Origin of the sequence: Prochlorococcus sp. ALOHA_ZT_50, assembly GCF_022447305.1 — a bacterium.
Taxonomy (GTDB): Bacteria; Cyanobacteriota; Cyanobacteriia; order PCC-6307; family Cyanobiaceae; genus Prochlorococcus_A.
On sequence record NZ_JAKVCI010000014.1, the window covers coordinates 1 to 55,677 of the forward strand.

Genomic DNA, 55,677 nt, shown 5'->3' on the forward strand with positions numbered 1-55,677 from the left:
TTCAATACAGAATAAAGATATTTTTTCAAATTCTCTATTGATAAGTTTTTTGGGATTATTAATTATATTTTTTTTGTTGATTTTTGGGAGAAAATTTAAACTAGCTGTTCAACTCGAGAGATTTGGATTGCCGATAGCAGTTATATCAGGAATTTTAGGTATATCTATAGGCCCATTTGGTGCGATACACTTTTTACCAAAAGAAACAATCAATGTTTGGAGTAATTTTCCTACTCCTCTTTTATCATTAGTCTTCGCAACTTTAATGATGGGAAGACCTATCCCGAATATAAATGGTTTAGTTAAACCAATTTTTAATCAATTTCTATTAGCTCTTTCACTAGGTTTCGGACAATTTTTTGTCGGTGGTCTTGTTGTTAAATATTTTCTGCCTCCATCTATGGATGCAAATCCTCTAATGGGTTGTTTAATAGAGGTAGGTTTTGAGGGTGGTCATGGAGCTGCATCAATAATCGGTGAAAGTTTTAATAAACTAGGTTTCCCAAATGGTTTAGATCTTGGTTTGGCTATGGCAACAATGGGTCTTTTATCCTCTTCAATATTGGGTAGCATATTTATCTTTCTTGGTAGAACTTTAGGTCTTTCAGATACTGAGGAAATTCTTGAACAAAAAGATACTCTAAAGGGAAAAAATAAGACAGGAATTTTTGCAGATTTAAGAATTTTTATAATAAATCTTGGATTCTCTGGTTTGGCAATTTCTTTTGGTGTTTTGCTACTTAAATTTTTAAGGTATATTTCAAGTTCTTTTGGTGATTTTTCGAAGGAAATTATTTTTTCACTACCAGTATTCCCTTTTATCCTTATAGGTTCGCTCCTTATTAGATATATTTTAGAGAAAACCAAAAATACAGAATTTATTTCAAATATTCTGCAAAGGGAGATTGGTATTTTATCCACAGACTTATTGATTTTTACAGCTATGGCGAGTTTAGATATTGCAGTTGTTTTTGATAATTGGATACTTATTTTAGTGTTTACTATTTTCGGTTTATTTTGGAATTTAATCTGCATTGCTTATTTCGCATACTTTATTTTTGATGATTATTGGTTTGAAAAAAGTTTGATAGAGTTTGGGAATTCTACAGGTGTAGTAGCTTCTGGGTTACTTCTTTTAAGGCTTGCAGATCCTAAAAATATTTCTAAGACTTTACCAATTTTTACGTCAAAACAGCTATTCGCTCAGTTAATTCTTTCTGGGGGACTATTCACAGTTCTTGCACCATTAATGATTTCTAAAATTGGGTTAGATTATTGGACAGAAATTTGTGCCCTAATTACATTCGCAATTCTTTTTATTGCATTGATTTTTAATAAAGTAGAGATGAAAAAGTTTCAATAAGAACCCTAGAATGGTAAAAGCCTAAATTTTATTTTAATGTCATTTACTCCCTACGATATTCCACCTCAAGAAAATAAAGGGAAGTGGTTTAGGAGTCATTTACTCGGAAGGGAAATCGAACTTGGTGAATTGTATAGTCTTGGATCAAATGATTTAGATTTGCTTATGGCGGAGACTGCAGAAATTAGAAGCGATCTTGATTTTAAGGAAAAAAATATAGGAAAATTTAGGACTGCAGGATATTTTTTGGAGTTAGCAAGAATAATTGAGAAAAGGAAGTTGTTGGAAAGTTAATTAGATGGGAAATAATTCTTTCTAGAATATGGTTCCCATAATTCGTATTTATACATTAAGGATTTAAATTCTCTATTTTTCTCAAATGAATCTAACCAGTTTTTTATTGAGGATTCAAAATAATTTGTTCTTTTTTGACTTTCACAAGCGATTCTAAATTGTCTTACAAAAGGCCAAATAGACCAATCAGCGATTGTGGGGCTATCTCCAAAAAAGTATTTGTTTTCTGCAAGAAGTTCGTTCCATCTCTTTATAAATTTAATCGCATTTGTGAAATGAAATTCTTCATCACTATCTTTATATCTTGTGGCATATTTAAATCGATCTAAATGATATTTGAATTCGTTATCGTTTTCATTAATTATTTCAAAAATATCTTCCTTTTTGTTCTCAGGAAAATAAATTAATTTGATGTTTTCCTTTTTCGACTCTGAGAGAGCCCACAGGATGATTTCAAGACTTTCTTCAATAACTTCACTATTTTTTTTTATAAGTATTGGAACCGTTTTCGTCTTTGAATTATTTAAAAAATCTAGAGGTTTATTTTTTAAATCAATTTCTCTTATCTCTACTTTTATTTCGCAAATTAACAGGGCCCATCTTGCACGAATTGCATATGGACATCTTCGAAATGAATATAAAATATCGTTTTTCATATTGTAAAAACTTTTAATTTCCCTAATTCTTTTAGTATTATCTAAGTAGGAACAGTATTAATTTTACAACGCAAATGTCGGGATATGTTTACCTTATTAGAGTAGGAGACCTTTATAGGATTGGGAAAACGGATAATCTTGAAAAGAAAATTAAAAAATTAAAGCCAGATGAATTATTAACATCAATTATGACTAAGGAGCCAGAAACTCTTGAAGCAAGATTACTAAGAAAATATAAGTCGCAAAGAATTCCTGAAACTGGTTATTTAAAGCTTTCTAAAAGACAAATTAGAGAATGTAAAAAGCAATTTGAATTAAAGGGTAGCTTACCTCACACTTTAGATGCTGAAGTTTCCATAACTCTATTTGCATCTTTTTTATTGTTTTCATTAAGTTCCTTTATTTTTAATTATTTAAATTTTGGATTTGTAAAATCTATATCTTATTCTTTCGGAATGGCATCTCTACCAATGGTTATATTATTTATTACAGGTAGTTTTGGCGGATACTTTTCTGAAGATTTATCTCTTTTTTCATTGTTAACTAATCGAATAAAAGGTTTATTTATTGCAATTGCAATGCTTTCAATGGCTTACTTAATTTTTAATTTAGGTTAAATTTCATAGTTACAATTTAAGGCGATTTCAAATGGAACTGATTGGGTAGGTAACTTAAGAATAGTTGAGCATATTTCAGCAATATCTTCAGGTTGTGTCATGCTTGATTTGTCTAAAGAAGAGATATTTTGGGCCATTTTTGTATTAACCCAGCTTGGGCAAATTGCAGAAATCCTTATATTTTTATCCCAACCTTTATTTTTCATAGTTTGGCATAATCCCATCAAAGCAAACTTTGAAGAAGAATAAGCGGCTAAATCACCTTTGGATCTTTTCCCACTCATTGAAACTAAAACAATAATTCTTCCTCTTCCAGAGGTACATAAATGATCCCAAGAAAGCCTACATAAATGCCAAATTGCCAAAAAATTGATATTTAATGTATTTAAAATATCTTCTTCATCACCATCTTTGTATAAGAAAGGAACTTTCGATAATACTCCAGAACAATTTATTACTGAATCAAATCCTCCAAATTCATCTACGGTATTCTTTATCCAATTTTCGGCTGTAATTTTTTTTAAAGCATCATAGTGGTTGATTATAATTTTCCCTTCTGGCCATTTTTTTGGATCAATAGCGCTTCCTTTTAATGATTCTAAATCTCTTATGCCAACACTAATTCTATTGCCTTCTTTTAATTCTTTATGTGCAATATTTAGTCCAATACCTCTACTGGCTCCACTTATTAATATGGTTCTCATTTTTTAACTATATGTTTGGAAATATTATCCTAAGTAACATTTTAAATTCTCTTCCATGCATAATCATAAGACCTTTCTTTACACTCCATGGAGCCTTTATAAACATTACGCACATAGCATATACAATCTCTTTTAAAGAAAGAGTATCAGTTAGAAACCCATACCATTGATTTTTAGGTAGTTGGAAAAAACTGCCAAAAAATTCTCTCAATAGTTTCTCATCAAACCTCATGAGTTTTTCTAATCCAAATTGGTAAAGTGATTTCTTCCTAATTAATTCTTTTGACCATAAAGTTTCCCAACCTTTTCTAGCAATATGATAGGTACTTAGATTTTTGTTTTTAATTGCTTCTGAGACTGCCTTCGCGACAAGTGGAGCTCTTCTTAAAACATTACCAATTAAATATCCAGATGCAGGATGTACCATTGAAGCAGCACCACCATATCCAAGTATTTGTTGTTTGAAATCTGGGATTGGCATATTCATAGGAAGAAATAAGCCAAGCTCTTCGTGCTGCATGCTTGTGATTGATATATTTCGATAAGAAAGCCTCTTCTCTAGTCTCTCTTTTAAATTTTCCATTGTTAGAGGATTTACTAAACCAAGAGATGTCTCTTCAAGAAAATATTTCCCATCCCCCATATCCATGGCATAAAGAAAAGTTGGCGGTTCTTTTTTTTGCTCATCGTTAAGATGGTCATTTCTATAGTCCATTAATACAAACTGCCCTTTCTTAAGTGGAGGTTTACTAAAATTACCTACTATCCCATAACAAGTTTGGACTGCTAAGGGACCACACGATTTTAATTTAAGAAAAACAGGATCATATCCTGTTGCATCTACTACTAATCTTGCAGAGTAAGTCTTGCCATCTTTTGTAGTTACTGTACTTTTGTATTTTTCAAAATGTATTTTGTTTGCAAAGCCTTGATGCCATTTAATAAAAGACTTATTGCATTCATTAAACCAATAATTGTGGAGTTTCTTCTTATCAAATAGTCCATAATCTAGTGAATGTTCCGTGGCTTTATTCTCGTCGTCCTGCTCTTCTAAAGCGCCATGCCCAAAAAAACTTACAGTATTCTTCCATCTATATTCAAGTAAATCCTGAAGCCCGAGTTGATCAACTTCTTTCCCCCAAATGCCATATGTGTTTGGCCAAGGTTCATCTGGTCCATTTGGAGAAAGCACTTCAACATCTAATTTTTCCTTCCCTAAAGCTGAGGCAATTGCCATACCTGCAGGCCCTGCACCCAAAACAAGAACATCTGGCATATTTTCTTTTGACATTAAATATAAATCTTATGATTAAAGAAATTTATGGAACAAATTATTACTTCTGAGCCTAGAATTATATTTTTCATCCAATACTTATAATGAGAGTAGATTAATAATAATCAAATTACTCAAATACTAGTGACTAAGTTTTCAGTGTTTTAACAATAATTTATAAGATTACAAAATAAAAAAAACTTTATTTATTTTTTTATCATAAAAAAAATATAGGAATTTAAATGATTAAAAATAAAAATATTTTAATTACTGGAGGTAATTCAGGAATAGGGTTTTTTGCCATTATTAATTTACTGAAGACGAAAAATATTTTATATGTTGTAATAAAAAACGAATTTAGAAAGAATGAATTTCTCAGAAAAATCGAGAAACATTTTGATAAAAATTACCTTAGTAAATTTTTAAATATTATTGAAAATTGTGATCTTTCAGATCTAGAGAATATTAAAAAAATTAAAGATTACTTTATTAGTAAAAAGATTTTTTTAGATGTTCTTGTTTTAAATGCAGGATTGCAATATACAGGCTCTTTTTACCCTAAAGTATCAAAACAAGGCATAGAACTAACTTTTGCAGTAAATCATCTTGCACATTTTTACTTGGTAAATGTCCTAAAAGATTTTATTAGAGATAAAGAAGAATCTAGAATCATTATTACATCATCAGATGTACACGACCCCAAAAGTTCAGGTGGCAATATAGGAAAGAAAGCGGGACTTAATAACCTAGTTAATTTAAGAAAAAAAGTAACTGGGCAATTTTTAAATTTTAATGCTGATGAAGCTTATAAAAATAGTAAGTTATGTAATATTTTGTTTGCTAAAGAACTTGAAAAAAAATTAAAAATTTCCTCTAGTAAAATTTCTGTAATTACTTGGGCTCCTGGTCTAGTAATACCAAATGATGATCTTGGTTTTTTTAGATACAGTAAGCGTTTTAATCTCTTTGGATATTTAATTTTTTCTAAAGCTGCAAAAAATATTTTAGGAATTTCTGAAAGTATAGAAAATGCTGGTAGGATACTTTCTGAAATTGTTTTTGATTCAAATTTAAATAATATTGGTTACGTTCATTTAAGTAATAAACTTATATCTTTTAAAAAACATAAATTAGTTGAAAGTAAGGTTAGTGATGAGGCAAATAATTCTGAGTTGGCTTCAAAACTCTGGATTTTAAGTGAAGAGATTTGTAGATCATTTGGCTTTGTTACTTTCAATATTTAAGGTTTGTGTTGGGAATGCAAACTCTATATTATTAACCGCAAATTCCTCAATAATTCTTAAATTTATAGATTGTTGAGCTTCCATTGCAGCGAGATAATTATTTGTTGGGATGTAATAAACAAGTTCGAAATTAAGACTGAAGTCGCCGAAATCTGTGAAATGACATCTATCAAAAGACGCATCTTTTGTCTCTTCAACTATTTTTTTAATTATTATTGGAATCAATTTCATAAGTTTTGGAGAGGTTTCATAAACAACTCCCAATTTATGCACTAACCTTCTTTTTTCCATTTGTGCGTAATTTGAAATTATTCCATTTGTTAGGGCGCTATTGCTCATTACTATTACTTCTCCATTAATACTTCTTATCCTTGATGATCGTACTCCCACTCTCTCAACCATTCCGAGGACTCCATCAGATTTTATAAACTCACCTTTTTGAAAAGGTTTATCAAGCAAAATTGTTATATATTCAAAAAACTCCTGAACTGGATCTTTCAAAGCTAATCCTGCTCCAATACCTCCTGCACTTAGTAAAGCCCAAATAGCAGTCATTTGAACACCTATATTTTGTAAGAAAAAAATTGAGCCAATAGTCCATGTTAATGCTTTTATCAATGGAGTTAGTGAAGATACCATTGAACTAATTGAGGAATCATTAATTTTCGAGGTCGATTCTGTTAAAGATCTTATTAAAACTTTGTTGAGAGCTTTTATGATGATTATTAATATAAATAATTTCAAAATATTCAATAAGACAGAGATGAAAGTTATTTCATCAGCAAAAAAATAGTCAATTGAAAAATAAAATGAGAGGAGGAAACCTATAGGTTTTATAATTCCAGAGATCACCTCAAAAATAAAATCATCGAAATTTGTTTTTGTTCTTTTGGAAATCTTTTTAAAAAATATTTTTGAAACTTTTGAAATTATTATCGACAATAAAGTTCCAATAAAAAAAATAGATATTGCCAGAAGGAAGTTTTCAGTAACTAATTTCATATTCAAATAAACCCTAAAAATTTATCTCTAATAAAATTTTAAATTATCTCTAAACAACAAACCAGTCTTTATTTTTCTTTAACTCATTATTATATTTCTAATTTCTTTAAATTCTTTTCTATCCGCAGTTTTGCATAATTCAAAAATTATTGATTCAGTTGTTGTTAAGATCGCCCCACTCTGAGTCATTCTTTGTAATGCTATTTCATGATCTACCCTATTTCGACTTCCCATGGAATCTGATATGAGAATAACTTCAAATCCTTTTTGTAAACAATCTAAGACTGTTTGTTGAATACAAATATGCGTTTCGATCCCACAAACTATCAAATTAGTAATTTTCTTATCTTTAAGTTCTTTCAAAAAATCTTCTAATTTAGCTAGGCTGAATTCCATTTTTTCAAATTTTCTAAATTCTGCTATGGGTGATAATTCAGGTATCGTTACTCCCAATTTGAGTGGGTTCTGTTCAGATATAAATATGTTTTCTTCTAAAATTTGGTAAGCATTTATTAGCTTTTTAATGTTTTTGATTATTGAATCCTTATTAAAAATTGGTCTTATTATTTTTTCCTGAATATCAATAATTATCAAGGCGTTTACTTTCGATGATAATTTATCAGAAGAGATTTCTTGATCATTCATCATTTATATATAAAGATACATTTAACATAATATTTTGAAGAACTTTAGTAAACATTTTAAATCAATAAGTTGTTTTACTCTCATCTAGAGTTATTATTGAGAATAGCCATGGGTTAATTTTGTCATTATCCTCTCAATACAAAGTCATCACATCTCCTCTTGGTGATGGATTACATAAAGATGGGAAGAGATTAACTCCTCAGAGGCTAAAGGTTCTTAATTTATTTGAAAATATTGGCTCTGGAAAGCATCTTAGTGCTGAAGAGGTTCATGAAAAGTTAGTTAAAACAAGCTCCAAAGTTTCACTAGCAACAATTTATAGAACTTTAAGACTTTTAGTACAAATGGGTTTGCTTCATGAATTAGAACTCAGTGAGGGTGGACACAGATATGAATTGCTTAGTAACGACACACCGGACCATCATCATTTGATTTGTATTAGGTGTGGAAGAACAGAAGAATTCGAAAATGAAGAAGTTTTAGAAGCAGGCAAAGTTGCAGCAAAAGTTAATGGTTTTAAACTAATTGAATCCTCTTTAAATGTAAGAGCTATTTGTCCTAATTGCATTTAGCAGGTTTTAACTTAAAGTCCCTCCACAACTTGACCCTGCACCTGCAGTGCAAGCAAAACAATGTTCTTTTACAGCTACCCCGTAGTCAAAAGTAAATGATTCATCCAATAGATCAAAAAGTGTCTTTGGTCCTTTATTCTCTCGGAAATTTATCTGTTGGTTAAAGTCACAATCATAAATTTCTCCTAGCCAATTTACGCTAATTGTCTTTTTACACATAAGATTTTCTAAATTTTTTTCATTAAAATTTTCTTTTAGTAATTTGTAATAAGTATTTAGTTTCCCTTCTCTTCTAAGAGATTCTTCATATCTATTTATTGGCATATTAGTTATTGTGTATAAATTATTAAAAACGATATTGTATTTTTCGAATAGTATTTTTTTATAATCCTTCTCCAATATTTCCTGAGAAGGAGGAAGAATTGGGCTTACAGGATTGTAAACAAGGTTTAATTGTAATCCATTTTCTTTCTTTCCATAGCCTAAATCATTAAGAATTTTTATGGCATTAATACTTTTTTCAAAAACGCCAAAACCCCTTTGAAAATCAACATTATTTTTTTCATAACACGGTAGCGAAGCAGTAACTATCACTTTATTTTTTGCAAGAAATTGAGGAAGATCTTCATAACCTTCTTCAAAAAAAATTGTCAAATTGCACCTATCAATAATATCAACTTGTTTTGTGCTCAAACTGGTTATTAGGTTTTTAAATTCTGGGTGAAGTTCTGGCGCACCACCTGTAATATCTAAAGTCTTGATTTTGTATTTTTCAATTATCTTTGGAATAAGAGATATCATTTCATTGGACATCTTTTCAGTCCTTAGGGGACTCGAATTGACATGACAATGCTTACAAGCCTGATTGCATTTATAACCTATGTTAATTTGCAATGTTTCTATAGGTTCTTTATATATTGAGGGGAATTTTTCTTTCATGAATCTATTATTTATAAATTGTCATTCGAAAATAAAAAAGTCAACTATTTTTTTTAAAGTTTGATCTCTTATTAGCAAGTTCAATAAACCAACTTATGTATTCTTTGGGACCATTTTTAAAAACTATGTCAAATTTTAAATTGTCATGAACATCACTGATCCCTATTAAACCAGTTTTTTTTGTAGAGGGTCTTTCAACTTCACCAGAACTACTATCTACAAAAATTATTTTATTCTTAATCCCAAATTCATTACCTAATATTTGTATTAATTCTAGAAAAGACCTGTCACTTCCTCCTCTTGAATAACTTTTTTCATCATTATTTTTTTTTGATGTGACTGTGTCACCAACTCCTACAATCAAAGGCATATCTTCTTTTTGAATAGTTCTTTTGCATAAATCAATTTTTTCCGTAACAGAATTTGGAGAGTTTCTAAAATTAAAATTTCTTCCAAAAGGAGCTTTACCAGTTTTATCCGCAATAAATTTATTTAAAAGAAATAAAACTCCAGAATCTTTAACTGCTCCTTTAATAAGTAATTGTATGTCTGTTGATCCGATATCATCTTGAGAAGAAAGTTTAATTGTTTCTCTACCATTTTTATTACCTAAATTTGGTGAAATATGAAGGAAAAATGAGTTTTTGAGGCCTTCGGATTCAGCTTTTAAAATGATTTCATTCATCATTTTTTCAAAACTAATTTGAATAAGCTTTCTTTTATCAGAATCTTCATGAACTAAATCAAATAGACTATTGAAATTAATCGTTGGCGAGAAGCGTGTTTCACATATTGATTTTACTGCGTGAAAATTGATATCTTCTTGGCTAAGTTCAGGAAAAATATTCTTAACTATAAAATTAAATTTTGGTCTTATTAAACTAGGTACTTTAGATAAAAAATTTAGTTCTTTTTCTGAGACTCCTTCAAAACTTATTTCACCATTACTGTCTTGATACTCTACTCCACAGGCAGCTAAACCTCTTAAATATAGTTCTTTGTTTTTAGGCTCAGTAGTGCTCCTTAAACTCCTCTCTATTATTCTGTTAACTCCTCTTGGACCTTCATGTTCCCCGCAAGTTAATACAAAGAATTCCTCGGCAAATTCTTTTACTGCATAGATATATTTTGATTCTAATTCTCTAGTCATTGGATCTTTAACTAAAGGGATACAAACTCCGTCAATGTCTTGAATAAATAAGATATTTTTAGAAGAAATTAATTGTTTTTGTTCATTTAAATTACTTGCCATATATTCCATATTTATAATTATTTTTCTTTTAATTTCCACTTTCTCAGAAATTATAAATTAAAAAACTCAATATTTTCAATAAATAATTTGCTATGGTCAAAAATTGCTTTAATGTAGAAAAATGTTGGTATGGGTAAGAAATTAAAAAAATTATCAAGAGTTTCCAAAAATGAAGAATAATTTCGTAGAAAACATCAAAGATGAAAAATATTTTTATTCATTGATTGAAGATATAGAGAATAGCAAAGTTGGATTTTACAGTGTTGGTTTATATCCTGCATCACTAGCATACAACTGTGCTATGCATGGAAAATCAAATAATATTCTCTTGGCTCCTAGGGAAGATAGAGATTTGTTAGGTGCTTTCTCAAATGATGTTATTTCTGATATGGATAATGAGATTATTGAAAAGATTAAGAGAATGGGAAATTATTCTTCAGAGGGAAAAATAAAGTCTTTTGATCTAAAAGATCTTCTCTTGAAATGTGAGATAGTTATTCTTGCTTCAAATAGTAATCACATACAAGATGATGTTAAAAATGCTTTAGAACTCAGAAAAAATTTAAAAAGAGAAAATGTGGTTCTTGGCTGTCTAGTCGGTTCTTTTTGTATTGATAATAAAAATAAAAACCCTTTTATTCTTTGTAATAAATATCCAAATTTAGCTTTTTTTACAGGATTTCATCGTCACGGAGCTTTACGAAATCCTAATGATAGTTTTACTGCAAATTTCTGCCATCCTGATGCGCTAACAGCATTAATAGGAGCACGCATTTTGAATCAATTATCACCGAAAATTCAAGTTTCTCCTGGAGTTCACAATATTGAATGTCAATATATAAAATCAATAAAAAATATCTCATCAATATTTGCAGGTTTTGTAAATAACTTTCATTCCGATAAGCCAGGAATGCTGCCTACCATTAATACGATTTTGTTAACTCAATGTTTAGATCAGGCCGCATCAGTATCAATAAAAGTTAGAAAAGAAAATAAATTAGAGAATAAATATCTTTCATTAAAAGAACTTGGTTATGGTGAAGAAATAATTAGTGCAAAGGAAATAATTAATGATAAATTTTGTGAAAAAGGAGATTATACTTTTTCTCAATTAAATGCTGTTAAGGCTGATGTCTTAGGGAGTATGACTCTACCAACTGAAGGAAAACCAACACGGAATTTTCAAGCAGGACAAGTTTTATCAGATATGCTTTTGCAACTCAACAGATGTCCAAAAGATGTCTCAGAATTTGTAAATTGGTGTAATAAATACTCTCTCAGTCAAGGAGGTTTAGAAGGTCTAAAATCTTTAAAATTTTGGCCAGACATTTATAAAGAATTCAAAATCAAAAATAATAATTGTTCAATGATTAATCTGATTTATTTATGCTTTAATGCTAATTCAGAAGAAAAAAAAGAAATTTATAAGGTTTTAATTAGTTCAGAAGAAATCACTAATTTTTGCCAAGAATCTGTGAAATCTGAATTATCTTTCGAACTAAATGAAAAATTAAAAGGAGATTATCTTTTTGATGATATTGAAAACTTTTATAAGAAATTATTTATTGACAAAGAGCAAAACGCCCTTAAAACAAATAAATATAGTAATCAAATTTCTAAAAAAAATCCTAGTTATATCAATGTATTGAAAATTATTAATAAATATTTTAATAATTGATTATTTTTCTAATTTGCTAGAAAGCAAAGTTCTTAATTTATTTACTAATCTTGATTGCAGGGTTAGAATTATTATGGTTTAAAAGGTTTTTTTTGAAAAAGGAATTAACTCATCGTTCTCATGAACTTAAAGCTCTTGGTTGGAATCAAGAAGACTTAACAAGATACGAAGATTTATGGGACTACAGTCAAAGATGGGGATTAATAAATTTAGAAAGAGAAGACAGACAGTTTTTAAAGAAGGCAGAAAAGTTACTCCCAAAGATCCAAAATAAAAAGATATCCGTTAAAAAAACTATTGAAGAAAAATCTTATTATCTATGGTTAAATTTTTACCTCGATGAAATTAATATTTTTAGTAATTCTAATCTTCCAAAAAATAAATATGGTGTTTGGACACTCTTAATTGAAGAGGAAATAAAACTTCTTAAGGAATTACAACCAGTTATGGGTCTTCCAGATACTTTAAAAGCTAAGAATCTATTCGAAAATAGAAAAGAGCTTATAAATAAAGCTTTTAGCGAATTTGATGCTAAGAACAATGATAAGTGTTTCAATTTTGATGAGGTTCTTAACAACTCTGAAAAAGATGTAGGTAAGAATTGGAAATCAATTACTGAAAAAGATCCTGAGGCTAATAAAACTTTTCCAATAATTGATTCTGCAAATATTGAGAAACTCAGATCTGCGATAAAAGAGGATTTGAGTTCATATATGAAAGATAATTACCCCTCATTAAAAAAGGATTTATAAATATTTATCTTTTTTTTGTTTTTTTTTGGGACTTTTTTAAGTTAAATAGATAATAGGATTATTTAAAAAATTTTGAGCAACCAAAAGTTCGAGACGCTTCAGTTACATGCAGGCCAAGTGCCTGATCCAACTACAAATTCTAGAGCAGTACCCATTTATCAAACTAGTTCCTATGTCTTTGATAATGCCGAGCATGGAGCGAATCTTTTTGGATTAAAAGAATTTGGAAATATTTATACTCGACTTATGAACCCCACCACAGATGTCTTCGAAAAAAGGATGGCAGCTTTGGAGGGAGGTATGGCAGCACTTGCAACATCCTCAGGTCAAGCTGCTCAATTCTTGGCAATCGTGAACTGCATGACAGCAGGGGATAATTTTGTCTCTACATCTTTTCTATATGGTGGGACCTACAATCAATTTAAAGTACAATTTCCAAGATTAGGAATAGAAGTTAAATTTGCAGATGGCGATAGTATCGATAGTTTTAGAAATAAAATTGATGATAAAACCAAAGCAATATATGTCGAATCAATGGGAAATCCTCGATTCAACATCCCAGATTTTGAGGGACTCTCTGCTTTGGCGAAGGAAAATGGAATTCCTTTAATAGTGGATAATACCCTTGGTGCTGGTGGTGCTTTAATAAGACCAATTGATTTTGGAGCCGATGTTGTTGTGGAAAGTGCAACAAAATGGATCGGTGGACATGGAACAAGTATCGGAGGGGTTATTGTTGATGCCGGAACCTTTGATTGGGGAAATGGTAAATTCCCACTAATGAGTGAGCCAAGCGCTGCTTATCATGGGCTCGTTCATTGGGACGCTTTTGGTTTCGGTAGTGATATCTGCAAATCTTTGGGAGTACCTGATAATAGAAATATAGCTTTTGCGTTAAGAGCAAGACTTGAATGCCTCAGAGACTGGGGATCAGCTCAAAGTCCTTTTAATTCTTTCTTGCTATTGCAGGGTTTGGAAACTCTAAGTTTAAGAATAGAAAGACAAACTTCTAATGCTCTTGAATTAGCAAAATGGTTAGATTCTAATTCTAATGTAAGTAGTGTTAATTATCCTGGCCTAGAATCTGATCCATATTACTCAAGTGCCAAAAAATATACTACTGGAAGGGGAATGGGTTGCATGCTTATGTTCTCTCTTAATGGGGGTTATGAAAATGCAGTAAAATTTATTGATTCCTTAAAATTAGCGAGCCACCTTGCTAACGTGGGGGATTCAAAAACATTAGTAATTCATCCGGCTTCAACAACTCATCAGCAATTATCTGAAGAAGAACAATTATCTGCAGGTGTTACTCCCACGATGGTAAGAGTTTCTGTAGGAATTGAGCATATTGATGATATAAAAGCAGATTTCGAACAAGCACTTTCACAAATCACATAGGAAAGGAGATTTATTGGCTTTAATAATTCCTAGTAACTATCACAAGATTAGTGATGTTGAGAAAAATCATATATCTTGGATCGAACCAGAATTGGCAAAAAGACAGGATATACGTCCTCTTAGGATTGGTATTTTAAATATCATGCCTCTTGGCAAGCAGTATGAATTTAACTTACTACATCCACTTGGTTTATCTCCTCTTCAAATTGAGCCAGTTTGGATAAAGCTTAAAACTCACTCTTATAAAACATGGGATCTTAATCATCTAAATAATCTATACATAACTTGGGAAGAAGCAAATAATCCAGAACCGTTAGATGGAATCATTATTACTGGAGCACCTATTGAGCACCTAGCCTTTGAGGAGGTTAAGTATTGGGATGAATTTGTGAAAATTGTAAATGAAGCCAGAAATTCTTGTGCGAGTACTCTTGGATTATGTTGGGCTGGCTTTGCGCTGGCTTATTTGGCAGGGGTCGATAAGAAAGTTTTTGATAGGAAATTATTTGGGGTATTCCCTTTAAAAAGTCTTGTTCCTGGACACCCTTTGATGGGTACACAAGATGATGAATTTATTTGTCCTCAAAGTAGATTTGCTGGATTACCAGATTTGGAAATGGAGAAGGCCCAAAAAGAAGGGAAATTGAATTTGTTGGCTTATGGAGAAAACGTTGGATATACAATATTTGAATCTAATGATCAAAAACAACTTATGCATTTAGGTCATCCTGAATATACGGTGCATAGAATTATTAGTGAAATTGAAAGAGACAAAGAAAAGGGAGATGTTCCTCCTCCTGAAAATTTTGATCTAAATAGTTCAAAAACCGCTTGGAGATCTCATAGGAATTTGCTTTTTCAGCAATGGCTTTGGTTTTGTTATCAACAAGTTAGTCTTAATTAACTTTTTTAATGAGCGCTTTCCATACCACCTAGTCTTTCAAATAAGTTAAGACTTTCTTTATTTAATCCTACAATTTCAACTTTAGAACCACCATTCTGGAATTTTCTAATAATTTGCTCAAGAGCAACAACGCCACTTTGATCCCAAATATGAGCTAAAGACATGTCAATTACAATATTTTCTGGATGTTCATGAATATCAAATCCTTGTAAAAAATAAATTTTACTTACAAAAAATAATTGTCCTTTTACTTTGTAGGTAGTCAAATTATTTTCTTTAGCTCTTGAGACAGTTATAACTTTTGCGACTTTTCTGCTGAAAAGAATTGCAGCTAATGCAACTCCTGCAATAACTCCAAGTGCAAGATTATGAGGTTTTGTAAGCATAGTAACTGCAAAAGTCATAAGCATGACTGCAGTATCGCTTTTAGGTATCTTTCTAATATTTTTTAATCCATTTATATCTGCTGTACTTATTGCGATCGTTATCATGATTGCTACTAAAGCAGCCATTGGTATTGCTCCAATCCAAGACTTCAAGAGGATAATCATAATTAGTAGAGATATACCTGAGGAGAGGGTTGATAATCTAGATTTACCACCATTCTCAGTATTCATAACAGATTGCCCAACTAAGGCACATCCTGCCATTCCACCAAATAAGGATGCCACAATATTTGCGATTCCCTGTCCTCTTGCTTCTTTATTTTTATTAGAACTTGTATCAGTTACATCGTCTAAAATGTCTTGAGTTAAAAAGGTTTCCATTAAACCCACGAGAGATATTGCAAGTGAAGTCGGTAAAATTATTCCTAATGTTTCAAGACTAAAAGGTACTTTCCCATTTTCTATTGATCCAAAAGGAAGAGAAATACTTGGTAATCCATCAGGTAATTTACCCAAATCGCTAACTGTTGGGACATCTAGATTAAAGAATATGCTTATAAGAGTAATTACTACTATTGCGATAAGTTGAGATGGGACTACTTTTGTGATTTTTGGAAGCCCATAGATAATTACTAATCCTAGGATTACAAGAATCCAAACTACTGGAATCTGAGAGTTAACTGGATATTGACTTATAGTTTGTTCAACTAATTCTTTTGATTCTTTAATACCAATTCCTAACTGAGGTAGTTGTGCTTGAAATATTAAAAGTGCCAGTGCATTTACAAATCCACTTAATACTCCTGTTGGCACGAATCGCATTTGGTAGGCAAGTCTTAAATATCCCCAAAGAATTTGGAAAATTCCAGTTAATATTCCAGCTGCAATAAGATATGGGACTCCTAATCCAGGAGCTTGTGATTCTCCATAAGCAACAAGTCCAGTCATCAAAAGAGCTGTTGAACCTGTAGCTGAAGTGATCATCCCCCTTCTTCCTCCAACAATCGCAATTGTTATAGATAAGCAAAATGCACCAAAAAGGCCAACTTTAGGATCTACACCAGCTATACCTGAAAAAGCAATTGCTTCTGGGATCATTGCAAAAGCAACAACTAAGCCAGAGAGAATATTTGACTTTGGATCATCTAACCAATTTTTAGATAAATATCTTGAGAAATTTGACATTTTAAGTTTCTTTATAATTAAGAAGTTACCTCATAAAGGAGGCAAAATACCTTGTGGGTCAAAAATATTCTTTAAAGTTTTTAATTCATTCATTCTATCTCCAAAGGCTAATGTAATTTCTTCATCATGAGAATTCAAATGATTATGCAATTGGGCTAAGTGAATATTTGGATAAAACTTTTTTAGCTTGCTCCACGATTTATAAATCCATTCCAAAGCGACTTCTTTTTCTTGAAGATCATTTTTTTTCCATGATGCATATATCCATGGTTTCCAAGTACTTTTTCTATGAACAAAAAAGCTTGAGCCATGATTTAACTTTTTAGTTTTGCAACCTAATTGTTGAGAAGCAATATAACAGGAATTATTAGGTTTATTATCCATTATTTCATCCAAACATTTTATGAAAATTGGGATATCATTTTTTAAATCTTCTCCAAGAAGACTAATTACCTCAGAATGGTTATTTGCATTCAGCTCATATAAATTCAATTCCTTTGGGAAGAAATTTATTTTGTTAAAGTTCTCATAAAATTGTTTTTCTAGAGTAGGGAATTTGTCTAGAAGCATTAGGCATTCTTCTGTTCTTTTATCCTCTAAATTATTTTTGAGTTCAGCAAAAATATATATATAAATTTTTTGGGCATAAATCCATTGAAGACTAATATTTTCTGGAAATTCCTCTGATAGTTTTATTATTTCTGAAAGTTCATTTAGATTTACAAATCCTTCAATAACCTTAATTGGATTAGATTGGATAGTCTTAAGTTCTATTTCGGTAATAATTGAAAAGAAGGGTGCTGCGCCTTTAATTGCTTCCCAAATCAATTGTTCTTCTGGATTTATTTGATTTTTTTTTAAAGAGATAAATGTGCCATTACCCAAGAAACCTTTTATTGATTCAATATTATCAATGGCTAATCCGTAGGCTCTACTGAGCGGGCTTACTCCACCAGTAAGTATATAGCCTGCTCCAGGAAGTTTAGAAAGTCCGATTGGAAAACTTCGATTATATTTTTGTAAATGATTTAATAGATCCCCCATTATTACACCACCTCCAATTGTTACTAAATTGGTTTTTCTATCTAGATGAATTTTGCTGTGATTTTTTCTTAGATCAAGAGTTGTAAAACCATTTTTTGCACAGCTAGAAGTTGTACCTCCACTACACACGCAAAGGTGCTCGAATTTTTCGTAAGAATAGTTATCCTCATTAAATAAGGATTCATCCACGTCATAAATTAATTTCTTTAATTTTGCATCCTTTGAGTTGATATTTGGAACTTCAAGCAAGTTATTATTATTTTTCACTACATGATATTGTTCTTTACTATTATGGTATAAGTAATAATTTGAATTTGGATAATTTAGATTTGAAGTTAAATAATCAAGTCGCGATACTTATCTGTGGACATGGGAGTAGAAATAAACTAGCCATTACTGAATTTCAAGAATTAACTAATTTCATCCAAAAAAGATATCCAAACTTTTTAGTTGAATATGGTTTCTTGGAATTTGCTAAACCTTCGATTGTTGATGCTTTAGACAAGTTAAAAGATCTTTCTATAAAAAAAGTAATTGCAATACCTGCAATGCTTTTCGCTGCTGGCCATGTAAAAAATGATATACCTAGCCTGCTTATGAATTATTCAAGTAAAACAGGAATTGAAATAATTTATGGAAGAGAATTAGGTATTAATAATTTAATGATTAGTGCAGCTTGTGAAAGAGTAAAAGATGTATTTAAACAAAATAATAATCTCAAACCTGAAGAATCATTATTAGTTGTTGTGGGTAGAGGCTCTTCTGACCCAGATGCGAATTCCAATGTTTCAAAAATTACGAGAATGATCGTAGAGGGTATTGGTTTAGGGTGGGGGGAAACAGTTTTTTCTGGAGTAACTTTCCCTCTTGTTGAACCTGGCTTGAAAAATGTTGTGAGACTTGGTTATAAAAATATAATTATTTTCCCTTATTTCCTTTTCTCAGGTGTCCTTGTCACAAGAATAAAAAGGCAAAGTGATTTAGTTGCGATTAATAATCCAAATATTTCATTTATACATGCAAAATATCTTTCGTCACAGTCTTATGTGGTCGACACTTTTGTAGAAAGGATTGAAGAGATTCTTAATAACGAAGGTAATAATTTTATGAATTGCTCAACTTGTAAATATAGATCAAATTTATTTGGCTTTGAAAAAGAAGTTGGAATGGTACAAGAAAGTCATCATGACCATGTAGAGGGCTTGGGTATCAGCTGTGATTTATGTGATCCTGAATGTAATGGTGCTTGTGAAATACAAAATCAAATCCCAACTCATAATCAAGAAAAATCAGACACAGGAGGAGGTGATTACTTAGAACATGAACATGTAGAGGCTCATCAACATGAACATAATCACCATCACCATCACCATAGTATTTATCCAAATTCAAAACACCCTTTAGGACCTGTCACGCTTCGCTTGCCTAATAAAGACTAAATCTTAAGAAAATCCGTTGAAATCAATGAATCACCTGTCTCTTTCTCGACTTAGTCTTAATAGACTCAGTATATATAAGTATTCTTAATATAAAATCTTGAAAGTATTTTGAGCTAGATTTTCCACAATTTACAGGTTGTTTTCCACGTCCAAATCCACATTGGATTAGAAATGCCAGTATTTTTCAAAAAAAACAGGACTTCAACATTATTGTTGACTTTTCTTTAATATCTAATCAATTTACTTATTTAAAAAGTAAATTTCTTAAAAACATACTTATAACATGAGTCTCATTTGATAATTTGAAAAGTTTTCTAGCAGATATTTTTTGATTTTTTTAGAAAAAAATACCATCATAGTTATGAAAAAAATATAAATTTATGGATCAAATCAGCCAATCAAATTTAACTGATAAGAAACTTGTCGAGTGCTCTTCAAATAAAGTCTCTTTAGAAACAGAGCTTTCAGAAACTCTTTATAACACTATGAAAGATTTCGTATTAAGTAACCCAACTTGGGATCAATATAAGCTTATAAATTCAGCATTAGCTACTTTTCTCGTTCAAAACGGATGTACAGATAATTCTGTCTCAGAAATTTATTTAAATCAATTATTTACACCTTCTAAGTCTTTTTAATATTTAAACAGGCTCTTCTACTCAAGGCCATCATTGTAAGTGTAGGGCTTTGCCAAGATGATGTGGGCCAGCATGCTCCATCTAGTACAAGTACATTCTTGCATCTCCATAATCTATTAAATTTATCAACTACGCTATTTTCTTCATTTATCCCCATTGGTGCTCCCCCTACCTCATGAATATAATATCCAGGAGGAGGAGGACTATCTGAAAGTGCTATCAAATTTTTTGTAAATAAACTCCCTAATGGAATATTCATTAGTTCATCAATATTTTTTATTTTCCCATTTGCAGCTTTGACTGATTTTTGTATTGTTTTTTCCATATGTTTTGCCATATTTAACTCATTCTCGCTCCATTCGAATTCAATGTAGGGAATTGGGATACCCCATTCATCTGTTTTTTTTGAGAGAGAAACTGAGTTTTTCTCTCTAGGAAGGACCTCGCCATGAGCGATAAGAAAGCCAATGGATTTGTTTTTGTCTTTTTGCAAAAATTTAGGTATTCCTAATCTATCAATTGCCCCCCAGATTCCATAACCTCTATGGAAATTTATGTCGTCAATTTCTGGTAAATTTGAACCAAATGGAATAAAGAAGCTGCCTGCTCCAGAAAGATCGGGAGGATTATCTAGTGATTTATCTGAGTTTTTTGCTTTTGGGACTGAAAAAAATCTACAGATAGATATGTGATCCATTAGGTATTTACCTAATTTCCCAGAATTATCTTTAAACCCTGAGGAATTTGATTTGTATTCTGAGTTCAGTAGTATTCTCAGTGTTGAAATTGTTGATGCGCAAAGAAGAATCAAATCACAATCCAATACTTCTTTGTGTCCATTTTCTAGGTTTACAATCGTTAGTTTTGAGGCAAGCTCTGTTATCTTGTTAATCTCAAAAGACTCCACTAGGTAATTAGAGATTATTTGTACATTTCCAGTATCTAAAGCTTTTTTTAAAGAGCTTCCTACGCTAGAGGACTTGGGCCAATTTTTTTCTTTTACAGATGAATTACGGTCAAATCCTCTTGATTGGATAAATGGATAGTTTAATTTTGATTTAACTTTGCTGCCAAAAACATTTTCGTTTTCTGTAAGAGGAATTTCACCAATATATTTACCGTTTGGGACCTCCTTGATATCATCTTTTCGTCCATAAATTCCGCAGAAATTTTCAATAAAATCGTAGTGCGGGGAAATTTCTTCGTATGAAATAGGCCAGTTTGGCCCGAATCCGTCTTTTTTAGCCGGATGAAAGTCTTCTGAGGAAAGTCTTAATGTTATGCCTCCCCAAGTTAATGATCTCCCCCCATATTGTTTACCTTGTGTCCAAAGAAATGGCTTTTTTTTGGGGAAGTCATAAGGATGCTTCAATTCATTTGAATATAAGTCAGGATTATTTTTCCAATAACCAGGATGTTGGCATTGATTGGCATGTTTTTTTGTTAAAACTCCTGATAATCTTTTTAATGTACTTTTTGGCTCATGATTACTAGCTTCATGCCTTTTAACTTGAGGCCCTGCTTCTATTACTAAAACTTTGATCCCTTGTTCTGCCAATGTAAGTGCTGCTATTCCTCCTGTAGCTCCAGAACCAACAACAATTGCATCATAAGGACTTATATCCAAAACCTATTTCGTGATTTGCTATTTCAATAAATATAGCATTCAGTAAATAATTAATTTTTAGATTTCAGCTTAAGAAGTTAGAATTTATTGAAATACTACTCAAACAAATGAGATTTATAATTTTAACTTTTTTAATAGTTGTTTTAACCCTCCCTTCTAGAAGCTTCGCTGCGTTGGATTATGGTAAACAATCTTTGGTAGGGGCTGATTTTTCTGGATCTGATTTAAAAGGAGCAACTTTCTATTTGACTGATTTACAAGACGCAAATTTGTCAGGTTGTGAGCTCCAAAATGCGACTCTTTATGGAGCAAAATTGAAAGATACTAATTTAAGTAACTCCAACTTAAGAGAAGTAACTTTAGACTCAGCTGTTTTAGATGGAACAGATTTATCAAATACTAACTTGGAGGATTCTTTTGCTTATAGTACCCAGTTTGAAAATGTAAAAATACAAGGCGCAGACTTCACAAATGTTTTTTTGCCAAAAGATATTATTAGGAAATTTTGTGAAAGTGCTACTGGAACTAATCCAATTACAAATAGAGAAACCAGAGAAACTTTAGAGTGCGATTACATTTAAATTTATGCACATACAAGTTCTTTTTTAATCTTTCTTTGTTTATAAAGTGATCTTCCAACAGGCCAACCTAAAGTAGATAAATGTTTCATTAAAGAACCTGAGTATTTGAAATAAAAATTGTCTGAATATTTGATGCCAAGTTCTTTTAGAGTGGTTATTAATAAACATAGATCTTTCTTTTTGCCTTTTTTCATATCCAATAATATCAATGCTTCACTTGATAATTTTTTTTCTAGAACCTTATCATTTTCAGCAAAACCAACTTTAAGTGAATTAAATTCATCAGAATAAAGAGTATAAATTATTCCATCTTTGAATTTATCTACAGAAGTATCTACATTAAATCTTGATGATATTAATGTTTTGTATCCTTTAATGATTTTTCTGTTATTCATAATTATTTGATTTCATCCTGAGCTAATTCGTATTTCTCCAATAGATTGTTTACTTCTGCTAGTGCAATCCTCTTTTGACAGGCCGAGTCATATCTATTTACTGCTATTGAAGGTATTGAACCTTTGCTTTTCATTTCCCTTATACCAGTTTCTAAACATTGAAAAGCAACACTTGATAGATCTCTTCCTTCTGCTGCGGCCCAAACTTTCAAAAGATAAGTAAGATTTGATGGTACTGAGATCTGTACTTTGTTTGAATTTGAAGTATTTAATGCAATATCATCGAGACTAATTTCTTTAGAGGAAATAGTTTCTTTAACCTTTTTCTTCAAAAATTTTACTTGGCTTATAGCGTCCTCTTTATTCTTTATTTTTTGTTCTATTTCAAATAACTCTTCTTCAGAATTAATTAAAGCTTCTAATGCCCATTTAGCATCATCTTTCGCAACCGCGGTTCTATCAAGCCATTCATCTCTTATTTTTGACCAATTACTAGGCATAAGCTTTATGCGATAATTCTATGATATATAAATCTGAATAGATTGTCTACTTATTCTAAATAGAATTAACCTAGATTGTATAAAGTTTTAATTTTATTTTTAATAATTCCTCATCTTAGAAATAATCTTTTACAATAATTGAAACTGCAGAATCTATCCAATGTGATCTTAGAGGTATTTTTTCGCTAATTGAAAACGATATATTTGATAATTCAATCTTTTTAAATTTTAGTTATTTGTTTATTTAATTAAAAACTTCTGAGCTTTTAATCTCTTTCAATAAGTTCAATTTTATAACCATCAGGATCCTCAACAAAAGCCAAGACAGTAGTACTGTTTTTCATTGTTTTAGGTTTGGTTGTTATTTTACAACCATTTTTTTCTAATCCTTGGCAAATTAGATGAATATCTTTTACTCCAATAGCTATATGACCATATTTATCTCCAAGCTCATAGTCTTCAGACTTTTTGTCCCAGTTATAAGTTAATTCAATTACTGTGTTTTCTTTTTCTGAGCCATAACCAACAAATGCCAAAGTGAATTTTCCATGAGGGTAATCCTTTTTTCTTAATAAATTCATTCCTAATCTATTGACGTAGAAATCAATGGATTTATCTAAATCTCCAACCCTCAACATTGTATGTAGGATACGCATTTTGAATTATGAACCTTAATCAATTATCTAATATTTAATAACCATCTGCCAAAGTTGATTTTTTCGAGGCTAAGTCATTTATTAAGTTCAGAAAAATTAGGCTAAAATATGAATACGAAATTTCAATAATATATTGAATCAGATATTCCAGAGACTCTCATCAGTATTTTTGTATACTTTGCCATTAAAGGCATCAATACCTTTTGGATATTATTTGTTCTATAAATATTCATTTTTAAAAATACTATTATTACTAACTTTTCCGATAGCAATAATTGAAAAATCTTTGCCTTTTGGTAGTTTTTTATTATTTATAATTTTGTTTGCTGGATTAGTAAGAAATCCAAATGTTCCCTATTTCGTTAGATATAACGCATGCCAAGCATTACTTATTGATATTGCTTTGATAATAATTTCATATCTCTTGAGAATATTTCCCATAGTTGAATTAGGCTCAATAATTTTTATATTTACACTATGTATTTTTATTTATTCGATTTCTCAATGTATTTATGGAGTTGAACCTGAAATTCCCTTAATTAGTAAATCTGTAAGAATGCAAATTTAAAAAGATTTATAGATTTACTGACTTTCTTCAGCACTCATTCAGAATAGATTCCCATCTTTGTTGACTTGCCTTTATTGCTTGCATTGGCGGATTAGCCCCCTCTATTTCAAAGGCTTTAATTAATGATTTATTAGCTAATAGACCTAATCTTGCTGCCTCTCTTTGCCTAGAGCATACTTTTTTTCTTGATCCCTCTTTTAGACTATTTTCGATTTCTTTAAGAATCTGGCTAGCTTCATTCGATTTAGAATAAAAATCATTCATGTAAACATCAAGTGCCGTATCAGCAAAGATTTCAACTGGAGAGATTATTGTGACTAAGCACACTATAAAACTTACAAATACAAATATTTTCATAAGAATCTTAAGTAAATTTTTTGTCCGATCTCTTTAATACTAAATAAAAGGTAAGAACGCTAATTGTTCCAGATGGGCCTATTAAAACATGCCAAAATTGATCGCCACTAATTGAGAGCCTTGTGCCAAAGAAAGTCGTAAAAAAAATACCAAATATTGGGTAAAGGATAAAAAGCCAATCTTTAAAAACTCTTTGCCAATTTATAATTAGAAGGATACTTATTATTACTTGAAAAAGAAGAGCAATAGTTTTATCAAATAAAAAATATGAGATTATTGAACATAAAGAAATGCAAAAATTAGTTTTTTGAATAAATTTATTTTTTATAACTGATATTGATAAACATGTTAGACCTAAAGATAGGAAAGAATAAAATAACCAATTAAATAAAGAGGAATGATCTACATAAATCCAAGATGTTTGGGTATGATCTATCATTTCAGAAATCGATGCCAATCCTAAAAAAATAAAACCGAAAGGTATCAATTTGTTCTTGCTTATATGTTTGAATTTATTGATCGATCTAATACCTAATAATATTGGGATGATTGCCGCTTGAAAGTGGGCAAATAATAAAATTGAAAAAAACAAAATAAATTCTCAAACTTAATTCATCCTAATTTAAATAAAAAAAACAGTTTCGGGTCATCTCAGTAGTGAAAGGTACCATTGACCGATTACTATAATCAATATTGTAAGAACAAAAGGGAAAGCAGGATATCTTGTCTGAAAATTAGCTGGTGGCCAAGGAGACCAAGATATTAATCTTCCTTGCGGTTCATTTGAAATAACTTTTTTTTTCGATTTTTTGGATATTAAATTATCTGTGGCAAATCCTTTACTCATAATCTAAATAAATTCATATTAACAAGAACGTTTCAAAAGGGCGTTGATATTATTCGGTTCTTTTTATTTGAACGGAGGGGGTGGGATTCGAACCCACGGTGCCCTTGCAGACACGCTAGTTTTCAAGACTAGAGCCTTAAACCACTCGACCACCCCTCCAAAGGGCTATTCAGTTTTGTTGAACTTAAAAACTATAACATAAGAAATTAGTCATAGTCTATAAATTCAAAGATTAAAAATTTATTTCAAGAAACTTGTCTGAGAGAGGAATTTTATTTAAAAATGACGGGTTAAGTCGTTATAACAATCAATTATTGGTCACATTTAGTCCAAAAATTTAGGCCACAAAAAAATCACCCAAAGTTGACATTTTGTTGAAATAAACCAAATAAGTTATTCCCAACTATGGCAGCGATTATTAAAACGAAGGCAACTATGGCGAAAAGAGCACTAACATCTTTTATGTCATAAGGTGCTTTAAATAAAGGTTTTTGGTCTGCCATTGTTATCTAATATATAAATGCAATTGAATCATATTATTTTAATGCTTGTGAGAAGTATTAAGTTATTTTTTAGTCTAAGAATGGATAATAAAAAAGCCACTAAAAGTGGCTTTTTCTTTTAATGGCTAAATAAACTAGCTTGTGTAAGCTTTTCCTCTATAAGTTAGTTCATTGTGCTGCTTTTTAGCTGCTTCTTTGTTCTGGACGTACTTTTGTCCTCTGTAAATTAGAGTCATTTTTTAAGCTCCGGTTTCGCTTAAGTCCCCGTTCCATGGCTTAAGTCGATTTGCGGCTTGCTATACGCAAGTTGAACGTTTTGGTAGCGGTTGCTACAAATTTATAATAACATCCATTAAAATTATTTGTCTAGGTTTTTAATAAATAAACTTAATATATTAATGATAGATTAGGTTTCTGATAAAAATATTTATCATAATCCCGGCTTAATTTCTCACAGGTTACATTTTGTTCGTTTTTGAGAAGTATTTTTTATTTAATGAACTTTTAAATGTAAAATTCTTAAGATTATAAAATTTGTTTTATGTTTTCTAGAAGCAAAAAACCTACAGTAAAAAAATCTGCAATAGTTGAAGAGACTCCATTATTTGCTCAATTATTACCATTCGCAAACAGAATGAATGATAAGGTCCAATTGGTAAATGCTTTGGCTTTTACTTTTATTATGGGATTCTCAATTTTTGGAATTGCTCTATGGAAACTATCAGGGCTGACCTAATTATTTAATTTTTGCAAAGCATCAATTTTTGATTCTTTGTTTTCAATTATGGTTATTAACCATCTAGAGGCTAGCCCTCTGGATATTGATCTATTTTTTAGAAATCTACATATATATACGTGTAGATTTTTTTCGTTTTTGGAGTTAAATTTTTCCTCAAAATCTAAGATATCCTCTTCTGATGTTCTTTTTCTTAGCTCATCCACCAATGCATGACTAGAGGAATCATTAAAAAAGTTCCCAATATTTAAGCTTAATGTCATAAATAATTTATGTCCCTATTTAAGAGGTAGCCATAAATTAAATTTTTAAAAACTAATTTATATTTTTTATTTACAAATAATTCAAAATTTAATCTTTTGGTTTAGCAAGAGGAAGCAAGCACTTATCTGAATCACAACCTGCTGGTCCTGCTTCAGATAGTTCTCCAACATCATATTTATTAAGAGCGTCAAAGAAATCGTTATTGACTTTCCTTTCTATTACTTTATTCTGCAATGATATATATTCCTCTTTACTTATTGGTTCAAAGGGTAATCTCGGGAAAGTAGCGTTAGCACTAAATCTAGCCAGCAATGCTGCTGAAATATATCCCTCATTATTTTCTATTGCATTATGAATAGCCTTAGCTAAATCCTCGATTTCATTTTCTCTAAATTCTACGGTTGCAGAGGTATTATGCTCTGTGTAAAATTTCTGCACTTGCATGTAAAAATCAAATTGAGCTAATGCTGAGAAATTATTGATGTCTATTTGGTCTGCGCCGTCTATATTTGCCCAACTAACTTCTGTAGGGATTTCAACTAACCATTCTGTACATCTTGGATCAAATGGATTATCGAGCAAGCAACCATTTTCATCTTTATCAGATTGAGATGGAACAACTGAGTAACCATAATCCATGCAAGCTAAAGCGATTGGATCATTTTTCCTGAAAGTTATTCTTCTTATGAATCTTTGAGCCTTTGGAGGATGCCATCCTGGAGCTGCTCCAGTAAGAAGACTTTTAGTTCCAGCTGGCTGAACTGTTGTGCATCTATTTGGTCTCCTTAGATTATGCTTATCACAATATTCCCATACAGTTTCTTTTACTATTTTTCTCCAAGAATCTAAGAATTTAGCTTCCTTTTCTTTGAAGGCCTTCCCTTCTTCGCTATTTGGCCTTCCTGCTTCCCACCATTTCAACCATGGCGTCCCAAAGGCATGGACACAAAAATCAAATAATCCAGTGAAACTTACTCCTACAATAGGATCATATTCCCTACTTTTTCTGTAACGCTCAACTTCAAATTCATGATTAAGTAAGCATGCTACAGAAAGAGCGGCTGCTTTAAAAGCTTTTTTTTGCTCTTCAAAATTTCCTGGATCAATCTGATTTAAATGAACTTCAGCCAAATTGCAATGGAAATCATTTCCCAAGATCTCCCCACAAGGGTTAAGTCCATATCGGCTCATCCTGTGGTCTAACTCTTCTTCTGAAAAAGGACCATAACTACTATTTATCCAATTTCTCGCTTCATCCTTACCTTGTTCTGAGTAGATTTCAATAAATTCCTTTCTCAATTCATCATCTTTGAGAATATCTGCATTTGACCTTGCGATTGCTTCTGGAGCAAATTGAATAGCTCCCTCACCTGAATGGAATTGTTTTGTTACTGCATCCAAAACAGTTTGGTAAGTGGGTTTTGTATGGTAAACCCTAGTATGATTAGCCATCCTGAGGGCATCTTTTTCAGGATCTATTCTCCAATTACCATTCTCATCTTGACTCCATAAATTTTCTTTTGCTGATGCGGCTTCCTTATCATCTGAAGCAAATTGTCTCATTCCAGCACTTCTTCTTATATTCCCAGCAACTATGGTTACTGCAGCTTCATCAATTAATAAACAACACTCTACTGTACTTAATTTCCTGCCAATTGCCTTTCCAAGAAGTGATGCGACTCTAGAGTAAAGATCTTTCAATTTGATAGGATTTGCCATACCACCAAAACCTTTTAATGATTCTCCAGCAGGCCTAATATCTTCCAAATCAATATAAACATCAATTTCTCTTTCAAGACTCTCGTTACTTGATGCCTCAAGAAGATATTTATAGCTATCTACCCATCCTCTTCTGCTATCTCCAACTTTGATATGAAGATCTTTTCCTTTAATTTCTAATGATGACTTTTCTTCTCTTTGATCTTTAGGAGTTATTCCAACTTCACTGACTGATTTAATATTTATTTTGTTAATTACCGTAGGTAGATTATTTATAAAATGAGGCTCAATTATTGCACCTGTTCCACATCCCATCATTGCTAAGTCCATCATTAATGCGAAGGCTTCCCAATCAATTAAGTTTGTTGAGGTACAGTTGTATGCTCCTGAGAAATTTTGGTTCTTATTAATCCAAGGGGTTCCGCCTATCCATAACCATCTTCCTGAAGGTTGAGCTTTTTGGTTACTTTGCATCTCTCTCATTAGGATTAATTCTTCTTCAGAAAGTTTTCCTAATTCTTTTAATCCCGATAAATTCCTTTCGCCTACTTCGCTCCAGTTCTCCCTTTTGCCAGATGAAGTTTTTCTACTATAAGATCTGAAAAAAACTGGGTAAGCAGCTGGCGCAGTCTTTGGAAAATCATCTTTTTTAAGATTATTGGAATTGCTCTCTGAAGAAGCTTTATTTGGTGCAACAGTCACGATAAAAAAAACGTATGTAAATAACCCGTACTGGAAGAATAACTCTACCTGTGGCGTCTGCAACTATTCTTACCACTATTTAACGGTTTGTGTAGAATTATGTTTAATATGAAATCTTTGTTTCAAGAAAGGATATGGAAAGAGTCCCCGAACCTGAATTAATGGAAGAAAAAGAGCAGGTCATTTCTTATGACGAAGCTGATTTTTCAGAAGGGGAAGTTAATCTAATTAATCAAATAAATCAATATCTTTTGAAAAAAAATATTTCTTTAGGTGAAAAAGATTTAATAGTTGATTTAGGATGTGGCCCAGGAAATATTTCTGAGAAGTTAGCAATAAAATGGCCTAATACTGCAGTCGTAGGAATAGATGGTTCTAAAGAGATGATTTTGAGAGCAGAATATAATAAAAGTATTTCTAATAATCAAAAAAAATTAAAAAATTTACGCTACATTTGTTCTGACATCAAAGACATTAAATCAAATAATTTTTTATTTAAAAAAAGAATTAGTTTACTTGTAAGCAACAGTTTGATTCATCACATTACCAATCTTGAAGATTTCTTCAACACAATAAGAATTTTATCTAGTAATATTACTGTAAATTTTCACAAGGACTTAAAAAGGCCATTAGATGAAAAGTCTGCTTTAGAACTCAAAGCACAATGTTCAACTAAATATAATGAGATTTTAACTAATGATTATTATGCATCTTTAAGAGCTTCTTATACTTTTAAAGAGTTAAAAAATTTCATCTTAGAGAATGATCTATCCTCTTTAGATGTGTTTGAGGAAGGTGAAAATTATTTAATAGTCTATGGTAATGTTTAAGAACTAAGTGAAAGGCCCTTATATTATATAAATGAGCTTAGGTACTAAAATTCTAAATAATAAAGAAATACTGGATGCGGTAAATAAAAGAAGAAATTTTGCTATTATTTCACATCCAGATGCTGGGAAAACGACTCTTACCGAGAAGCTTCTTTTGTATGGAGGTGCCATTCAACAGGCAGGAGCAGTAAAAGCTAGGGGTAATCAGAGAAAAGCCACCTCAGACTGGATGGAACTTGAGAAACAAAGAGGTATTTCTATTACATCAACTGTATTGCAATTTGAATATGAAAGATCAGTAATTAATCTATTAGATACACCAGGACACCAAGATTTCTCCGAAGATACTTATAGAACATTAGCTGCTGCTGATAATGCAGTTATGTTGGAAGATGCTGCTAAAGGACTAGAACCTCAAACTAGAAAATTGTTTGAAGTTTGCAAGATGCGAAAAATACCAATATTTACTTTCATAAATAAAATGGATAGACCAGGAAGAGAGCCATTTTCTTTACTTGATGAAATTGAATCAGAACTTGGATTAAATACCCTACCTATAAACTGGCCAATTGGGAGTGGCGAGGAATTTAGAGGGGTTATTGATAGATTTTCGAGAGAGGTGATTTTATTTGATAAAGCAGTGAGAGGGAAACAATCGAATGAGAAAAGATTAAGTCTTGAAGATAAAGAGCTATCAAAATATGTAGAGAGAGATTTACTTGAAAACTCACTTGAAGAATTGGAGGTTCTTGATGAGGCAGGATCTAAATTTGAAAAAGAAAAAGTTTTTAATGGCTCTTTAACCCCAGTTTTCTTTGGATCTGCCATGACTAATTTTGGCGTAAGGCCATTTTTAGATAGTTTTTTAAAAATGGCACAAAAACCAACTTCAAGAAATAGTAATAAAGGGGATATTGAACCTGCAAGCGATGAATTTAGTGGGTTTGTTTTTAAGCTTCAGGCAAATATGGATCCAAAGCACAGAGATAGGGTTGCTTTTATAAGAGTTTGTAGTGGCAAATTTGAAAAGGATATGTCAGTTAAACATTCCAGAACTGGGAAAACAATTAGATTATCAAGACCACAAAAAATATTTGGGCAAGATAGAGAAGTAGTTGATGATGCCTATCCTGGAGATGTTATTGGTTTAAATAATCCAGGGATGTTTTCTATTGGAGATACTCTTTATACTGGTGCTCATCTGGAATATGAGGGCATACCATCCTTTAGTCCTGAAATATTCAGCTGGCTAAGAAATCCAAATCCCTCAGCATTTAAAAACTTTAGAAAGGGTGTTAATGAACTTCGAGAAGAAGGTGCTGTTCAGATTCTTTATGACTTTGATGAGAGTAAAAGAGACCCTATACTCGCAGCTGTTGGTCAATTGCAGTTGGAGGTAGTAACTCACAGATTAAAAAGTGAATATGGTGTAGATGCAAATCTTGAAGCAATGCCATATCAATTGGCTAGATGGATTTCTGATGGATGGCCAGCCATTGAAAAACTAGGCAGAATATTCAACTGTAAAATAGTTAAAGATTGTTGGAATAGGCCAGTTATTCTTTTCAAAAATGAGTGGAATCTAAATCAATTTGTTGAAGACAATAATCAATTAAATTTAAACAAAGTTGCGCCCGTTGTTAGTGGAGTCGAACCAATTGTTTTATAAAGTCTTAATGGATTATAAAATTAGTTAATCTGTTAGTATTGGTAAAAAATTTTGGATTCAAACAGTAATAAAAATAATAACGAAAAATCACCTTATGAAATTTTAGGTGTAAAAGAAGGTGCTGCTTTTGAGGATATTCAGAAGGCTAGAGATATTAAAGTTAAAGAGGCTGGTGAAGATTTAATTTTAAAAGCGAAAATAGAATCTTCCTTTGATCAATTACTCATGGGGAGTTTGAAAGCCAGGCAATCAGGAAATGTAAGCTATGAAGCTGTGAGTGCCTCAAAAAAAGAAAAACAAATTAATCAATTTACCAATAATAATTTCCCACTTCTTTCTAAGATAAAAAATTTAAATAATAACTCTAACAATTCAAGTCAGTATAGTCTGCCAAAAATAACTACCCCCTCATTTGATAATCTTTCAATAAAAATATCTGTTGGGCTATTATTTTTAATTTTGTTATTTATCAGTCCAGACTCTAATAATAGACTTTTACTCTCTATCTCAACATTAATACTTACCTATACTCAAATTAAATCGGGGAAAAGATTTATAGGTTCTCTGGGTTGGAGTGTTACCTTTCTCTCGATAGGATTAATATTTGGTGGATTGCTTGAAAATAATTCTTTCATTCAGGAAGTATCAAACAACTCTTTATCAATACAAAAAATTCAAAGTATTCCGGCCATGGTTATTTTATGGCTAGGCGTAATTTTTTTATGATTGATTTTCTATCATAGATTTAATTTCTTCATAATTTATAAGATATTTATTTTTACAAAATTCACAAACCAACTCTGCTTTGCCATCTTTCTTGAGGATGTCCTCTAACTCGCTCTTATCAAGCATTTTCATCGCATTTAAACTTCTTTGTTTGGAACACTTGCATTTAAAACTCACTTCTTGAGAACGAGCTTTTTCAGAGATTGATTTATCGTCAATATCGGGAAATATATTTCTAATTAACTCAAGAAGATTATCTTTTGACTTAAATAGATCTTCGCTGAAAGAATTAATTTCTTTGCATCTTTCTTCAAGTAGTGAGACTAGCAGAGGGTCAGTATCTTTTTTAGGTAAAACTTGAGCTAATAAGCCACCACTACAAATAACACTTTTATTTTGAATTTTTTCTCCAATAAATACAGCAGAGGGAGTTTGCTCTGAATGATATAAATATGAAGCTAAGTCTTCAGCAATATTTCCATTTACTAATTCAACAGTGCTTGTAAAGGGTTCTCCAAATCCACTATCTCTAATTACATTTAAATATCCTGTACCTAATGCTTTTGTAAAATCAAAAGAATATTTATTATTGCCTATTTTGACTAGGTCTAATTCTAAATTAGGATTCCCTACATAACCCCTAACTTTTCCGTCTCTACCTGCATCAACTAGTAATCCTTTTAAAGGTCCGTCAGATCTAACTCTTAAAGTAACTCTCCCATGCATTATCTTCATCGAGCTTGCTAAAAGCAGTGAAGCACTAAATGCTCTGCCTAAGATACAGGTGGTTAAGTAAGAAAGGCCGTGTCTTTTTTTTGCTTCTAAAGAAGATTCTGTTGTTAAGACCGCAACTAATCTTATTCCTCCATTGGCTGCAGTAGCCCGAACTATCCTATCCTGCATGATTTTCTTTCATAAAATTTTTGATTTTCCCTTTTTCCAAGAATAATATCCTAGAAGGAATTCCCTCAAATAAGGCAGGTTCATGAGTAACAATAATAATTGTATTTTTATTTTTTAAATCAAGAATTAAATTCTTCACATCATTTCTCATTGAATAGTCTAATCCAGCAGTTGGTTCATCAAGTAAAAGAATTGAGGGGTTTCTAAGTAGTTGAACTGCTACAGCTAATCGCCTTTGTTGTCCGCCACTTAGTTGTTCTGGTGGTTGGGTCAGATTAATTTTTTTCAAACCAACTTTATTTAAAACTATTTCTATATTTTTTTCTCTTAAAGATTTATGGCCTATTTTTAATTCTTTCCCAATGGTTGTACCTATAAAGTATCTTTCAGGAAATTGGAATACTACTCCACAAAACCATCTTCTTTGTCTAGAAGATAAAATTTTATTCTTCCAAGTAATTTTTCCTTTTTGTGGATTTGTTAATCCGCTTATTATTTCGAGTAGTGTTGTTTTCCCAGAACCACTATTGCCGCAAATTAAAATGATTTCATTTTCATGAACTTTTAAATTTAAATTGTCTATTATTTTTCTTTCACCAGTTTGGGGTTGATAAGATATTTCTTTTAAATCAAGCATTATTAATTAAGTTATAGGTATGAATTTGAATCTAGTAATAACTTACTTATAATAGCTGTAGATCTAAAAAGATATTAGTCAATATGAATATTATTTTTAGGGAAGTTGATCCTTTTAATTGTTGGATATGGATCAGGTTTTCAGAATCACCAACTCAAGATGAAAAAAATTATTTAGATGGTGTTTTTGATAGTTGGTACGTTTTAGGAAGGTTAGGTGGATTTAATTCTGAAAATTTGCAAACTCATGAAGAGGGTTCCGATCTAAGTTGGATGTCCTATGATAATGACCAAAAAAATGCATCTCTTCCAGCCTTAATGCATAATTTAGGAATTATGGAATATCAAAATCTTTGGGGAAGATGTTGGGTTGATTTTGGAACTTCAGACTCCATTTCAATAGATATATTAATTAATTCTTTGAATGAGATATCAAATAATTATGTAAAAATTGAAGAGTTAATTATTGGGGGTGAAAATAATGATTGGGCAATTGAAGAACATGAAGATTTAGTTTTCAAAGATTAAGTGTTTTAGATGGAAGACTTAACAAGATTAATTATTTCCCATGAAAGAATTGAAAATATTAAGAACAATAATTTAGAACTTTCTAAAGAAGAGGCTCATTATTTAAATAAAGTAATGAGGATAAAAAATGGTAAAGAAATATTTATAGCTAACGGAGAGGGTTCATTATGGAAAGCTATAAAAGTTAAAAATGATTGTTTAGAAATAATTCAATTAAAAAAACCTTACTTATTTCAAGAACAAGAAATTTACTTATTAGGAATAGCTGTTGTTATACCAAAAAGTGGTTTTGAGGATATTTTAAAAATGTGTACTGAAATAGGAATTGATTATATACAGCCATTATTTTCAGAAAGACAGGTAAACAAAAATTTAAATTTTTCTAGAAAACTTTTGAGATGGAATTTAATTATCAATGAAGCTGTTGAGCAAAGTGAGAGATTATGGAAACCATCTATTTTAAATGGAATGGATATTATTGAATGGCTAAAAAGTAGAGATAATCAAGAAAGAGTTTCAATTTCTATAACTAGAGAAGAAACACTATATGACTTAAATCAATGGTTAAGAAAACAACAAGAATTTGGAAATAAAAAAGGAGGTATTTTTTGGAATGTAATTGGTCCTGAAGGAGGTTGGTCCGCTAAAGAAATTGATTTTTTTAAAAAAAATAATATTACCTTTGTTAAGCTTTCCGACACTATCTTGAGAACTTCAACGGCTAGTATTAACGCATCATCAATTCTAAATCAGTGGAGAATTGATTTGAAATTAAAGAATTAGATAAATATGGATTTAATTAGAAATCAATTTTTTATAGGTTTTTGCATTAATTTTATTTTGATTTATATATTTTGCAGGATTCCTTTGATGACGAAAAGTGGTTGGGTAAGTGCAGGCATCTTAGGCACAATTTTGTGGGGATGTTTGTCTTGGCAGGGATGGATGTCAGTTGTAATTTATTTATTATTTGGATCCCTCGTTACCAAAATAGGTTTTAAATTTAAAAAAGCACAAGGAATTGCTGAAAAAAGAGGCGGGAGGAGAGGTCCTGAGAATGTATGGGGCTCAGCAGCTACAGGATTATTTCTTGCCATTATGACCAAATTTAATGCTGCCAATGTAGTGATGTTTAAAGTAGGTTTTGCTGCAAGTTTTGCTGCAAAGTTGGCGGATACTTTTGGTAGCGAAATTGGAAAAAGATTTGGTAAAGACACATACTTAATTACTTCACTTAAAAAGGTGGATAGGGGAACTGAGGGAGGAATAAGTATAGAAGGAACATTAGCTAGTGTTTTGGGATCAATATTTATGGCTTTTATAATGCTTCGTCTATCAATTATTTCTACAAAATATCATTTTATAGTTGTTGTAGTTTCTGGATTCTTGGCAACACTTTCTGAAAGTATTATTGGTGCTAAATTTCAAAACAAATATAAATTAAGTAATGAATTGGTAAATGCTATTCAGACAAGTATTGCTTCTGTTTTTGCTATCTTTGCTCTTATTTTATATTCATATTTTTTAAATTAATAATATTTGGAAAGACCTAGGATTCCTTCCATTTTGTAAGAATCTCCCAGCTTTTAAGTCTTTGGAAAAGCCAGAAATGACCTTCGGAATTTAGATGAATTCCATCATGCGTAATCCAATTTTTACTCCTTTTATCAGAGTACATTTCTCTAAAAGTAGGAAGAAATGGGACATTCTGATTGAGGCATACTTCCTCCATTCTCCTTTCATAAGAATTACAAAAATCATTTGAGTACCATAGACATCCTGCGAACGGCATTTTGCTTTCGTCAACTGGTGTCAAACCAATAACAAATACATTTGTTTGAGAGTTCATTTCATTAATTAGCCTCTCTAATCCATATTCAAATCCATCTATATCTAATTGATGTCTTCCATTTATCTGACCAATTGCTGCAGTGTCGTTAAGACCTACATTTAGTAGGATTGCTTTAGGTTTATTTCTTCTCGTTTCTCCTCTAGATGACCATTCTTTTTCCCATCTAGATGAAACTTTTTCTATCCCATCTCCCCTAACGCCAAGTTGATAAATAACTGGCCCATTTTGGTTATTACCCCAATCTTTTCTAAGCCTCTCACACCATCCACCACCCTCATTATCTCCCCATCCATAAACTGAGCTATCTCCAATTACAACTAGCTGTTTTGGTAAACTAATCACTATAACCGGAAAAAAATAATTACTTGATTTAACAAATTATTCTTACAAATCAAGTTAAACTATTTTTGATTTTACCATTTATTAATTCGCCAACTATTGCGATGGAGCTATAAGCTATCAAAACTATGGTAACTTCTTGCCATGCGAAGGAACTTAGTGATTCTTGCAATTGCCAACCTAGACCAACACTTCCAATAACCCCAACAATTGCAGTTTCTCTAATAATGATGTCAGATCTATAAGCGCAATATGCTAAGTAACTTTTTGCTTGTTGAGAAAATAAACCTAAAAGCCAACTAGTCTTTTTTGAGATTCCTAGAGATTTCATTGCAATATAATTTCTCTTGTCTTGGCTATCTAGATTTGTAAAAAGTAATTTGCTAGTAATACCAGCGTTGTGGAGACCTAATGTTAAAGCTGCTAAAGATACAGAAGGATTATTAAAAGTTAATAGAGTTAGAAGTATTACAGGGGTAGGTATTAAACGTAATAAAAATGCAAAAATTTTTATAAAAATTTTAGAAGTATTGTTGTTAAAAATTCCTATTACTAATGGAGGTAAACTAATTGCGATTCCTGTTGATAAAAGACTTAAAATTATTGTTTCTAATATAAGTTTTAAGAAATCAAATAATCCTAAATCTGAGCTTGATTTAAATAGAGAACTAACGGAATTAAAATTTTCAAAATTATTATTAAAAATAAAATAAAGAAAATATGAAAAAGAAAATAAAATTGTTATGAAAAAAACTGCAATAAAAAAAATAGATAGGATTTTATTTGTAGTATTAAATTTTATTTTTTTGAATATTAATCCAGAAAGAATTATCAAAATTGCTAAGGACCATAAATAAGTCCATAACTCTCTAAAATTCAAAGTTTGGAAAGATAAAAAAATACTGGTACCTATTCCTCCAATCCCAAAAAGTCCTAAAATCACAGTACTTCTTATTGAACACTCTAATCGATATAAACCAAAGTTTTTAAATGTATTTATTATTGGATTCCATATTAAAGTTAGTAAAGAAGAAAATTTAGGTGCATTTATTTGATTTATAGATTCAAAACTTTTGTAGTCAATAGTTTCTAATTGTTCAGCAAAAACTTTTGAATTTACAGCAATATAAGGTATACATATAGCTATTATTCCTATCGAAAAATTTATTCCATATATTTGCATTAATAGTATTCCCCAAACCACTTCGTGTATAGATCTAATTATTGTTAGAAAAAACCTTATTATGCGGTAGAAAAAATTTGGAATATTAAAGATTTTATAAAAAATATTTGAGGAAATTATTCCAAAAATTGCTCCAAAAATAATACTTACTAACCAACTAAAAAAACCAATTAAAATAGTTTCATTTAATCGCTTAATTACGGTAATAATAATTTCATTATCGATCTTGGGATTAAATGCAGAAATTAAGAATTCTTGGAATAATTTAAATCCTCCAAAATGAATATTGTTTATTAATTGATACCCTAGAGGTATGCATACCAAAATTGGAAGAAAAGATAATGAGGTATAGTTTAATTTTAATTTGTTCAACTAATTAATATATTTTCTCTAAATGAATCTTCTTTAAGTTATTTCTTTTGATATTGAAAAAAATTTTACCATCCCTTATTCCAATAACTTTATCGAAATCGTTCAGCAAATCTAATCTATGTAATGCAACTAATGCCGTCTTTGGGGATTTTTTTGTTTTATTTTTATCTACATTTTCTAGCAGAAGGTTTTTAATTGTTGTTATCAATTTGGGATCTAGATTATTAAAAGGCTCATCTGCAAGTAATATATTTGATTCTTGAATTAATGATCTAGCTATAGCCACCCTTTGTTTTTGCCCCCCAGATAGTTTTCTGATTTTTTTGTCGTAAATAGAGTTATGAAGTCTACATAATTTCATATATTTATGCGCCTTCTTAAAAGAACTTATATTTAGTAAATTTTTAAAAGCGAAATAAAAATTGTTTTCCGCTAGTAGTCCACAATTAACATTTTGTTCTGCAGAGAGATCTTCTATTAATCTTAAATCTTGCCATATAGTTGTTATTTTACTTTTCTGCTTTCTATCTAATTCCTCGAAACTTTTATTGAATAATTTAACCTCACCTTGAGTTGGCTTGATAGTGCCATTAAGTACTGATATAAGTGTAGTTTTTCCTGAACCGCTTTTACCTAAAAGTGCAATTTTTTCCCCAGAATTTATTTTTAAATTTATTTTATTTAGGATCAGATCATTTTTGTATTTATAAGATATATTTTCTAATTCTAAGACAGTATTATTCATCTAATTTTATTTAATTTCCTCCCGATTTCCTCTATATTTTTATATTGTTTTGATTCTGCCTTTATAAATCTTTTTGCATTGAACATATCTAATATCTGTTTATGTGATTTTTGCTTTATATCTAAATTTAGAATTACTGATTTAAGTTCTTTTGTAAACCCTTCCCCGAATCTATTTTCAAGATCACCTTGAGCTACCCAATGATAGTCAACATATTCTGGTGTGATCCAGAATAATTCTAAATTACTTGTTCTTTTGGGATTATTTTTAAGATTGTTTTCCCAAACCTGTTTATTTAAAGCTCCAGCATCAAATGCCCCACTATTAACTAAAGCTATAGTGGCATCATGACTCCCACTAAAACCTGCTTTTTTCCCTTTAAAATGTTTAATTTCTACCCCTGCTTGATTTAAAAAATATTCTGGCATTAATCTTCCAGAAGTTGAGTTTTCAGAGCCAAAAGTAAATCTTAAATTCTTTAGTTTTTTAAGTCCTTTAATGTTTGAAATTGAGTTAAGTTCTAAATTTTTGTTTACTATAAAAACACTTTTAAATTCCTTATCGATATCTCTTTGAGCTATGACAATTGAATTAGGTGTTTGTAATCTTGCTTGAACTCCTGATAAACCGCCAAACCAAACTAAATCTAAATCTTTAGTTCTAAATCCAGTTACTGCTGCAACATAATTAATAACAGGAATGTATTTAACTTCTACATCAAGTTGTTTGGATAATTCTTTTGAAAATAAATTAAATCTTTTGTCCAAAACATCTTGGTTTTGATCAGGTATTGCTCCAACTTTTAAAACTTTGGGATTTGAAAATACAGGTGATGAAAAAACAGAAAATAATAGAGATGAACTTAGTAGGAAATTCTTTAAATTAAACATAACTTAGTTAAATTAATAGTATTCAGAGATTGCTTTTTCAAGCCTCTGTAGTCCATCTTTTATTTTAATTTCTGAAGCTGCACAAGATATTCTTATACATTGATCAGCTCCAAAAGCTTTTCCAGGTACAACAACTAATCCGTAATCTTGAAGAGCTTTATTGCAGAAATCAACAGAAGTAATTGAGGAGTTGGGTAATTTTGGAAATGCGTAAAATGCTCCGTTAGGTTCTTCAATATAAATCCCATTTATATTATTAAGGCCCTCATAGAGAAGTCTTCTTCTTTGATCATAATGGCTATTTATCATTGAGAAAAACTCATTATTAATTTTTAAAGCCTCTAAAGCACCTTTTTGAACAAAAGAGCAAACATTACTTGTACTTTGACTTTGTAATGCTGAGGATGCTTTGATTACATCTTTGGGACCTACTAAATAACCTATCCTCCAGCCAGTCATAGCCCATCCTTTCGCAAACCCATTTATTATAAAAATTCTATCTTTTAAGTCATTTGCTAATGAAGATAAACTGTAGTGTTTAAATTCTTTTTTAAGGATTAGTTCGTAAATCTCATCAGAAAGAATATTGATATTTGGATTTTCTCTAGCTAAATCGGCAATTTGTAATAATTCTTCCTTTGACATAACTCTTCCAGTAGGGTTATTAGGAGAATTGATAATTATAAATTTAGTTTTTGAAGAGATTTTAGACTTCAAATCTTCTATATTTATTTTGAATCCATCTTCTGCAGAAGAATTTGTAAAAATTGGCTTCCCACCCGCCAATCTAACCATCTGGGGATAACTTAACCAATATGGAGAAGGAATAATAACTTCGTCTCCAGTATTTAACAAGACTTGGAAAAGATTATATATTGCTTGCTTAGCACCATTTGTGACCATTACATTTTCAAATTCATAATTTAAATCGTTTTGAATTTGAAGTTTATTTGCAATTGCTTTTCGGAGATCTAAATTCCCCGCTGCGGGCCCGTACTTTGTAAATCCATCAAATATAGCTTTACTTGTAGCCTCTATAACTTCTTTTGGGGCATCAAAATCAGGTTCTCCTGCACTTAAATTGCAAATATCTACTCCTTCTGCAGATAATTGATTTGCTTTAGCACTTATCTGCAATGTAAGAGAAGGCTCAATTGAAAGTGCCCGATCAGATAAATTAACTTGACTCATTGACTTATGACTTTTCAAATATGACTTTTAATAATGACAAATGCATAAATTAAGAATAAATAAAACTATCACACTATGGTTTAATTTAGTTCATTTTCTTAATCTATTTTATTTTCATGTTTTGAGTTCTTAAGATAAAAATATTTAAAGTTTTATTTTCGGTGAAAAGGTTAGTAATTGGGAGAGGAAGTGTATTTGCAGATTTGTTAGTAATTGGTGAGGCACCTGGAGCCCAGGAAGATTTAGAAGGAAAACCTTATGTAGGTAAATCTGGTAAGTTATTAAACGAATTATTAATACAAGCTGGAATTGATTATAAGAAGGATGTTTATTTTTGTAATGTAATTAAATGTCGTCCACCAAATAATAGAAAACCCACTGCTAGAGAAATTAATATTCATAAACCTTGGTTATTACAGCAAATAAAGTTAGTCGATCCAAAATTTATATTACTTACTGGTTCTACTGCTATGAGAGCTATTTTAGAAGTTAAAGATCCTATAAGTAATTTAAGAGGTCAATGGATTAAAAAAGATGGGAGAGAAATTATGGTAATTTTTCATCCATCTTATTTGTTGAGATTTCCTTCAAAAGAAATCAATAAACCTTACCATCTAACTTTGAAAGACCTAGAGAATGTAAGTGGTAAACTATATGCCGTATAATTTAGTGAAATCCTTTTTGAATATCAAGAATTTTAATGTCATTAACTCAATCAAAAGAGGTTAATAGTCTCTCCAAAAGATATTCAACTCATATTGAGAGAAGGATAACTAGAACAGTAATGGTGGGTGATATAGCTATTGGAAGTGATTATCCAGTAAGAGTTCAATCGATGATAAATGAAGATACGATGGATGTCGAAAATGCTTACTTAGCTATCAAAAGACTTCATGATGTGGGTTGTGAAATAGTAAGGTTAACTGTCCCTTCCTTAGCACATGCCAAAGCAGTAGGAGATATAAAGGCAAAATTACTAGAAAATAATATCAATACCCCCTTGGTGGCTGATGTTCACCATAATGGTATGAAAATTGCAATGGAAGTTGCAAAACATGTTGATAAAGTAAGAATTAATCCTGGATTGTTTGTTTTTGAAAAATCAGACCCTACAAGAACTGAATATACAGATGAGGAATTTGAAACTATTAAGCAAACAATACTTAAAAGATTTACCCCTTTAGTTGAAGTTTTAAAGGCTGAAAACAAAGCTCTAAGGATTGGAGTTAATCATGGGTCTCTATCTGAGAGGATGCTTTTTACTTATGGAGATACGCCATTAGGAATGACAGAATCTGCGATGGAGTTCGTCAAAATTTGTGATGAGCTTGATTTTCATAACATAATTATTTCTATGAAAGCTTCTAGGGCTCCGGTCATGATGGCAGCTTACAGAATGATTGCAGATAGGCTTGACTCAGAAGGATATAACTATCCCTTACATTTAGGAGTGACCGAAGCTGGTGATGGTGATTATGGAAGGATTAAAAGTACTGCTGGAATTGGAACGCTTTTAGCAGAGGGATTAGGAGATACCATCAGGGTTTCCTTAACAGAAGCTCCAGAAAAGGAAATACCAGTGTGCTATTCAATTTTGCAATCTTTAGGATTAAGAAAAACAATGGTTGAATACATCAGTTGCCCTAGTTGTGGTAGAACACTTTTCAATCTAGAAGAAGTTGTAGATAAAGTTAGGAACGCCACCTCACATTTAACGGGTCTAGATATAGCAATAATGGGATGTATTGTTAATGGGCCAGGAGAAATGGCAGATGCTGATTATGGTTATGTTGGAAAAGGTAAAGGAACTATTGCCTTATATAGAAGGAAAGAAGAGATAAAAAGAGTACCTGAAGATGAGGGGGTTAATGCTTTAATCCAACTTATTAAGGATGATGGGAAGTGGATTGATCCTTAAGGATTTGTCAAATTTTTGAATTATAAATAAATTCTTTTTATAATAAAAAATATCGAATTATTTGAAGATAAGAAAATTGCTTAAAAAAAAATATATATTTCTGTTTGCGACATCCTTTTCTGGGTTATTTTTAAATAATTTTGCAGAGGCAACAGTTTTAAATAATAGTTATAAAGAAGTAATTGATCATGTTTGGCAAATTGTATATAGAGATTTTCTTGATTCAAGCGGCAAATTTCAAAAGTCCAATTGGATTAATCTAAGAAAAGAAGTTTTATCAAAAACATATTCAGACAGCAATGAAGCATATGATGCGATTAGAGATATGCTTTCTAATTTAGATGATTCTTATACAAGATTTTTAGAACCTAAGGAATTTAATCAAATGAGAATCGATACCTCTGGTGAATTAACTGGAGTTGGTATCCAAATAGTTAAAGATAAAGAATCTGATGATTTAATAATTATTTCTCCCATAGAGGGCACCCCTGCATTTGATGCTGGAATTAAAGCTAGAGATAAAATATTATCCATAGATGATATTTCTACTGAAGGTATGAATATTGAGGATGCCGTGAAATTAATAAGAGGACAAAGAGGTACTAAAGTAAAGCTTGAAATTCTTAGAGGTTCTCAATCCTTTTTTAAGACTTTATCAAGAGAAAAAATTGAAATAAAATCTGTATCAAGTAAAGTCAATCAAACCAAAAATGGCTTATCAATTGGCTATGTAAGAATTAAACAATTTAATGCAAATGCATCCAAAGAAACTAGAGATGCTATTAAGGATTTAGAAACAAAAAAAGTCGCAGGATATGTTCTTGACTTGAGAAGTAATCCAGGAGGTTTATTAGAATCAAGCATTGATATCTCAAGGCACTTCATTAACAAAGGAGTAATAGTAAGTACAGTAAGTAAAGATGGTTTAAAAGAAACAAAAAAAGGAAACGGTCAAGCTCTAACAAAAAAGCCCTTAGTTGTCTTAGTTAATGAGGGTTCTGCTAGTGCTAGTGAAATAGTTTCTGGTGCAATAAAAGATAACAAAAGAGGAAAATTAGTTGGGAAGAAAACGTTTGGTAAAGGTCTAGTTCAATCCATGAGAACTTTAGTTGATGGTTCAGGTCTAACTGTTACAGTCGCTAAGTATTTAACTCCGAACGGCACTGATATAAACAAATCTGGAATTATTCCAGACATAGAAGTAAGAATGAATATAAACCCTATACTTCAAAGAGAGATAGGAACTAGAAAAGATAAACAATATAGAGCTGGTGAAAAAGAGCTAATAAATATAATTAATAGAAAGAATCAGATAAGCGAATTTAAGCCCGACACCACAAACCTTAATGCATTCCTAAAAATTAATAAGGAAGATAAAGTATTTTCATTAAATTAATTACTCATATCCAGCATTCTCTTTATTGGCACATAGGCTCTTCTTATTATTTCTGGGTCTAGTTCGATAGACGGGGAATTATTTTTCAAACAATCAAGAATTTTTTCTAAAGTATTTAATTTCATATATGGACACTCGTTACATTTACAACCTTCTACATCTGGGACTTCAATAAAAATTTTATTAGGTTCTTTCTTTTTCATTTGATGAATTATTCCAGGTTCAGTTAGTACCATGTAAGTTTTAGATGGATCTTTACTTACGAAATCAAGCAGCTTACTTGTTGATCCAATAAAGTCTGAGAGAATTAGTAAATTTTGACTACATTCAGGATGAGCAATTACTTTTGATCCTGGATTTTGATATTTTAATTTTAGAAGTGCTTCTTCACTAAATGATTCATGAACAATGCAGCTGCCAGGCCATAATTTAAGATCTCTTCCTGAATTTTTCTGTACCCATCTCCCAAGGTTCTGATCTGGCGCAAATATTATCTTTTTATCTTCAGGTATCTTTTTAATTAATGAGACTGCATTACTGCTTGTACATATCAGATCACTTTGAGCTTTTACTTCTGCAGTGCAATTTATATAACTTACGACATAGTGATCTGGATTTTCTTCCCTGAATTTTTGAAATTTATCTGAAGGACAATCGTCTGCTAATGAGCATCCTGCGTCAATATCTGGTAATAGGACTGTTTTATTAGGGCTAAGTATTTTTGCGGTTTCGGCCATAAAGTGCACACCGCAAAAAATTATTATATCTGCGTCATTATTTGCAGCTTTCCTAGATAGATCTAATGAATCGCCAATAAAATCTGCAATTTCCTGAATCTCTGGAGCTTGATAATAGTGCGCAAGAATAATTGCATTAGCTTTTTTGCAACGCTCCTTTATTTCAGAAATCAAATCCTCTTCGTTTTGAACTGATTTCTGTTTTGCAGTAGAAGTTATACTGGTCAGGATTTAGAATATCTCTAAATAGATTATATGCCTTTAAACAGAAAAAATTCTGACAAATTTAAAAATTGCTATTGTTGGTGACTGTCATGGTCAATGGTCTGAATTAGACTTGAAAGTTTTATCGATTATCAAACCAAATATTGTTTTATTTGTTGGTGATATTTCTGATGGGAGTGTCAAAATAATTAAAAAAATCAATGAGATCAAAATTCCTACTTTTGTGATTTTAGGAAATCATGATAGAGGGAAAGATTCTACAGGCGAAACTCTCTCAAAGCAGATACGTGTTCTTGGTGAAAAATATTGTGCATGGGATTTGAAAGTTTTTAATAATCAAATAAATTTATTGTCTGCTAGACCATGTAGTTCTGGCGGCGGCTATTATCTTTCAAAAGAAGTTAAAGGCGTTTATGGACCTATAACCGAACAAGATTCAATAAATAAAATTATCAAATGTTCAGAAGAGACTGTTGAAGAAATACCTCTAATAATTATGTCTCATGCTGGTCCTTCGGGTTTAGGTTCAGAACCTAAAAGCATTTGTGGGAAAGACTGGAAATTACCCTCTTTAGATTGGGGAGATAGAGATTTGTCTGCTGCTATTTCTCAAATACAAAAGAGAAGAAAAGTTGATCTTGTAATTTTTGGTCATATGCACAACCGGCTTAAAAGAAATCTTGGTTTAAGAGAGATGTTTAAAATTGATAGCAAAGGAACAATTTATTTCAACACTGCTGTAGTACCAAGATATAAAACTGATGAAGATGGAAAATTGCTAATTAACTTTTCATGGATTGAGTTTGAAAATAAGGAATTAAGGCATGTTTCTCATCGATGGTATTCAGAGTCTGGTGAAATTCGTGAAGAAGATAAATTTTTTTAGGATTAAATATCTCTGATCATATTTTAAGTATTTTTGGGCTTTTCATATCTTGAAAATAATGTTTGAGATAAGATATAACCCGCAATTCCTGCGGCTGTAAAAGCTAAACCATTTTTAAATAAAGGTAATAAATCATTTGTTCTGGATATTATCGGTGCCAAACCAAAAATTCCAAATAACATTCCCCATAAAGGAGAAAGAAGAGCTAAAAATCCAATTGATATGACTTGACCTTCTTTTCTTGGGGCAGATGCAAAACCTGCTACTAAACCTCCAAGAATCGATGTACATAAAGTCCATATATATTGCTCTTTGGGTAGGCCAGGGACAACTTGGCATCCTCCTCTTTCGAGGCAAATCTTTACTGAATCAATTGCATCTAATACTGCACCATCCTCACCGTGATCTTTAACATAGTATTGGTTGCCAAATCTTGTTTGAAGTTCAACCCAAAATAACCTTGGCATAAAATTAAAATAAGCCTCTCCGACGTTAAAGTTCAGCAAATTTCCCCCTCTAGGATCCGCAACTATCAACAAACTTGTCTCATCTAAATCCCAATAGTCCTTTATTGCACTACCAGGAGAACTTTCAAACTGAGATAAATATTTAATTTTCCACCCACTTTCAATTTCTAGATTGTTGAGCTTTTCCTCTAAAGATTTTTTCTGATTAGGGCTTAATGTTTTAGCTAAATCAATTACTGGTGTTTTTTCTTCTGGTAAGAGATTTGGATTATTTATAGCGAAAACGGGTTTATGTGAAATTAAAACTAATATAGATAGAAATATTCCTAATAAATAGTTAATCTTTGAAGGCATAAATAAGTTTTGTCTCTTTATATTTTCGCCGATGAATAGCTTACCCGCGAATAATCCAGATTGGTTAGTAAAAAAAATAATAAAAATGGGTGGGACTATAAGTTTTTATGACTTTATGAATTTTGCATTAAATGATCCTATTAATGGTTATTACGGCAGCGGTAAAGCTGAGTTAGGCGTTCGAGGAGATTTTGTCACATCACCATCTTTATCTGATGATTTTGCTTTTTTAGTTGGTAAACAAATAGAAGATTGGTTGATTCAGTTCAAAAGTAGTTTTTTATCTAATGAGACATTATCTGTAACTGAATTTGGAGCTGGAGATGGAAGCTTTATGAGTGGATTAATTAAATATTTTTTAGAAAACAGCAAGAATTTTTTAGAAGGAGTTTCTTTTGTAATTATTGAACCTAATGAAGGGATGGTAGAAAAACAAAAAAATAAATTGGAGGAATTTTTAAACTTAGGTATTGATATTTTATGGAAAGGTTTGGAAGAAGTAGAGGAAAATAATATAAATGGAATAGTTCTTGCAAATGAGGTTTTAGATGCTTTGCCAGTAGAGAGAATAACCTTCTCAAAAGGAAAATTACTTCGACAAGCAGTTTCTATAGACAAAAAATCTCATAAATTATTTTTTGATGAAATGCCAATTACAAGTGAATTGGAAAAAAGTATTGAACTTGCTAAAAGTGAGTTGGGAATTACTATTCCGCCTGAAGATGCTCTTGAAGGATGGACAACCGAATGGCATGTAGATAACTCAAAATGGTTAGAAGCTATTTATGGAAAAATTAATAATGGTATTTTATTGATAATTGATTACGCTAAAGAAGCTAAAAAATACTATAACTCTAAGAATTCTGATGGGACGATAGTTTCTTATGAAAATCAAAAAATGATGAATAATGTCCTAGATTCTCCTGGAAATTGCGATTTAACATCTCATGTGTGCATAGAAACTTTAATTAATGATGCTGAGACTCTTGGATTTAATACTGTTGGAATAACTAAACAAGGAGAGGCTTTGTTGGCACTTGGATTGGCAGAGAGACTTTATGGGATTCAGAAAGAATTTAAGGAGGATTTATCAAATGCCCTTTTAAGAAGAGAGGCATTACTTAGACTCGTTGATCCTGTTTGTTTAGGTGATTTTAAGTGGTTTGTTTTTAAAAAGTTTAATGAGAAGAAAATGAATATAAATTCAACCTGTTTGCGTTAAGAAAAAAACTTTAAAAATAATGAATCTTCTACGTCATCATATATATCAACAGCACCAATTTCTTTCGGTAATATAAATCTCATTTTGCCATCACGAACTTTTTTATCGCCCATAAGTATTGTTAGAACGTCTTCTTTATTTATTTTGGGGATCTCGGTAGGAAGATCATAACTCTCTAAGAGAATTCGCTGTCTCTCTAATTCTTCTTTAGACCATAACCCTTTTTCAATTGCTATTTTCCCCGCAATATTCATACCAATTGATATTGCCTCACCATGCAGAAATTTGCCGTATCCACATAAATTTTCAATAACGTGACCAAAAGAATGACCATAATTCAATATTGCTCTAACACCATTTTCATGTTCGTCTTGAGAAACAATATGAGACTTTGTTTTAATTGAACTATTAATTATTTTAATTAGATATTCATTCTTGAGATTTATAAGTTCATTCTTGTTTTTTTCAATTTCTAAGTATTCGAAAAGTTCTTTATCTCTTATTACTCCGTATTTTATTACTTCGGCCATGCCTGCATTAAATTCTCTTTTGGGCAAACTTTTTAAAGTTTCTGGATCAATAAAAACTGCTTTAGGTTGATTGAAAGCTCCAATTAAATTCTTACCTTTTGGATGATTTACTCCTGTTTTTCCTCCCACAGATGAATCAACCATTGATAATAATGTTGTTGGAATCTGAATATATTCGATACCTCTCAGCCAAGTAGCAGCTGCAAAACCACTTACATCTCCAACAATTCCTCCTCCAAGGGCAATAATTATTGAATTTCTATCTAAGCCAAATTCAAATGCTACATCATATATTTCACTTAAGGTTTTTAAGTTTTTATATGATTCTCCAGCCTTGATAAGGAACATTTTGGCCTGAAATTTATTATCTTTTAAATTATTTAAGAATTTTTCTCCATACAAATTTGATATTTCTTCATTTGAAATCACAAGTATTTTTCTATTCTTTGTTATTCCAATTTTTAAAAGTTCTTCGCTGATATTATTCAGTATCCCTGCTTCTAGAGTTACTTCGTATGACTTATCACCTAATGGGACTAATATTTTTCTCTTATTCACAATTGATTACCTAGTTAAAATTTATAAATATTTGGTATTAAATACTTTATATATTAGCAAAATCTAAGCTCTAGATCCTTAAAAATTCAGTTGTTAAGAATTAGAAATGGTAATAAAATCATGCTATGAGTTTTAAAAAAAATATAAACGATATTAAGAAAAATTATTCCCTAGGAATAATTGGAGGTGGTCAACTGGCTTTGATGTTAACCGAGGCAGCAAAAAAAAGAGATTTAGAAGTATGTGTGCAAACAAAATCTTGTGATGATCCTGCTGGTTCAAAAGCAGATCATGTCATAGAAGCTGATCCTTTAAAGATAAGAGGTAATAAATCATTAATTAATGAGTGTGAAAAAATAATTTTTGAAAATGAATGGATAAAAATTGATAAATTAAATTTAATTGGCAATAACGATATTTTTGTTCCAAGCCTTAATGCAATTAAGCCATTAGTAGATAGGTTTTCTCAAAAAAAATTAATAGATAGAATGAATATTCCCTGTCCAAAATGGATAAGTATTGAAGATTTTAAAAATCTCTCGGATGAGGAAATCAATAATTGGACTTTTCCTCTAATGGCAAAATCAAATAAAGGTGGATATGACGGTAAAGGGAACAAAAAAATAAAGACAAAAGAAGATTTAGATTCTTTTTTAACAGAGAATAATTCTGATGAATGGTTAATAGAAGAATGGATAGAGTATGAAAAAGAACTGGCTCTTGTTGGTTCGAGAGATAGGACCGGTAAGATAAGATTCTTTCCAATAGTTGAGACGTTCCAATCAAACCATGTTTGTGATTGGGTTCTTGCACCTGGAACAAATGAATATGATTTGAACTTATTTGCAATAAATATTTTCTCTTCAATAGTCAATGAACTTAATTACGTTGGAGTTTTAGCTATTGAATTCTTCTATGGAGATAATGGTCTTTTAATTAATGAAATAGCTCCTAGAACACATAACTCAGCTCATTTCTCTATTGAAGCTTGCACTTCAAGTCAGTTTGATCAATATGTTTGCATTTCTTCTGGGATAATGCCACCTGAAATTAAAATGAACTGTGAAGGTGCAATTATGATAAATCTACTGGGGTTAAAAAAGAATTTCCCAATCTCAATGGAAACCAGAATTAAAATGTTATCTGAAATTGAGGGTTCTAATATTCATTGTTATGGCAAATCTCGCGAAATTCTGGGAAGAAAAATGGCTCACATCACATTTTTATTAAATGGTAAAACGCATTCAGAAAGATATGATGAAGCTCAAATTTTATTAACTATGGTAAGAGACATTTGGCCATCTCCAAATGCATAAAAAAATAAGTTAGAGTTAGATTACTGGATCTTTGGTTAAGTTCTTCTTTATGTGCTCTGATCTGACTCTCTTTCGACATGAGGAGACTGTCGTGATGCGGTAGTAAACCGATCTTGTAATCGGAAACGAAAGCCCACTTTGAATCCTCTTCTGGCATTTCCAGGTCGATGCAGCAGAGAACTGACGGGGATCCGGTGTTACCTATCAAAATGCTTGCTAAAACAGGCTTTTGGTGGGTATTTTATTTTTTTGGAATAACTGAGCTGTTTTTATTCTCTATCAGTGTAAATAATTTATTTGCCAAAATACTTGACGATCCATTTCTAATGTATTTATATTAATAGTACACATGTATTACTAAGTAATGACTTTAGGAGGAGCTAATGTTTGGACTAATTTTTCTTACGGTTATCGTAATGAGTCCCCAAGTGGTTGGTTGCTTAGCCCAGACCGCAGCAGATTAATTTTATTTATAAGGAATAAAAAATCTCCAAGAAATAGTATGAGAATTTTTGCTCATACATATTATGCAAATGATCTTGGTGAGCCAATGGCAATTAAATCATCAACTCAAATGTATTTGGATAATGCTTGGGATAAATGGCATGACCTTCAATTAGAAGGTTGGACTTTTGAAGAACTTGAATTACCTGAATCTGTATGACTAACTTAAATCCAATCAAAAAGAAATTATCAAAAGTAGATAGAAAGATATCTATGCAAGACCCATCAAAATTATTAGCAGAATTTTTTAATGGTGTTGTCATTGAACTTGATGAAGAATATAAATATGACTCATAAAGAATTGATAGATCAAGTTTCCGCAAATTTATTTAAACAAAGTGGAAAGTTAGAAAGCAGAAGATCTTGGTTGGCAATGAGAAATTATCTTGAACAATTAGATACCGAACAACTTAAATCCATGCTTAAGGACCACGGATGATTTAAAAACTTTATTTAGTTTTTATTTTTTTCTTAATTCTCAGAAAACCGTAAGTTGCAAAGCCAACCAAAAACATATCCAAGTAAATATGCCAAGTAGGAAAAATCTGGTGTATTAATTCCATTAACGTTTTATTGCCACTTGCCAATAAGGATAATCTAAATTTGATTTTTCTCTAATCAATTGTAATTTTCTAGAATTTATTTTTACTACTATTCCATCTGTTGGATATTTACTAAAAAGCTTCCCTTCTAGCCATTGTTTTCTAAATACTTCAACTTGGCTCGTAAAGTTGCATGAAATATCCTGAGGGATCGTGAAGCCAAGCTTTGAAAGACTCTTTTTGGACTCATATTGGTTAAGTGTTGAATTAAGTATTTGAAATGCGCAGAAGCTAAGACTTTCAGAAAATCCTTCTTTAGCTCTTAGAAATCCAGAAGCGATTCTCTGGGAGATATTTGGACTTTGGTTGGGTGCATATAATTCACCTCTAACTTGAAGAACTCCTCGTAAAGGGAGATTATTGGGAATGTCTTGGACTTTAATAAGTTTACTAGTAACGTCTGCCCCTTTTCTTGAAATTGCTTTCTCCAAGGTTCCATCCCTATATTGCAAAGCAACAGCACAACCATCAATTTTTGGTTCAATTAATAATCTGGTATCTACTAATAATCCTTTCAAAAATTCATCTATTGAATCCTTTTCTAATGAAGGTAAAACTAGTTTATTTTTCTTTTTAAAGTAATCACAATTAGGGTTTGTTCTTAATAAATTTTTTTCAAGTTGGTCGAACTGCTTATCAGAGATTAAAGCATTACCATTTCTATAATTATCGTCATACCATTCAATTCGTTCTTCTAAATAAGTCTTCATTTAATACGATGGCTTAAGTTTTTGGCTAGGTATCCAACTTGGTTTATCTATAATCCATTTTTCTCTATCTTCATATTTAACAGTCCATAAAAGAAATGAAGAAATTTCTTTTAGAGTTATGCCAACCAAATATCTTGTTTTTGGACTTATTGATATAAATCCAAATAATAATATTAATAAAATAAGTTTAAACATACCTTTAATCATTTAAAAACTCAGCGTAATTTTTGCGAACTTTTTAATTAATGCAATTCTTATAACCTTCAATCTTTGCTAGTTCATCAATATTCAAACCTGTTTCTTCTAGTAAAGTTTCTCCTATATCGTCCTTATTAAATTTAGTTAAAGCTCCTTTAGTAGAGTACTTAATACATTGGTTTTTGTATTTTGCTTCTTTGACAACAGGAGATAAATAAAAACCAAACAAGATGATAAAAGCTCCATAGGTTACAACTTTTCTATGGTTTTTCCACCATTCATAAAATTTATTGGACACGAAAAATAAATAACTATTTTCTATTTTAAATTGACTGTCAACAAATTACTTTAGAAATTTAAGGATTGGTTAATTTATTGTTTTTTCATTAATAGATTTAACCCAAGAATAATATCTTGATTTTCTAATCCTTTGCTCTTTCGAGACTAATCTATCCGCAGATTCTAGGGGTGATTCTCCTTTCTCAACTTTTGTTGTAATAGAAATACCAAAACCTTTTGCTTCAATTTTTGCAATGCCACCCTCTAAAAAAAATAAAAAAGACCAACCTTTGTTCCATCCTAAATAGAAGGGATTTCGATACATTGCATTCTTTTGGAGATACTCTTTAAATGATATTTTCCTTTTCAAGGAGTTACTTGTATTCACTATTACCAAATAAGAAGTTTATGGCTGATTATTTCTGGAAAGTAATTTTAGTATTTAAATAATTACCAGAGGAATACTTGACGTCTACGAGTAGTACATTTATATTAATAGTACAACTGTATTATCTTCATGACTTCAGGAGTCGCTAATGTTCGGACTTATTTTTATCGTGGCAGCCTTATTGACCCCCCAACTGGCTGGTTGTTTAACAAAAAAAGTGGTTTATTAATTTTTTTTGAGAGTTATAAGAAATCTGTATCTAATAACTTAAAAGTATATACTCATCTTTTCTATGCAAATGAATTAGGTGAACCAGCCCAAATTAAAAATTCAAGACTTCATTCTATTGAGTGTGCTTGTGAAACATGGAATGAATTAATTTCAGGAGGTTGGCAAATTGTTACTAATAAATTCCAGTAATCATGATCAAGGTAAATCCGTCAAAATGGGAATATCTAAAAGAATCTACCCTAAAACGAAAACGAACAAAGATTTGTATTACTTGCAATCACTTTCGCTACAGCACTACAGAAACTTTTGCTACTATCTTGATCTGTCCAAAATACGAAAAACGCATACCACAGGGTGATCATTTACTTAAAGGCTGTGAGTATTGGCAAAAAAATAGGACGATATTTTCCCCTGAAGCATCTTAATTATTCTCTAATTAAACTTCTCTAGGTAGAGATATTTAATTATGTAAACAAAGCATTATTTTATACAACTTAAAAAATTCTTTTTAAGTAATTTTGAAGCATGATTCAATTCTACTTTTCCATATTTTTATTAGTTGTGCTTACATTTTTTGCACTTTTATTAGATGCACCAGAATTGGCTTCTTTAATTCAAACATTTTAGAAAATAATAAATCAGCATTTTTACTGATTTACTTTCTTAATAAGTAAGGCGTAGGTTTAACTTGTTGAATAGGAGGGATCTAATGATTGACAGTCCACCAGAGGAGTTAAATTATAAAATTTAAATCTAGATAAAACTAATGCTAAATCTGGAATGAATCTTCTATTTGAGATTCATTCCTTTTTAATTTCTTTCTAAAAAATGTAAATTATAAATATTAAATTTTTAAAGTAAAAAATCTGTTCATATTAAAATGATTTGAGGCCTAAGTCTCTTCTTAGATAGTGGCTAACTTTACCTGAATCCAAAACCAGTTTTTTGTTCTTCTTTTTCTTCCCATTCATTAATAATTAGTTTTAGTAAACTTTTAAGTTCTGAATTCGAAGCATCAGTATCTTTTTGAAGATTTATACAAATGTTTTTTATTTCCTCAAAAGCATTATCAATTAATATTGTTTTTTGATCTGGATTAGCCATAGAATTTTAAAATGCTCCATTACAGTTGAACCCACTGCAGTTAATAACCCTGAAAATATTCATTACAAAGTTGTGGAATCTTTCATCATAAAAAAATGCCCAGGTTGTAAATATAGCAAAACCAGAGACAGCAAAAGCAGCATATTGAAGCCAATGTATTCCATAGCTGTCTAATCCATTTTTATCAAAATCAGAATTACTCAATTGCTTTTTTACTTATAATAAAAATTTTTTTTTTAAAAGGAGAGTTTGTTTTGAACGAGAGATTTATTTTTTTCTTTAAGACCTTAATGTATTGATAGTTTAAATAAAACCAGGTATTATCCACCCAAAAAAACCGTAGTTTATTATCAAAGCTAAAAAACCAATCATAGCTAATCTCCCATTTGTTATTTCGGCATTTTTCCAAAATTTACCCATATAGTTTTTAATTTTTTTCGAATTTTTATCTATCAAATAATTTGGTTCTAAAGGTTCCTGCAACCTTTTGATGGCGTATAAAGAGAATTGAATTGTAATTGCGATGATAACAACTATAAAACTAGTAAGAGCATCCATTTTTAGATTTCATATGTGATCAATTAGTAAGCCAAAGAGTAAATGACATTTGTATGTATCAAACATTTCCTCATTTCTGCTTTATTAACAGAGGAAATCTTAACTTGAATTATTAAAGAATGTAACATATTTTAAAAAAATTAGTATGAATTCTTACTTTTTCTTTGGATTTCACATTTTTAAGTAC

67 protein-coding genes, 1 tRNA gene and 1 other RNA gene are annotated in these 55,677 nt (G+C 30.9%); 31 read left to right on the forward strand and 38 right to left on the reverse strand.

Features of this window, described 5'->3' with window-relative positions:
• Both MK115_RS04815 and MK115_RS04820 read left to right on the forward strand, forming a co-directional pair.
• Nucleotides 1-1,363: sodium/glutamate symporter family protein (locus MK115_RS04815; RefSeq protein WP_287609809.1), on the forward strand; the 1,363-nt coding region annotated here is incomplete at its 5' end.
• 36 nt (nt 1,364-1,399) lie between these two features.
• Nucleotides 1,400-1,657 carry a hypothetical protein gene (locus MK115_RS04820; protein ID WP_011862645.1) on the forward strand — a complete coding sequence of 86 codons (258 nt, stop codon included), beginning with the start codon at nt 1,400-1,402 and terminating at the stop codon, nt 1,655-1,657.
• Here MK115_RS04820 and MK115_RS04825 read toward each other — a convergent pair.
• Nucleotides 1,654-2,313, reverse strand: coding sequence for a glutathione S-transferase (locus tag MK115_RS04825; protein WP_287609811.1), 660 nt, complete (start codon nt 2,311-2,313; stop codon nt 1,654-1,656). The genes MK115_RS04820 and MK115_RS04825 overlap by 4 nt on opposite strands.
• Nucleotides 2,314-2,387: 74 nt before the next feature.
• Here MK115_RS04825 and MK115_RS04830 point away from each other — a divergent pair, with 74 nt between their 5' ends.
• Nucleotides 2,388-2,930, forward strand: coding sequence for a GIY-YIG nuclease family protein (locus tag MK115_RS04830; protein ID WP_287609813.1), 543 nt, complete (start codon nt 2,388-2,390; stop codon nt 2,928-2,930).
• Here MK115_RS04830 and MK115_RS04835 read toward each other — a convergent pair.
• Both MK115_RS04835 and crtL read right to left on the reverse strand, forming a co-directional pair.
• Nucleotides 2,927-3,634, reverse strand: coding sequence for an SDR family NAD(P)-dependent oxidoreductase (locus tag MK115_RS04835; protein ID WP_025957651.1), 708 nt, complete (start codon nt 3,632-3,634; stop codon nt 2,927-2,929). The two genes, MK115_RS04830 and MK115_RS04835, sit on opposite strands and share 4 nt — an antisense overlap.
• A 7-nt stretch (nt 3,635-3,641) precedes the next feature.
• On the reverse strand, nt 3,642-4,925 hold the full coding sequence (gene crtL / locus MK115_RS04840; protein ID WP_025925152.1) for a lycopene beta cyclase: 1,284 nt from the start codon (nt 4,923-4,925) through the stop codon (nt 3,642-3,644).
• Nucleotides 4,926-5,149: 224 nt separating this feature from the next.
• On the opposite strand from crtL, the gene MK115_RS04845 reads away from it, so the two are divergent.
• On the forward strand, nt 5,150-6,151 hold the full coding sequence (locus MK115_RS04845) for an SDR family NAD(P)-dependent oxidoreductase (protein ID WP_287609818.1): 1,002 nt from the start codon (nt 5,150-5,152) through the stop codon (nt 6,149-6,151).
• Here the strand turns inward: MK115_RS04845 and MK115_RS04850 are convergent.
• Together MK115_RS04850 and MK115_RS04855 are read right to left on the reverse strand one after the other, a co-directional pair.
• Entirely contained in the window at nt 6,122-7,153 is a 1,032-nt protein-coding gene (locus MK115_RS04850; protein ID WP_025906561.1) for a mechanosensitive ion channel family protein, read from the reverse strand. The genes MK115_RS04845 and MK115_RS04850 overlap by 30 nt on opposite strands.
• A gap of 78 nt (nt 7,154-7,231) precedes the next feature.
• Nucleotides 7,232-7,798 (reverse strand): isochorismatase family protein, encoded by a 567-nt coding sequence (locus MK115_RS04855; RefSeq protein WP_502923586.1) that lies wholly within the window; start codon nt 7,796-7,798, stop codon nt 7,232-7,234.
• 119 nt (nt 7,799-7,917) lie between these two features.
• Here MK115_RS04855 and MK115_RS04860 point away from each other — a divergent pair, with 119 nt between their 5' ends.
• Nucleotides 7,918-8,370 (forward strand): Fur family transcriptional regulator, encoded by a 453-nt coding sequence (locus MK115_RS04860; RefSeq protein ID WP_025938138.1) that lies wholly within the window; start codon nt 7,918-7,920, stop codon nt 8,368-8,370.
• Between the two features lie 6 nt (nt 8,371-8,376).
• On the opposite strand, the gene arsS is transcribed toward MK115_RS04860, so the two are convergent.
• Both arsS and stpA read right to left on the reverse strand, forming a co-directional pair.
• A complete protein-coding gene (gene arsS / locus MK115_RS04865; protein WP_287609823.1) occupies nt 8,377-9,309 on the reverse strand; it encodes an arsenosugar biosynthesis radical SAM (seleno)protein ArsS in 933 nt (310 codons plus the stop codon).
• Nucleotides 9,310-9,349: 40 nt separating this feature from the next.
• Complete coding sequence (stpA, locus tag MK115_RS04870) at nt 9,350-10,570, reverse strand: glucosylglycerol 3-phosphatase (protein ID WP_287609911.1); 1,221 nt, start codon at nt 10,568-10,570, stop codon at nt 9,350-9,352.
• 160 nt (nt 10,571-10,730) lie between these two features.
• Here stpA and MK115_RS04875 point away from each other — a divergent pair, with 160 nt between their 5' ends.
• From MK115_RS04875 to MK115_RS04890, 4 genes are all read left to right on the forward strand, one after another.
• Nucleotides 10,731-12,239 carry a DUF8648 domain-containing protein gene (locus tag MK115_RS04875; RefSeq protein WP_287609825.1) on the forward strand — a complete coding sequence of 503 codons (1,509 nt, stop codon included), beginning with the start codon at nt 10,731-10,733 and terminating at the stop codon, nt 12,237-12,239.
• A 92-nt stretch (nt 12,240-12,331) separates the two neighbouring features.
• The gene (locus tag MK115_RS04880) at nt 12,332-12,991 is read left to right on the forward strand and encodes a hypothetical protein (protein WP_287609827.1); all 660 of its coding nucleotides are present in this window, start codon (nt 12,332-12,334) and stop codon (nt 12,989-12,991) included.
• Between the two features lie 72 nt (nt 12,992-13,063).
• Nucleotides 13,064-14,392: an O-acetylhomoserine aminocarboxypropyltransferase/cysteine synthase family protein gene (locus MK115_RS04885; protein WP_011376198.1), complete on the forward strand. Its 1,329-nt coding sequence runs from the start codon at nt 13,064-13,066 to the stop codon at nt 14,390-14,392.
• Nucleotides 14,393-14,405: 13 nt separating this feature from the next.
• Nucleotides 14,406-15,296 carry a homoserine O-succinyltransferase gene (locus MK115_RS04890; RefSeq protein WP_287609830.1) on the forward strand — a complete coding sequence of 297 codons (891 nt, stop codon included), beginning with the start codon at nt 14,406-14,408 and terminating at the stop codon, nt 15,294-15,296.
• 5 nt (nt 15,297-15,301) lie between these two features.
• On the opposite strand, the gene MK115_RS04895 is transcribed toward MK115_RS04890, so the two are convergent.
• Nucleotides 15,302-16,867, reverse strand: coding sequence for a SulP family inorganic anion transporter (locus MK115_RS04895; protein WP_287609832.1), 1,566 nt, complete (start codon nt 16,865-16,867; stop codon nt 15,302-15,304).
• Between the two features lie 30 nt (nt 16,868-16,897).
• Entirely contained in the window at nt 16,898-18,178 is a 1,281-nt protein-coding gene (locus MK115_RS04900) for an FAD-binding protein (protein WP_287609834.1), read from the reverse strand.
• Here MK115_RS04900 and MK115_RS04905 point away from each other — a divergent pair.
• Both MK115_RS04905 and MK115_RS04910 read left to right on the forward strand, forming a co-directional pair.
• Nucleotides 18,145-19,350: a sirohydrochlorin chelatase gene (locus MK115_RS04905; RefSeq protein ID WP_287609836.1), complete on the forward strand. Its 1,206-nt coding sequence runs from the start codon at nt 18,145-18,147 to the stop codon at nt 19,348-19,350. The genes MK115_RS04900 and MK115_RS04905 overlap by 34 nt on opposite strands.
• A gap of 380 nt (nt 19,351-19,730) precedes the next feature.
• On the forward strand, nt 19,731-19,988 hold the full coding sequence (locus MK115_RS04910) for a DUF2811 domain-containing protein (protein ID WP_025900388.1): 258 nt from the start codon (nt 19,731-19,733) through the stop codon (nt 19,986-19,988).
• Here MK115_RS04910 and MK115_RS04915 read toward each other — a convergent pair.
• Nucleotides 19,975-21,615 carry a GMC oxidoreductase gene (locus tag MK115_RS04915; protein ID WP_287609839.1) on the reverse strand — a complete coding sequence of 547 codons (1,641 nt, stop codon included), beginning with the start codon at nt 21,613-21,615 and terminating at the stop codon, nt 19,975-19,977. The genes MK115_RS04910 and MK115_RS04915 overlap by 14 nt on opposite strands.
• 107 nt (nt 21,616-21,722) lie before the next feature.
• Here MK115_RS04915 and MK115_RS04920 point away from each other — a divergent pair, with 107 nt between their 5' ends.
• Nucleotides 21,723-22,196, forward strand: coding sequence for a pentapeptide repeat-containing protein (locus MK115_RS04920; protein WP_025952595.1), 474 nt, complete (start codon nt 21,723-21,725; stop codon nt 22,194-22,196).
• 2 nt (nt 22,197-22,198) lie between these two features.
• Here MK115_RS04920 and MK115_RS04925 read toward each other — a convergent pair whose 3' ends face one another.
• The 3 genes from MK115_RS04925 to gloA all read right to left on the reverse strand — a co-directional run bounded on the left by MK115_RS04925 (nt 22,199) and on the right by gloA (nt 23,747).
• Nucleotides 22,199-22,591 (reverse strand): LEM domain-containing protein, encoded by a 393-nt coding sequence (locus MK115_RS04925; protein WP_287609842.1) that lies wholly within the window; start codon nt 22,589-22,591, stop codon nt 22,199-22,201.
• Nucleotides 22,592-22,593: 2 nt separating this feature from the next.
• Entirely contained in the window at nt 22,594-23,091 is a 498-nt protein-coding gene (locus MK115_RS04930) for a VHS domain-containing protein (protein ID WP_025894286.1), read from the reverse strand.
• 266 nt (nt 23,092-23,357) lie between these two features.
• A complete protein-coding gene (gloA, locus tag MK115_RS04935; protein ID WP_287609845.1) occupies nt 23,358-23,747 on the reverse strand; it encodes a lactoylglutathione lyase in 390 nt (129 codons plus the stop codon).
• 133 nt (nt 23,748-23,880) lie between these two features.
• Here gloA and MK115_RS04940 point away from each other — a divergent pair, with 133 nt between their 5' ends.
• On the forward strand, nt 23,881-24,315 hold the full coding sequence (locus MK115_RS04940) for a Tic20 family protein (RefSeq protein ID WP_287609846.1): 435 nt from the start codon (nt 23,881-23,883) through the stop codon (nt 24,313-24,315).
• Nucleotides 24,316-24,342: 27 nt separating this feature from the next.
• Here MK115_RS04940 and MK115_RS04945 read toward each other — a convergent pair whose 3' ends face one another.
• From MK115_RS04945 to MK115_RS04970, 6 genes are all read right to left on the reverse strand, one after another.
• A complete protein-coding gene (locus MK115_RS04945) occupies nt 24,343-24,672 on the reverse strand; it encodes a hypothetical protein (protein WP_025881100.1) in 330 nt (109 codons plus the stop codon).
• A gap of 7 nt (nt 24,673-24,679) precedes the next feature.
• On the reverse strand, nt 24,680-25,264 hold the full coding sequence (locus MK115_RS04950; RefSeq protein WP_353847955.1) for a hypothetical protein: 585 nt from the start codon (nt 25,262-25,264) through the stop codon (nt 24,680-24,682).
• Nucleotides 25,265-25,318: 54 nt separating this feature from the next.
• Nucleotides 25,319-25,519, reverse strand: a complete 201-nt coding sequence (locus MK115_RS04955; RefSeq protein ID WP_025926248.1) for a hypothetical protein — start codon at nt 25,517-25,519, stop codon at nt 25,319-25,321.
• A 72-nt stretch (nt 25,520-25,591) separates the two neighbouring features.
• A tRNA-Ser gene (locus tag MK115_RS04960) sits at nt 25,592-25,678 on the reverse strand.
• Between the two features lie 194 nt (nt 25,679-25,872).
• Nucleotides 25,873-26,022, reverse strand: coding sequence for a hypothetical protein (locus tag MK115_RS04965; protein WP_011818161.1), 150 nt, complete (start codon nt 26,020-26,022; stop codon nt 25,873-25,875).
• 134 nt (nt 26,023-26,156) lie between these two features.
• Nucleotides 26,157-26,258: a DUF4278 domain-containing protein gene (locus tag MK115_RS04970; RefSeq protein ID WP_011862700.1), complete on the reverse strand. Its 102-nt coding sequence runs from the start codon at nt 26,256-26,258 to the stop codon at nt 26,157-26,159.
• 305 nt (nt 26,259-26,563) lie between these two features.
• Between MK115_RS04970 and MK115_RS04975 the strand changes: the two genes are divergently transcribed.
• Complete coding sequence (locus MK115_RS04975; protein WP_011818162.1) at nt 26,564-26,758, forward strand: hypothetical protein; 195 nt, start codon at nt 26,564-26,566, stop codon at nt 26,756-26,758.
• Here MK115_RS04975 and MK115_RS04980 read toward each other — a convergent pair.
• On the reverse strand, nt 26,755-27,021 hold the full coding sequence (locus tag MK115_RS04980; RefSeq protein ID WP_025941519.1) for an RNA recognition motif-containing protein: 267 nt from the start codon (nt 27,019-27,021) through the stop codon (nt 26,755-26,757). The genes MK115_RS04975 and MK115_RS04980 overlap by 4 nt on opposite strands.
• Before the next feature lie 88 nt (nt 27,022-27,109).
• Nucleotides 27,110-29,443, reverse strand: a complete 2,334-nt coding sequence (gene nrdJ / locus MK115_RS04985; protein ID WP_025925185.1) for a ribonucleoside-triphosphate reductase, adenosylcobalamin-dependent — start codon at nt 29,441-29,443, stop codon at nt 27,110-27,112.
• A 134-nt stretch (nt 29,444-29,577) separates the two neighbouring features.
• Between nrdJ and MK115_RS04990 the strand changes: the two genes are divergently transcribed.
• From MK115_RS04990 to MK115_RS05000, 3 genes are read left to right on the forward strand one after another with little or no spacing between them, the layout of a single operon-like run.
• Nucleotides 29,578-30,273, forward strand: coding sequence for a class I SAM-dependent methyltransferase (locus MK115_RS04990; protein WP_287609855.1), 696 nt, complete (start codon nt 29,578-29,580; stop codon nt 30,271-30,273).
• Nucleotides 30,274-30,304: 31 nt separating this feature from the next.
• On the forward strand, nt 30,305-31,942 hold the full coding sequence (locus MK115_RS04995) for a peptide chain release factor 3 (protein WP_025934975.1): 1,638 nt from the start codon (nt 30,305-30,307) through the stop codon (nt 31,940-31,942).
• Between the two features lie 51 nt (nt 31,943-31,993).
• Nucleotides 31,994-32,668: a CPP1-like family protein gene (locus MK115_RS05000; protein ID WP_011818167.1), complete on the forward strand. Its 675-nt coding sequence runs from the start codon at nt 31,994-31,996 to the stop codon at nt 32,666-32,668.
• On the opposite strand, the gene hslO is transcribed toward MK115_RS05000, so the two are convergent.
• Together hslO and MK115_RS05010 are read right to left on the reverse strand one after the other, a co-directional pair.
• Complete coding sequence (hslO, locus tag MK115_RS05005) at nt 32,663-33,571, reverse strand: Hsp33 family molecular chaperone HslO (RefSeq protein WP_287609859.1); 909 nt, start codon at nt 33,569-33,571, stop codon at nt 32,663-32,665. The genes MK115_RS05000 and hslO overlap by 6 nt on opposite strands.
• The gene (locus MK115_RS05010; protein ID WP_025941524.1) at nt 33,561-34,208 is read right to left on the reverse strand and encodes an ABC transporter ATP-binding protein; all 648 of its coding nucleotides are present in this window, start codon (nt 34,206-34,208) and stop codon (nt 33,561-33,563) included. The genes hslO and MK115_RS05010 overlap by 11 nt, the downstream gene beginning before the upstream one ends.
• Nucleotides 34,209-34,291: 83 nt before the next feature.
• Between MK115_RS05010 and MK115_RS05015 the strand changes: the two genes are divergently transcribed.
• Genes MK115_RS05015 through MK115_RS05025 form a run of 3 tightly spaced genes read left to right on the forward strand, consistent with a single transcriptional unit; the run spans nt 34,292 to nt 36,268 of the window.
• Nucleotides 34,292-34,735: a DUF3531 family protein gene (locus MK115_RS05015; protein WP_002806034.1), complete on the forward strand. Its 444-nt coding sequence runs from the start codon at nt 34,292-34,294 to the stop codon at nt 34,733-34,735.
• Nucleotides 34,736-34,744: 9 nt separating this feature from the next.
• Nucleotides 34,745-35,518, forward strand: a complete 774-nt coding sequence (locus MK115_RS05020; RefSeq protein WP_287609864.1) for a 16S rRNA (uracil(1498)-N(3))-methyltransferase — start codon at nt 34,745-34,747, stop codon at nt 35,516-35,518.
• Nucleotides 35,519-35,524: 6 nt separating this feature from the next.
• Nucleotides 35,525-36,268 carry a TIGR00297 family protein gene (locus MK115_RS05025; protein ID WP_025941526.1) on the forward strand — a complete coding sequence of 248 codons (744 nt, stop codon included), beginning with the start codon at nt 35,525-35,527 and terminating at the stop codon, nt 36,266-36,268.
• 16 nt (nt 36,269-36,284) lie between these two features.
• Here MK115_RS05025 and MK115_RS05030 read toward each other — a convergent pair whose 3' ends face one another.
• From MK115_RS05030 to MK115_RS05050, 5 genes are read right to left on the reverse strand one after another with little or no spacing between them, the layout of a single operon-like run.
• Nucleotides 36,285-36,929, reverse strand: coding sequence for a GDSL-type esterase/lipase family protein (locus MK115_RS05030; protein ID WP_025888045.1), 645 nt, complete (start codon nt 36,927-36,929; stop codon nt 36,285-36,287).
• 49 nt (nt 36,930-36,978) lie between these two features.
• The gene (locus MK115_RS05035; RefSeq protein WP_287609869.1) at nt 36,979-38,481 is read right to left on the reverse strand and encodes a PhnE/PtxC family ABC transporter permease; all 1,503 of its coding nucleotides are present in this window, start codon (nt 38,479-38,481) and stop codon (nt 36,979-36,981) included.
• Nucleotides 38,482-38,485: 4 nt separating this feature from the next.
• Nucleotides 38,486-39,226, reverse strand: coding sequence for an ATP-binding cassette domain-containing protein (locus MK115_RS05040; protein WP_287609871.1), 741 nt, complete (start codon nt 39,224-39,226; stop codon nt 38,486-38,488).
• Nucleotides 39,223-40,116: a putative selenate ABC transporter substrate-binding protein gene (locus tag MK115_RS05045; protein ID WP_287609873.1), complete on the reverse strand. Its 894-nt coding sequence runs from the start codon at nt 40,114-40,116 to the stop codon at nt 39,223-39,225. The genes MK115_RS05040 and MK115_RS05045 overlap by 4 nt, the downstream gene beginning before the upstream one ends.
• Before the next feature lie 12 nt (nt 40,117-40,128).
• Nucleotides 40,129-41,307, reverse strand: a complete 1,179-nt coding sequence (locus MK115_RS05050) for a pyridoxal phosphate-dependent aminotransferase (protein WP_287609875.1) — start codon at nt 41,305-41,307, stop codon at nt 40,129-40,131.
• A gap of 161 nt (nt 41,308-41,468) precedes the next feature.
• Here MK115_RS05050 and MK115_RS05055 point away from each other — a divergent pair, with 161 nt between their 5' ends.
• The 3 genes from MK115_RS05055 (at nt 41,469) to MK115_RS05065 (ending at nt 44,621) form a co-directional block, all read left to right on the forward strand.
• Nucleotides 41,469-41,972, forward strand: coding sequence for a uracil-DNA glycosylase (locus MK115_RS05055; RefSeq protein WP_011818178.1), 504 nt, complete (start codon nt 41,469-41,471; stop codon nt 41,970-41,972).
• Nucleotides 41,973-42,007: 35 nt separating this feature from the next.
• Nucleotides 42,008-43,225, forward strand: coding sequence for a (E)-4-hydroxy-3-methylbut-2-enyl-diphosphate synthase (gene ispG, locus MK115_RS05060; RefSeq protein ID WP_011818179.1), 1,218 nt, complete (start codon nt 42,008-42,010; stop codon nt 43,223-43,225).
• A gap of 61 nt (nt 43,226-43,286) precedes the next feature.
• On the forward strand, nt 43,287-44,621 hold the full coding sequence (locus MK115_RS05065) for a S41 family peptidase (RefSeq protein ID WP_287609879.1): 1,335 nt from the start codon (nt 43,287-43,289) through the stop codon (nt 44,619-44,621).
• On the opposite strand, the gene nadA is transcribed toward MK115_RS05065, so the two are convergent.
• Nucleotides 44,618-45,532: a quinolinate synthase NadA gene (gene nadA, locus MK115_RS05070; RefSeq protein ID WP_025943321.1), complete on the reverse strand. Its 915-nt coding sequence runs from the start codon at nt 45,530-45,532 to the stop codon at nt 44,618-44,620. The two genes, MK115_RS05065 and nadA, sit on opposite strands and share 4 nt — an antisense overlap.
• A 163-nt stretch (nt 45,533-45,695) precedes the next feature.
• Between nadA and MK115_RS05075 the strand changes: the two genes are divergently transcribed.
• Nucleotides 45,696-46,469, forward strand: a complete 774-nt coding sequence (locus MK115_RS05075; protein WP_287609881.1) for a TIGR04168 family protein — start codon at nt 45,696-45,698, stop codon at nt 46,467-46,469.
• 23 nt (nt 46,470-46,492) lie between these two features.
• On the opposite strand, the gene MK115_RS05080 is transcribed toward MK115_RS05075, so the two are convergent.
• Nucleotides 46,493-47,290, reverse strand: coding sequence for a hypothetical protein (locus MK115_RS05080; RefSeq protein ID WP_011818183.1), 798 nt, complete (start codon nt 47,288-47,290; stop codon nt 46,493-46,495).
• Between the two features lie 31 nt (nt 47,291-47,321).
• On the opposite strand from MK115_RS05080, the gene MK115_RS05085 reads away from it, so the two are divergent.
• Nucleotides 47,322-48,512, forward strand: a complete 1,191-nt coding sequence (locus tag MK115_RS05085) for an SAM-dependent methyltransferase (RefSeq protein WP_287609883.1) — start codon at nt 47,322-47,324, stop codon at nt 48,510-48,512.
• On the opposite strand, the gene aroB is transcribed toward MK115_RS05085, so the two are convergent.
• Nucleotides 48,509-49,600, reverse strand: coding sequence for a 3-dehydroquinate synthase (gene aroB / locus MK115_RS05090; protein ID WP_287609885.1), 1,092 nt, complete (start codon nt 49,598-49,600; stop codon nt 48,509-48,511). The two genes, MK115_RS05085 and aroB, sit on opposite strands and share 4 nt — an antisense overlap.
• 125 nt (nt 49,601-49,725) lie before the next feature.
• Here aroB and MK115_RS05095 point away from each other — a divergent pair, with 125 nt between their 5' ends.
• The 5 genes from MK115_RS05095 (at nt 49,726) to MK115_RS05115 (ending at nt 51,859) form a co-directional block, all read left to right on the forward strand.
• Nucleotides 49,726-50,916 carry a 5-(carboxyamino)imidazole ribonucleotide synthase gene (locus MK115_RS05095; RefSeq protein WP_287609887.1) on the forward strand — a complete coding sequence of 397 codons (1,191 nt, stop codon included), beginning with the start codon at nt 49,726-49,728 and terminating at the stop codon, nt 50,914-50,916.
• Nucleotides 50,917-50,933: 17 nt separating this feature from the next.
• A non-coding RNA gene (gene ssrS / locus MK115_RS05100) (6S RNA) lies at nt 50,934-51,118 on the forward strand.
• 162 nt (nt 51,119-51,280) lie between these two features.
• Nucleotides 51,281-51,580, forward strand: a complete 300-nt coding sequence (locus tag MK115_RS05105) for a DUF1651 domain-containing protein (protein ID WP_012007505.1) — start codon at nt 51,281-51,283, stop codon at nt 51,578-51,580.
• Complete coding sequence (locus MK115_RS05110; protein WP_011862726.1) at nt 51,577-51,717, forward strand: hypothetical protein; 141 nt, start codon at nt 51,577-51,579, stop codon at nt 51,715-51,717. Before MK115_RS05105 ends, MK115_RS05110 begins: the two co-directional genes overlap by 4 nt.
• Nucleotides 51,707-51,859, forward strand: a complete 153-nt coding sequence (locus tag MK115_RS05115; RefSeq protein ID WP_011862727.1) for a hypothetical protein — start codon at nt 51,707-51,709, stop codon at nt 51,857-51,859. Before MK115_RS05110 ends, MK115_RS05115 begins: the two co-directional genes overlap by 11 nt.
• Before the next feature lie 123 nt (nt 51,860-51,982).
• Here the strand turns inward: MK115_RS05115 and MK115_RS05120 are convergent, their stop codons facing one another.
• The 4 genes from MK115_RS05120 to MK115_RS05135 all read right to left on the reverse strand — a co-directional run bounded on the left by MK115_RS05120 (nt 51,983) and on the right by MK115_RS05135 (nt 53,597).
• Nucleotides 51,983-52,732 (reverse strand): NAD-dependent DNA ligase, encoded by a 750-nt coding sequence (locus MK115_RS05120; RefSeq protein ID WP_287609897.1) that lies wholly within the window; start codon nt 52,730-52,732, stop codon nt 51,983-51,985.
• Entirely contained in the window at nt 52,733-52,927 is a 195-nt protein-coding gene (locus tag MK115_RS05125; RefSeq protein WP_225866708.1) for a hypothetical protein, read from the reverse strand. It lies immediately after the preceding gene.
• Between the two features lie 43 nt (nt 52,928-52,970).
• Nucleotides 52,971-53,228 carry a hypothetical protein gene (locus tag MK115_RS05130; protein ID WP_025890613.1) on the reverse strand — a complete coding sequence of 86 codons (258 nt, stop codon included), beginning with the start codon at nt 53,226-53,228 and terminating at the stop codon, nt 52,971-52,973.
• 69 nt (nt 53,229-53,297) lie between these two features.
• Nucleotides 53,298-53,597, reverse strand: a complete 300-nt coding sequence (locus MK115_RS05135) for a hypothetical protein (RefSeq protein ID WP_245151664.1) — start codon at nt 53,595-53,597, stop codon at nt 53,298-53,300.
• A gap of 129 nt (nt 53,598-53,726) precedes the next feature.
• Between MK115_RS05135 and MK115_RS05140 the strand changes: the two genes are divergently transcribed.
• Nucleotides 53,727-54,017: a DUF1651 domain-containing protein gene (locus MK115_RS05140; RefSeq protein ID WP_025952633.1), complete on the forward strand. Its 291-nt coding sequence runs from the start codon at nt 53,727-53,729 to the stop codon at nt 54,015-54,017.
• A gap of 732 nt (nt 54,018-54,749) precedes the next feature.
• On the opposite strand, the gene MK115_RS05145 is transcribed toward MK115_RS05140, so the two are convergent.
• The 3 genes from MK115_RS05145 to MK115_RS05155 form a co-directional block, all read right to left on the reverse strand.
• Entirely contained in the window at nt 54,750-54,932 is a 183-nt protein-coding gene (locus MK115_RS05145; RefSeq protein WP_025955511.1) for a hypothetical protein, read from the reverse strand.
• 6 nt (nt 54,933-54,938) lie between these two features.
• Entirely contained in the window at nt 54,939-55,136 is a 198-nt protein-coding gene (locus MK115_RS05150) for a hypothetical protein (protein WP_011818197.1), read from the reverse strand.
• 99 nt (nt 55,137-55,235) lie between these two features.
• Nucleotides 55,236-55,490, reverse strand: a complete 255-nt coding sequence (locus MK115_RS05155) for a chlorophyll a-b binding domain-containing protein (RefSeq protein WP_025933361.1) — start codon at nt 55,488-55,490, stop codon at nt 55,236-55,238.
• Between the last annotated feature and the right edge of the window lie 187 nt (nt 55,491-55,677).

Coding starts and splice junctions, on each gene's coding strand:
- MK115_RS05120 (WP_287609897.1), bottom strand. CDS start 52,732: ATGAAGACTTATTTAGAAGAACGAATTGAATGGTATGACGATAATTAT.
- MK115_RS05010 (WP_025941524.1), bottom strand. CDS start 34,208: ATGCTTGATTTAAAAGAAATATCTTATCAACCCCAAACTGGTGAAAGA.
- MK115_RS04970 (WP_011862700.1), bottom strand. CDS start 26,258: ATGACTCTAATTTACAGAGGACAAAAGTACGTCCAGAACAAAGAAGCA.
- arsS (WP_287609823.1), bottom strand. CDS start 9,309: ATGAAAGAAAAATTCCCCTCAATATATAAAGAACCTATAGAAACATTG.
- MK115_RS05115 (WP_011862727.1), top strand. CDS start 51,707: ATGACTCATAAAGAATTGATAGATCAAGTTTCCGCAAATTTATTTAAA.
- MK115_RS05020 (WP_287609864.1), top strand. CDS start 34,745: ATGGAAGACTTAACAAGATTAATTATTTCCCATGAAAGAATTGAAAAT.
- MK115_RS04990 (WP_287609855.1), top strand. CDS start 29,578: ATGGAAAGAGTCCCCGAACCTGAATTAATGGAAGAAAAAGAGCAGGTC.
- MK115_RS05045 (WP_287609873.1), bottom strand. CDS start 40,116: ATGTTTAATTTAAAGAATTTCCTACTAAGTTCATCTCTATTATTTTCT.
- MK115_RS04895 (WP_287609832.1), bottom strand. CDS start 16,867: ATGTCAAATTTCTCAAGATATTTATCTAAAAATTGGTTAGATGATCCA.
- stpA (WP_287609911.1), bottom strand. CDS start 10,570: ATGGAATATATGGCAAGTAATTTAAATGAACAAAAACAATTAATTTCT.
- MK115_RS05125 (WP_225866708.1), bottom strand. CDS start 52,927: ATGTTTAAACTTATTTTATTAATATTATTATTTGGATTTATATCAATA.
- MK115_RS04995 (WP_025934975.1), top strand. CDS start 30,305: ATGAGCTTAGGTACTAAAATTCTAAATAATAAAGAAATACTGGATGCG.
- MK115_RS04925 (WP_287609842.1), bottom strand. CDS start 22,591: ATGAATAACAGAAAAATCATTAAAGGATACAAAACATTAATATCATCA.
- ispG (WP_011818179.1), top strand. CDS start 42,008: ATGTCATTAACTCAATCAAAAGAGGTTAATAGTCTCTCCAAAAGATAT.
- MK115_RS05095 (WP_287609887.1), top strand. CDS start 49,726: ATGAGTTTTAAAAAAAATATAAACGATATTAAGAAAAATTATTCCCTA.
- MK115_RS04830 (WP_287609813.1), top strand. CDS start 2,388: ATGTCGGGATATGTTTACCTTATTAGAGTAGGAGACCTTTATAGGATT.
- MK115_RS04920 (WP_025952595.1), top strand. CDS start 21,723: ATGAGATTTATAATTTTAACTTTTTTAATAGTTGTTTTAACCCTCCCT.
- MK115_RS05140 (WP_025952633.1), top strand. CDS start 53,727: ATGACTTCAGGAGTCGCTAATGTTCGGACTTATTTTTATCGTGGCAGC.
- MK115_RS04965 (WP_011818161.1), bottom strand. CDS start 26,022: ATGGCAGACCAAAAACCTTTATTTAAAGCACCTTATGACATAAAAGAT.
- MK115_RS04980 (WP_025941519.1), bottom strand. CDS start 27,021: ATGACATTAAGCTTAAATATTGGGAACTTTTTTAATGATTCCTCTAGT.
- MK115_RS04975 (WP_011818162.1), top strand. CDS start 26,564: ATGTTTTCTAGAAGCAAAAAACCTACAGTAAAAAAATCTGCAATAGTT.
- MK115_RS05015 (WP_002806034.1), top strand. CDS start 34,292: ATGAATATTATTTTTAGGGAAGTTGATCCTTTTAATTGTTGGATATGG.
- MK115_RS04820 (WP_011862645.1), top strand. CDS start 1,400: ATGTCATTTACTCCCTACGATATTCCACCTCAAGAAAATAAAGGGAAG.
- MK115_RS04845 (WP_287609818.1), top strand. CDS start 5,150: ATGATTAAAAATAAAAATATTTTAATTACTGGAGGTAATTCAGGAATA.
- MK115_RS05080 (WP_011818183.1), bottom strand. CDS start 47,290: ATGCCTTCAAAGATTAACTATTTATTAGGAATATTTCTATCTATATTA.
- MK115_RS04850 (WP_025906561.1), bottom strand. CDS start 7,153: ATGAAATTAGTTACTGAAAACTTCCTTCTGGCAATATCTATTTTTTTT.
- MK115_RS05040 (WP_287609871.1), bottom strand. CDS start 39,226: ATGAATAATACTGTCTTAGAATTAGAAAATATATCTTATAAATACAAA.
- MK115_RS04955 (WP_025926248.1), bottom strand. CDS start 25,519: ATGAGTAAAGGATTTGCCACAGATAATTTAATATCCAAAAAATCGAAA.
- MK115_RS04930 (WP_025894286.1), bottom strand. CDS start 23,091: ATGCCTAGTAATTGGTCAAAAATAAGAGATGAATGGCTTGATAGAACC.
- MK115_RS05145 (WP_025955511.1), bottom strand. CDS start 54,932: ATGGCTAATCCAGATCAAAAAACAATATTAATTGATAATGCTTTTGAG.
- MK115_RS05025 (WP_025941526.1), top strand. CDS start 35,525: ATGGATTTAATTAGAAATCAATTTTTTATAGGTTTTTGCATTAATTTT.
- MK115_RS05110 (WP_011862726.1), top strand. CDS start 51,577: ATGACTAACTTAAATCCAATCAAAAAGAAATTATCAAAAGTAGATAGA.
- hslO (WP_287609859.1), bottom strand. CDS start 33,571: ATGCAGGATAGGATAGTTCGGGCTACTGCAGCCAATGGAGGAATAAGA.
- MK115_RS04910 (WP_025900388.1), top strand. CDS start 19,731: ATGGATCAAATCAGCCAATCAAATTTAACTGATAAGAAACTTGTCGAG.
- MK115_RS04855 (WP_502923586.1), bottom strand. CDS start 7,798: ATGAATGATCAAGAAATCTCTTCTGATAAATTATCATCGAAAGTAAAC.
- MK115_RS04875 (WP_287609825.1), top strand. CDS start 10,731: ATGAAGAATAATTTCGTAGAAAACATCAAAGATGAAAAATATTTTTAT.
- crtL (WP_025925152.1), bottom strand. CDS start 4,925: ATGTCAAAAGAAAATATGCCAGATGTTCTTGTTTTGGGTGCAGGGCCT.
- MK115_RS04945 (WP_025881100.1), bottom strand. CDS start 24,672: ATGAAAATATTTGTATTTGTAAGTTTTATAGTGTGCTTAGTCACAATA.
- MK115_RS05050 (WP_287609875.1), bottom strand. CDS start 41,307: ATGAGTCAAGTTAATTTATCTGATCGGGCACTTTCAATTGAGCCTTCT.
- MK115_RS04835 (WP_025957651.1), bottom strand. CDS start 3,634: ATGAGAACCATATTAATAAGTGGAGCCAGTAGAGGTATTGGACTAAAT.
- gloA (WP_287609845.1), bottom strand. CDS start 23,747: ATGCGTATCCTACATACAATGTTGAGGGTTGGAGATTTAGATAAATCC.
- MK115_RS05155 (WP_025933361.1), bottom strand. CDS start 55,490: ATGGATGCTCTTACTAGTTTTATAGTTGTTATCATCGCAATTACAATT.
- MK115_RS05105 (WP_012007505.1), top strand. CDS start 51,281: ATGACTTTAGGAGGAGCTAATGTTTGGACTAATTTTTCTTACGGTTAT.
- MK115_RS04825 (WP_287609811.1), bottom strand. CDS start 2,313: ATGAAAAACGATATTTTATATTCATTTCGAAGATGTCCATATGCAATT.
- MK115_RS05085 (WP_287609883.1), top strand. CDS start 47,322: ATGAATAGCTTACCCGCGAATAATCCAGATTGGTTAGTAAAAAAAATA.